Here is a 57,671-nt window from a genome sequence, read left to right as displayed (position 1 = left end):
CTGCCTTTAATTACTCAAATTGTTCTCACGCTATCGAATATCATTACTCAGTGGTGGTGGTTAATACTGTTGGTATTGGTAAGTACCGCATTTTTATTCTATCGTTTTGCCCAAACGCAAGCAGGTAAATTAACTATTGATAGTGTGGTGCTTAGATTGCCGATACTCGCCAGATTGTCCAAAGGCCTGAATGCCGCGCGATTTGCCAGTACCCTTGCGATACTAGTACGCTCAGGAGTGCCTTTAATTGAGGCATTACATATTGGGGCTGCGGTCACGACCAATTTGCATATTCAAAAAACCATTATCACTGCGGCTGATAGGGTTACAGAAGGCTCTAGTTTGTCTAGCCAGCTAGAGAAATCTAGTTACTTTCCACCGATGATGGTACAGATGATAAAAAGTGGAGAAAACTCAGGCGAGCTTGAAAATATGCTAAGCCGTGCCGCCAATATGCAGGAGGCAGAAGCAACCAATTTTATCAGCACCTTATTATCATTACTTGAGCCTTTAATGCTGGTGTTGATGGGCGTAGTAGTTATGATTATTGTAATGGCGGTTATGCTACCTATCGTTAATATGAACGATTTAGCAGGCTAAATTAATTCGCTAGCCGATGATTTATCATTCTTTATGTATAGCTAGCTGCTAGCTGCCAATCTCCAAAACCTCTATTTAGTTCTCTTTTATTCTACTCATATCACCTAACTTGCTTGCTAAACCTTGGACTAGCTTTCTTAAGGTTTGCTTACTGTTGTATATTGTTGAACGAACGCTATTTTTGCTATGGCAAACACCAGCGCCGCGCTATAGTAAGCACGGTTTAATAGTCATACATTTAGAGTCAGCTAACATTTGGCTTCGGCTAAAATAGCAAATTCAAACTAGGCACAGCGCTGGATAAAAATAAAACCATGGTTTATAGTGACAATAGTTTCAGAGCTCATTGATATATCATTGATGAGAGCCACGATAGAACGCCACTTTTACTATTTACATAACTGTGATGACCAAAGCGATGACTATGACTGACAAACTCCAAGTAAATATGACGCCAAAAAGTGCTATTCAGGATATGCAATCCCATCCGAATGTTGTAACTGACCATAAGACTGCTTCTTCAGCTATGCAGTGCAGTGCGACAAAAAAGTCTGGTCAAGCAGGATTTACTCTTATCGAGATTATGGTCGTTATTGTGATCCTAGCCATTCTTGCTGGATTGGTGGTACCAAAAGTCGTTGGTCAAAGTGATAAGGCCCGTGTTAAAACAACTGAAACGGCGCTTGCCACTGTCTCAAATGCGCTAGATATGTATAAGGTTGATAATTCACGTTATCCGACGACCGCTCAAGGATTAGAGGCGCTTACGACACCGCCTGCTGATGCAAAAAACTATCCTGAAGGTGGGTACATTAAAGGTGGCTATCCAACCGATGGCTGGGAAAATGAGATGCAATATGTTGCACCAGGTAGTGAAGGGCGCCCTTACGATTTATTTTCGTTAGGTGCTGATGGTCAACAAGGTGGTGAAGGTCAAGATGCGGATCTTTATGCTCAGCTATAAAGCTTAATAACAGACGTATAGTGAATAAGTTCTGTTACTGATATAGCTTTGTAGAATGAAACATTCGTTCATCGATGCACTTTCAACAATTTATAAATATCAACCAATATTCCCTTATTGGTTGATATTTTTTATCAGTAGATAAATTGCCTACTGTTCAATATAAGTTTGATAGTCAGTGCTATAAATATATCTAAGCGCTCGCCAGAACAGTCATCGCAAACTGCAATTAAAGGTAATCATCTATGTCGATTCAACAGTCTAATAAATATTTTTCTAAAAACCTTTATAAATTGGTTCTAACCGTCGCAAGCACTTCATTGGTAACGGTCTTGTCAATGACATCGATCAGTGTACAAGCAGCAGGGTTAAATGACTTATTTAAAAATAGCTCCTCGGCAAAATCAAAGTTCTTACCAGTGGATGAAGCCTTTCAGGTGGTCAGTAATACCAAAGCGACTTCCAAAGGCACGCGGTTGTCGATCAGTTTTGAAATTACGCCAGGGCATTATGTCTATAAGGATAAGCTTACGTTGAGCTTCCCTAAAGGAATAAACGCTACGCCATTCACTTTTAATCAAGCAGCAGTATCAATCAATGATCCGACCTTTGGTCAGGTTCCTGTATTTACGCAGAGAAGTGTCATTGCAACCACGACACTGACGACCAGTAATGGTAAGGGCGCCAAAAATGCGCCTATTATTATTGGTTGGCAAGGGTGTGCAACGGCTGGGCTATGCTATCCACCAGAAAAAGTCAAAACCAAGATAAACATTGCTGCGACGCGCAAATAAATAGCGAGCAGATTGATTAAAATATCGGTAATAATAGGTAGCTATTCATGTCCATCAAGACATCACCAAAGTCCTCATCATTTAGCGTATCTACCCATTCGAAAAAATCGCATATCTTAGCGCTTGCCATCGCTAGTGGCTCATTGTTGACAGGTTTATCAGCGACATCGACGGTACAAGCGGCAGGGTTAGGCGACCTTTTCGGTAGTAGTGAAAGCTCATCGAAGTCAAAGTTTTTGCCAGTAGATCAAGCGTTTCAGGTGAGTACAGATAGCACCTCTGTTAAAGCGGGTACGCGGTTATCTGTTAATTTCAACATCACTCCTGAACATTACGTCTATAAAAAGCAAATTAAGCTTACGCTACCCGCTGGCGTGACGGCTGCACCTTTTACCTTTAGCCAGACACCATATTCGATAGATGATCCAACATTTGGCAAAGTACTGGTATTTGACCAAGCAAATATGGTCGCTACCACCACATTGACGAACAATAGTGGCAAGAATATAGAAGACGGAACTATCGTCGTCGGCTGGCAGGGCTGTGCAAAAGCAGGGCTATGCTATCCACCTGAAAAGATTAATACGACTGTCGATATTGTAGCTGCATCGACGAAGGTATCAGCAGGTAGTGCGAGTAGTGCGAGCTCGACCGATTCAGAGAATAGTGCTACGGCGACACCAGAGGAAGCAAGCTCAACAGCGCTTGATAATACTTTGCCTGATGAGGCGCAAGCACTGACAGACGATGGGGCTATTGATTATGATCTCATTGATGACAGCGCTGTAGAGTATGATTCTTTAGATAGTAATGCAGCGACGAATACGATTTCTGCAGCAAATAGCAGCGTAACAGGCGAGACGGCCAATAGCGAAAACGCATCAAACAATAGTTTTGTTGATAGCGATCCTTTTGGTTTGGCTTCTCACCCTTGGCTGGCATTAGTACTATTATTTTTAGCAGGCTTAGGCTTAGCTTTGACGCCTTGCGTCCTACCAATGCTGCCTATTGTGGCCAATATTGTAGCCCGCGAACAAAACCCAACGGTCAAACGCGGTGTCATCTTGACCACCAGTTACGCGATTGGAGTAGCGACTGCTTATGGTATTTTGGGCGCTGTTATCGCAGTATTCGGTGAGTCTTTAGGTATTATTGGTTGGCTACAGAATCCGATCATTCTCATTAGCTTTGCTATTGTTTTTATACTGCTCGCGTTATATATGTTGGGGCTTTTTAGTATACGTTTGCCGCATGCAATCAGTCAAAAGATGCAAGGCTTAAGCCAAGCAGGCGATAGTAAGCTTGGTAGTACAGGCGGCAGTTTAATCGCTGGGTTTTTATCAGCGCTAGTCGTGTCACCTTGTGTCTCCGCGCCGTTATTCGGGGCATTATTGGCGGTCTCTACCATTGGTAGTCCGTTGCTCGGCTTTGCCGCTTTATTTATGCTGGGTTTTGGTTTATCAGCGCCGCTTATCCTAATCGGTGCTACTCAAGGCAAGATTATGCCAAAGGCAGGCGAGTGGATGAATTGGGTCAAGCAAGGTTTTGCTTTACTACTGTTTGCCGTGGCACTGCTATTGATTGAGCGCGTGTTTATATCGCCAGTCATGCTGATGGTGTGGGCATTGTGGTTTATGGTCGTGGCAACATGGGCATGGAGTTGGCTAGGTAAAGGTCGTATGCTGACCCAAGCATTGAGCCTTATCGCTGGTATTTGGGCAGCGTGTTTAATAGTCGGCGCTGCATTGGGTAATGACGATAGCTTACATCCATTAGCGTCATTGGGTGCAGCACCGATGATAGTACAGTCAACGTCTGGTCAACCATTGAATAGTGATAGCACCACTGATAAGACGATCACGACGCTTGCAGAGCTAGATGCCATTGTCGCAGCCAATCCGAATGTTATTGTCGATCTGACAGCAGAGTGGTGTATTGAGTGCCGCATTATGGACAAGAACCTGTTTCATAATCGTCCAGTACAGATGCAAGATTGGCAACTAGTGAAGCTCGATATCACTGAGACGACAGCAGACTCAAAAGCAGTGTTGTCTCGTTACCAACTCTTTGGTCCACCAGCGCTACTATATTATATTGATGGTCAGCTAGTAAATCAGCAAGTGGGTGAGATTGGCCGCTCAGAATTTGAGCAAACATTATCGGCGTTGAACAACTAACAATTAACACTTAAGAAACCAGCGTAGTATTTTGAAAATTCTTAAGAATATTAAGAAGGCCAGTATATTGAGAAAGTATGCTGGCTTTTTTGATGCCATTAAATTCATACTATAGAATATTTATTAAGCATTTGTTATATAAGCGATTATATTGATAGGTGCTTATTTTAACTATCGATAAAGCTAGTATCGTGATTATATTTTCATTACAATAAGGAAACAATGCAGCAGGGGCCCTAATTGTCATTTTTTCTGCTCCTAATATCTGTGATTAGCTGATAGTCTCAGTCAATTCTATTTTAGCGACAACGCTAACGGCTATATTAACTACCTCATATACTCTGCTAGCGCTAATGCTAGTTAGATAAAGGACACTTATGTTTGCCCATACCATTACTCAGCGTCACCAACAGCCGTCTTACCAGAATGCACATATGCCTCTTCGTATTGCAGTTGCGCTTGCGTTGAGTTGTACCGCGATACAAGTACAAGCTGCTGATGATTCTCAAACCTATAATGAACTGCCAGCACCTGAAGCTGCATTTGAATACGAGGGTCTTGACCTATCGCAGAGTCTCGATAACAGTGCAATATCTTCTGATACGAGTACACAAAGTGGCAAAATAATTAGCAAAGAATTTATTGCTCAGCAAGCCAAGCTGTTTTCTGAATGTACTCAAGTCCAGTCTAGTGCTGCTCGCCTCGCTTGTTTTGATAAGGTAGCTGAACAAGGTAAGACACCAAGCTATACCTCAACCAAACAACCAATTGATTTGGCAAAAACCTTTCAAAGTACGGTCTCAGGTAATCCGAAAGTGATATTGGCTGAGTCTCAAACGGCGATGAGTGGGACTACAGTGGAAGATGCAGATACCATCTTAATGACCAATCAGCAAACAGCAGCCAGCAAATTGAAGGCAAATGGTAACGTAGCAGTAGGTGCTGAAACGAATAGCGAGGCACAGATTTTAGAAAATGTCGGTGTTACTCAGACAGACATCGAAAAGTTCTCGCCACTCAGTCTATCTTATGACCTAGATCAAAATAGTGAGCGTGGTACTTGGACGGTTAGACCATATCGACCGACGTATCTGTTGCCATTATTTTATACCTTTGATCCCAATTTAAATCCAAGCACACCATCACAAGAGACGGAGTCTCTAACTGCTAACGAGATGCGTGAAACTGAACTAAAATTCCAATTATCCCTAAAAACAAAAGTCGCAGAAGATTTGTTTGATACCAGTGCTGATCTATGGTTTGGCTATACCCAAGAATCACATTGGCAAGTTTATAACGAAGACAACTCGCGTCCATTTCGTGCTACCGATTATCAACCTGAAATATTCTTAACCCAACCTGTGACAGCAGATCTGCCTTTTGGTGGACGTCTGCGTATGTTGGGTGCAGGTGCTGTGCATCACTCGAATGGACAAGATGATCCATTATCACGCTCATGGAACCGTGCTTACCTCATGGCAGGCGCAGAGTGGGGCAAGCTATCAGTTATACCGCGTCTATGGGCTCGCGTAAATAGTGATAGTAATAGCGATGATGACAACCCAGATATCGAAGACTACATGGGCTATGGTGATATCAAATTCTTGTATGACTTGCCGGCTGATCAGAGCATTAGCGGTACCTTGCGCTACAATCCAGGTACCAATAAAGGTGCTGCGCAAATCGACTATATCTATCCTATCTCAGAGAATGTTAATGGTATGGTTCAGCTATTCCAAGGCTATGGTGAGTCGATCATTGATTATAATCATGAAAATACCTCTATCGGCTTTGGTATTGTACTGAATGATTGGAAAGGGCTTTAATTCGGAAAGGACACCAATTTGAGAAAGGCTCTAATATAGGTGGAATTTATGATAAGTTATGACAAGTTATAGTTTATGCGCCGTTTAGCGCCTTATCAAACTGGACTGTGGTTGGCAGAGTATATGGATATGCGCTGCCAACTATGCCGTATTTATCGTAGTACACCACAATCTCAACTATTGCGCCATCAAGCACCATCCAGTCTATATGATGTAACGGATACGCCGCCTACACGGATAACCTTAAAGAAACACTCTTCTCTTACTAACATCGTTCATCAAGTAAACAGCCATTTGAGCAGTGGTTTACTTTGTGCTCACTGTCACAATGATATTACTTGGTTGCCAAGACCTTTTAAAGTGGATATCGTTCCTAGTATATCTCTATCTATTCAAGCCTCTACTTACTACGAGTATCCAATACGTCAAGCTATCCGAGCATTTAAGCATCAAGAGGATATGACGAAATTGCCGTTACTGTTACATGCTATACGTCAATTACCGCGTCCACACGGTTGTCATCGCAATAATAGCGTGATTGTTGCTATGCCAACGACAAGTCAACGATTGGTCAAACGTGGGTTCGATCCTGTCAGTATTCTATCTGCCCAATTATCTAAACATTGGCAAATTCCTTTATGGCAAAGCGTTAAGCGTATTGACGATACAGTTAGTCAGCAAGGACTGACTCGTGCTGAACGTCTTAGTAACTTAGATAACGCCTTTGCTCTAATCGAAAGCCCTCCTACAAAACGCTTACTACTATTTGATGACGTATCTACTACAGGTGCAAGCTTACAAGCACTAGCGCGAGCGTTCATTCCACCTACAGCAGTAAAATCAGCAACGGATAGCAGCAATAATAGTTATCAAATTTCTGCTTACGTATTAGCCCATGGCAGCAAATCCTAAACCCAATTTATCTTTATCAGTAATATCTAATTATTGCTAATATATTCCCTTAACGCTATATTGTTATAGATATGTATATTAATTTTTTGCTATGAGCTAAATGTCTAAGCAGTCTTTTAGTGAACTAATACATTAGTCAAGGACACCGGAAAGTACCTATAGACATTCTTAGATGATGTTCACTAAATATCGTGGAATGAAAATTGCATGTTATTAAATAAATATATGTAGAAAATCATGTTAGTAAGGCAACAATATAAGATACTCATAATCAATATGCCATAAGTGAAAGACAGATAATCGCAGTTTTAAATAGGAACACGATGTGAATGCATCTTTGAACACTCCACTACCTAAGCTGAAGAACGCAAGCTCAGGTTTTACCTTAATTGAATTAATGGTAACCATTGCTGTCTTAGCTATTATTACAAGTATTGCGGCGCCGAATATTAGTACCCAACTTGCAAACCAGCGCGTGAAGTCGACAACAGCTACTTTAGTTAATGCACTGAAAGAAGCCAAAGCTGAAAGTATTATTCGTCGTCAAAACATTACTTTAAGCTATGATAATGATAGTAATCCTAAAGTCATTACCATTTCAGGCTCAGAAACAGATCCTATTGCTAACTATAGCTATAATGATGAAAGTGAAATTGTATCAGCACCAGAAACTATAACCTTTGAACCTAGCAAACGAGTCACTGCTATAGTCACTTACACTGTCTGTGATAGCAATACTTCAGTGCAACCAAGAGTAGTTTCAGTGAGTAGAGTTGCTAATATTACGGACCAAGTAGGAGGTAGCTGTTAATGAATGGTTTAAGCTTCCAACGAGGTGTGGGTCTAGTAGAGGTATTAGTGGCTGTGTTGCTATTATCAGTTGCTATACTGGGTTTTAGCGCATTGCAAGTACGTGCTATTAGCGCTACTGATGAGAGTCTTGTGCGTACCAAATCATTGACTTTAGTTCGTAATCTAGCAGAGGTGATGCGCGCTTATCCGGATGCCTATGTTACTGGTAGTGGTACGTCATTTACGACAGTTACACCAACAACCGCTAATGCAACTCCTTTGGTTCAGGCTGTTGCAAGTATTCCCTCATTGTCTAGTAGTGCGACTGGCTACTATAGTGTAACTATTGATGGAACATTAATCAGTATCAATGGTGCTGATAACTGCCTTTATACAGACACTAAAACTGCTAATAGTAAAGTTACGCTAGTGAAATCCTGCAACACCAATCAGCTTGCTGCCCGCGATACGCTGTTGGTTAAACAAATAGCACGAGAGGAGGATATGCAGCTCGCTATTGTCAGGTGTCCTGCAGATGTAGGTCAGGCGACTATCCAGCAGCAAATGTGTGTGATCACTGCGTGGAATGACACCAAGCCATTATTAACTGATGATAATACAGGCACAAATGCTAATGCATGTGCTAATAGTAACGGTGTTTATAAGAACGGTAGTCAGTGCTTGATCTCGGAGACTTACTGATGAGTGATACTAATTTGAAGGCTCTAAAGGCAACAAGTATTATTGGCCATAGTAAAGACAGTCAGTATGCTAATAGGATGGCAGGATTTACCTTAATTGAGCTAATGATATCGTTAGTCTTAGGTTTGCTTATATCAGCAGCCGTGATTCAGATATATGTTATCAATACCCGTACGGTCACGATCCAGCAAAGCGCTTCAGAAGTACAGGATAGTAGTATATTTGCTTTGCAAGCATTAGAAGAGCATATACGTCTTGCAAACCTAGGTAATCCTATTACGAGTATTAGTAGTACGAGTAACCATGGTGGAGTCGTGTTAACACCTACGAACTTGGGCACCGCTAATACCACACTTACTACGCTGCTTACCAATGATTCAGGCTCTGCAGGATTTACTAGCGTATCAAACATGGCCAATGTAGCAAGTGACCAGTTGACCATACAGTATAAAAACATTACTCCTAGTCCGCTATATGATTGTCAGGGTGCTGAAATTGCTGCTGGGAGCTCCGATTGGGTGGTTGAACGCTATTTTGTACGTTTAGCAACAGGTACGACCGCGAGCGCAGGAGTACAGAATTTAGCATTGGCTTGCGCCGCTGGCCGCGTTAGTGAGAATGGTACAGTAATAGATGCTTTTTCGGGTAATGGTGAAGTTGTCGTACCAGCAGTTGATCAGTTTAAAGTGCTATTAGGCAGTCAAATAGGTATTAACCAGTTAGCTTATTTAGCACCTAGTACCTACCTGAAGCTAACCGATAAACCTTCAATTACGACGATTAAAATAGGTACTATCATCCGTAGTACGACACCGCTAATATCGAGCACCGATCAAGAAAGTTTCACAGTACTAGGTACTTCTCAGAACCTAAAAGCCGATACAGCACGCAGAAAATTTTATCGCCGTAGTTACGAATCTACTGTACTACTACGTAATGCTCGGCTGATGACTGTGACAGCGACGTCACCCAAACTTGCAGCCACACCATAATTGGAGGGTGATATGTTCGATCATCAAAGATATTCATACCCTAAGATGCAATCATCAGCCACTCAGCAAGGTGCAGTATTAATAGTGGTATTGTTGTTCTTGGTACTGATTATATTGGGCGGCGTTATTGCAGTCAAAAACAGTACCACTGATTTACGCTTAGCAACCAGTGATCAGGTCAATACTTTGCTTATGCAATCAGCCGATAATGCCAATCAAAATATAGAGCAAACCATCAATGGTGATAGTAGCAGTGATATTTATATTGCAATGACCTCTAGTGGTGGTCCTTTTGGTCATTTTATGTCAAAAATAGGTGGTCTTAATGATGAATATATATTCTGTTTTCGTCCACGTGGCCAGTTTTTCAACATTAATCAAGCAACCATTACTGTACCAGGTGGTGGCAATATAGTAGGCAATAGCAATGGTTATTGTGATCCTGCTGAGCCAGATGACTATGTCAGTCAGCGTAACGCTAGCATGACGCAAGTTAACGTCTCTTTAACACCTCCTAGCCCAACTTATGAAGTCTTTAGAAATTATACGATTGGTCAAGATGGAAGCAGTAGTACTAGCCAAGCCTATCTATTTGATATCAATAGTAGTGCAATCTTGCCGGCTTATGCGGGTTCAGAAGATGCCGCTAAAGACTGTCTAACAATGACAAGTAAATATGAAAGCGTTACTGATAAAGAAAAGACCATCGCTGGCTGTATGGCAAAAGCTGGTGTGCCAAGTACCGTTCTTTATGAAATAGCCAACGTTGAGAATGAGTCTCAGCGTACTAAATGTGTTGAGCTTGGCAAAGGAAGTGGTAAGTTGACTACCGAGCTCGCGCTACTGTGTAGCCTGATACCATAAATAAAGATATAGCTTTCTAATTGTAGCGATAGCATAAGGATAAGATCATGAAACATCCACAAGATAAACAGTCTGATAATCGCATTTTGCGTATTACGACTTTGTCAGCAGCGGTATTAGTTGGTCTTACAGCTATCAGTACCTTGGCATATAGTGCTACTAATGGAAAGCAAATCGGTGATTTGGAAATATACGAAGCAGCTGAAGGTGGTAAGACAACCATCATGATGATGTTAGATACATCAGGCAGTATGAGTATAAGTTTAACTAACAATAATACTGACTATGCTTGTGATTTGCCAAGTGGCACGTCTTTCACGAAAGATAAGGAGCAGTCGACCGGTACCATTTCGTATCCAAGATACTATTGTGAGACTGCAGGTGAGAAAAGATATTTTTATCGCTATAAATTTACCAGCAATAAGTGGTATCGTTGCGGCGATAGTGGAAGTAGTTCTGACAAGGACTGCAAAGATGAAATTAATATTCCTGCAATATCATTGTCGGATTATGAAGTAGAATATGACAACGCCAATAATGCTTATCTTTATAAAAATAATCTTGGCAAGACCAAAGTTTATGATCGTCTTACTCGCCTAAAAGATGCGATTTTTAGTTTGATGGACAGCACGCAACTAGACTCTAGTAAAATAGCCATCGGTATTGGCCAGTTTTCTTCACAAAGTAATAGCGGCAACACATATAACGGAGGTGATGGCAGTAGTGGTAAGATAGTCGTCCCTGCTGCATTATTAACTACAGCACAACGCACTACTATCAAAACAGCAGTAGCGGCTCTAAAAGGTGAAAACGGTACACCGACCGCAAATGCTTATGCTGAAGCTGGTGCTTATATGTTAGGGAAAAATACATCTGCTTCAGTTACCCGTCAAAGAGAAAAGTTTATCAGCATTGGAGGAAGCTCATATCTTGTATGTAAAACTTGGAACGAGACTGAAAACATATCGAGATGTAGTAGTTACGAAGGGTCAGTGTCTCTCTCGTCAAATGGTTATACGGTTCAAAAGTGTGGATTATATACCAATAATAATTGTCTAGTACAAAATGTAACTCAAAGTGCTGCAGATTGGGGGTTTAGTGGTTTTGCTAAGTCTACAACAACTTCTAAATCCAACCCCAGCACCAATTATGCTAGCCCGCTAGCCTCCTCATCAACAGCGACTTGTGATGGACAAGGTATATATTTCCTTACAGATGGCCAACCAAATAGCTCTCCTGCACCCTTACCTTTAATGAAATCTGCCTTAGGTAATAATTCCTTTAGCGTGCCTTCATCTAATTTCTTACCAAATGGTAGTAGTGGAGCAACTAGTGGTATGCCAGCAGTAGGTGCATTCGCTAAAGCTTTACGTGATCCGACAAAAAATCCATCAGGTGTCAATATTTTGACAGCTGTGGTTGGTTTTGGATCGGTATTCGATGTTGATAAAGTCGCAGATGCGGCGAAACCTGAAGCAAATAGAGTGATTCGCAATCTTTCTTATACCGATCGTTTGGGTAATCAGACAACCCGTGAATACTATAACTGTGAAAATATTGGAGACGAAGATGCAAAGAATGCTTGTAACTGGGGAGCAAAGTCACATCCTGATTTAACAACAAAAGTCGGCGGTTATGGTGAAGGTGGTTTTTATTCGGCCCAATCTACAGATGATATTGTCAAAAGTATTACTACTTTTGTAGATGATTTAGACCAGACATTGCCTTCTGCACCTTCAGGCACTATTACTGTGCCAGAAGATCCTTATCAAGCCTCAAGTCAGTTGGCTTATGCCTATCTACCGATGCTCGCTCCTAACGTAAGCTCAAATGATAGTATATGGAAAGGTAACCTAAAAAAATATAATCTGGATCAAGGTACATTGTTCGGGAACAATAATAAACGCTTGTATACTAATGTCGCGGGTGACTTGAGTAAAACAACCCAAGATGTCTGGCAAGCAACGGACTACTTGAATAGTAAGGGTGAGACTGCCAACAATGATATCAGTGCAGGCGGCGTCTATGCACAGTTACGCACACCGAAATCAGATCGTAGTAGCGTACGGAAAATATATGTTGAAGACTATGAATCAGCTACGAACAAAAAGCCTGTTTTACGTGAATTGAGCGTCAGTAGTGCTGGTAAACCAATAGGATTCAACCTATTGGTTGATACTGCGACGTATACGCAACAGAACCAGCGCCGTTTACTTAACTTTTTAGGTTTTGAAAAAGCCATAAAAAAGGATGGTCAAGAGTTAGATTTGGTGACCAGTAGTGAGCTGGTTTTGGCCGACGTTGTTACCAGTGAGCTCACTTTGGTTCAACCAACAAAAGACATCAAAGTATTAGGCGGTGTCGTCCACTCAAAACCAACAGCAGTCTCTTATGGAGCTGCCTTAGATAGTAATGGTCGTATCATCGACCCTCGTGAAGATTATGTATTATTTGGCACTATGGATGGAGCTCTCCACTTAGTAGATAGCAAAGATGGCAAAGAGACTGTTGCGGTTATACCAAGATCTATGCTCATCAATCAGCCAAGCGCGTTAGTTAGTAACTCGACTAGAAATGAAATTGGTCAACCCTATTTTGGTGTTGATGCACCATGGCTTGTGACCACAGATTACAAATATGATATAGATGCCAAAAAAGTCAAAGTAGATGAGTCCACTGGTAATGGTATGTTTGCTTATGGTGGTCTGCGTATGGGTGGCGAAGCTTTATACGGGGTAAATATAACCAACCGGACTGCTCCAAAAATTGAGTTTACGATCACTCCAGATGGATTAAACTATACCCCATCTAATGACTTCAAACGTTTGGGACAAATCTGGAGTAAGCCCACAGCAGCTAAAATTCGTTTAAAGTCGAGTGATGCTGAGCCGACAGATGTGCTCATCTTTGGTGGTGGTTATGATATGGGTTACGAAAGTGAAACCTACCTCCCTACTACGCTGACTCCTGCGAAGGGCAACGCTATCTATATGATTAATGCCAAAACTGGTGAGCTAATATGGTCAACGAGTGGAGCAACTGGTGTTGGACTAAGTGCAGCTCTCAATGTCATAAAGCCTGAGATGATTCATAGTATCGTGGGTGAGATTACCGTGCTTGATAGAGACAACGACGGCTTGACCGATCATATTTATGCTGCTGACTTGGGTGGACAGGTTTTTCGCGTGGATTTTCAAAATGCCCGTACTTCACAATATGGATTCACAGCAGTTAATAACTTTAGTGCTAAGACTGCCGTCCGCGTTCTAAATACTAAGCCTAATATAATAACTGGGAGCCTTACTGGGAATTTTGCTTATCGTTTTTATGAGCGTCCAATTATTAGCTTTTATCGTAGAGAAGGTGGACCTGATAACGGTAAGCTCTTTGGACTCATTAACGTAGTTTCAGGTAATCGCAGTGCTCCTCTATCCAAATTACGAGATAGTAATACTTATGCCAATCGTGTCTACGGTATCATCGATAGTGATTTGACTCGCAGTGACCTTTATACGACGTCTACGTTAAACGCACAAGATATTACCGAAAGTGATCTAGTAAATTTATCAGCCACTCTTGGAAACGCGCCAAACGAAGCCGCCAAAAATAGTGCCAAGGCAGGTATGATTGCAGGTACTAAAAAAGGTTGGTATTACCCCTTGACCCGTTTTGATGGTCAAGCCAATGTAAAATACAATAAAGGCTTAGGCGATAGTGCTGTAATTAATAGTCTGCTGTTCACTACTGTTTATAATCCTGATAAACAGTATGGTAGTGTCAATAGTTGTACAGCCAAAATCCGAGGAGGCTCTGAGCGTCAATTGTATTGCTTACCTTATGGTGTTTGTATGGATACCACTTCTATAACAGGCACAGGTGGTTTCATACCAGCTGGTCAAGGTATTCAAGAGCTTACATTAGGTGCTTTCAACAAGGATAATACCAACTTAAAAGTATTGATTGGTACAACCACACTAGAAGAACGTATCAAAGCGGATAATAGAGTTGACTATCTTGGAGGCGGTGATGGTAGCGCCTCAGAGTATATATTTAATGAACGTTATACTATTCAGCCTAGAGTCTGGTATGAGCGTGCTCAGTGATGGACATGACTAGTAAAATTGTGCCAACAATGATGAGTACGGCACAGCGAGTGAAAACCATTCGTACATATAAAAAAAGCGCGCATGGCTTTACTCTCATTGAGCTTATGATTATTGTCTCCATTGTCGCTATATTGGCGGCCATCGCTATCCCAAGCTATCGGCGCTATATGGTTACTAATGCTGAACGTGAAACCCAAGCAAAAATGCTTCAGCTTCAGATACAGCTAGAACGCTGGCGTGCAAGATCTTTTAGCTATCAAGGGTTTGTACCTGAAGTAGTCAATAGCAATGATAATAGTGTGTCCTATAGTTATGACGAAGCAGACAATAAAACTATCTATGTTCCTGATGGTAGTGATACCAATACGCATCGTTACGCCATAACCCTCGTAGATGGTACCAATACAGGTAGTTCACTTGTCGCGACAGGTATTGTCACTGGACGCACATGGAAAATGCTCGCAACCCCTAATCCTACAGGTATCACTAGTAAAGCTCACTACATGGTATTAACCAGTACAGGTTTGAGTTGCCAGAATATCACGTCTATTGATATCTCAAGTGTTGACTGCGGTACAGGCCAAGAGAAATGGTAATGACAAACGGTAGCAGTGACAAAAAAGGCTAAAAGATATGAAAGTACGACAGCAAACAGGCTTTACGCTTATTGAATTGATGATTGTTATCGCTGTTATTGGCGTGCTTGCTGCTATTGCCTATCCCAGTTATCAACAATATGTTATCAAGACGAAACGTGCTGATATGATGAGTGAGATGCACAATATTGCCTCTGAGATTCAGAATCGTAAGCTGGCGCAAGGGCGTTATGCAGGTATGGTCGTGACAGATTTAACAGTCAATTATCCTAGGCAGGGCACTGCGCTATATACTGTTGCGATAACTCCTAATAACCCGTTGACCAGTCAATGGACTATCACGGCAGAACCAATGCCAGGGTCGCAAATGGTCAATGATGGTAGTCTGAGTCTTAATTATCAAGGAGTAAAGTGTCGTATCATTAATAGTACTACAAGGAATTGTGGCACGGGTGACAATTGGAACAACTGATATTTACCGTGAATGATGAGTTAACTGACAAAAAGTGTCAGCTATGATTGTACTAAATAACCTTAAGTTACATAAACTGACAATTTTTAGTAAGTTGGTATTAATATTTACACAGATAGTTATCAAATACCAAAAGTATAAGTACCTATACAGTATAAGTATCAATAGAAAATATAGCATTTATAGCTATAATTAGATTAGAGATAATAAGTTGGCACGCTACCTGCAACAATAATAGTACGAAGGTTAGATGAATAAATTAAGTAACTACTCATACTAACAACCCCATATCTATAATGGATAGCAGATAGTGATACCGAATAGCGTATCAACCGACTTGTTATCACCTTACTCTAAAGGACGTACTATGAACGCTACTACCCAAAAAGGTTTTACCTTAATCGAACTAATGATCGTTATCGCTATTATCGGTATCTTGGCTGCGATCGCACTACCTGCTTATCAAGATTATACAGCTCGTGCACAGGCATCTGAAGGCTTTAAAGCAACTTCTGGCTTACAAAGTGATATTGGTATATTTGTAGCAGATCAAAACCGTTATCCCCAAGCAGCAGATGTTGATGGCGAAGATCTATTAGAAGGTAAGTACTTCGCAGCAGGTGGTGTTGAAATTACGGGTGGTGATGCTGCAGCTATCGTAGAACCAACTACCCCAAGTGTTATCCAAGTTACATTTGATGCTGGAGCTAACAATGGTGAAACTCTAACGTTAACGCCTACTGCTACTGCTACTGGCCAAATTAGTGAGTGGACATGTGCAGGTACAATTGATGGTAGCCGTTTACCTGCAAGTTGCCAATAATACTTAACATGATTTGCTAGTCTTCTCAGTATGTAAAAAGCCTTAGCAATTGCTAAGGCTTTTTTTTAAATATTTTAAATATGGAAGACATATCGTGAAAATACAGAAAGGCTTTACTCTAATTGAGTTAATGATTGTTGTTGCCATTACCGGTATCTTAGCAGCTATTGCTTTACCCAACTATATAAGCTATATAGGACGTACTCAAGTAGTTGAAGGCTTTACTGTTTCAGCGGGGCTGCGTAGCGAAATCGGTGTATATCTATGGGAAAACAAACGATTTCCTGATGCCAACGAAGCATCCGTAACTGGTAATATTGGCAAGCAAACAAATGAATTAGATGGTAAATATATTGCTACTAACGGTATCTCTGTGACACCAGATATAGGTGTCATCACTATCAATTTCGACGCTGGCAATATTGCTGGAAAAACACTCGTATTGACGCCTCAGATGAATAGTCTCAATAATCAGCAGATAGTCAAATGGTCATGCAGCGGTACAGTAGATACAAATAAATTACCATTAGGCTGTCAGGATTAGCCGTTAATCGTTACCTGTAATGTAAGCTTTTAATTTTACATCAGTAAATGAAAGTACCCTTTATAAACGCTTATAAATCAGTATAAATATGTTAAATTCCTCACTTAGATTTCGGCTTAAAGCATTTGCTTATCACTTGGGTGCCTCTGTCTTAATTGCCCTTATAAGCTTATATGTTGTATTTATGGTATGGCATCCTGCACCATTAGCTAAGGTAGTGGGAGTTACTCATATCTTCATCATGATGTTAGGTATTGATGTTGTTTTGGGACCACTACTAACTTTCATTATTGCAAAAAAAGACAAAAAATCATTAAAGTTTGATTTAGCCGTTATTGTTGTATTGCAGCTTATGGCATTTATATATGGTATATATAATATCGCTATTAGTAGGCCCGTATATATCGCTTTTGACACCATTCGTTTTGAAGTAGTACAAGCCAATAATATTCCTGTAGAAAGCCTAGAGCAAGCATCTGCACCTTACAATACATTAGGGTGGGGACAGCCAAAATTTGTAGCAGTTAAACCTATAGAAAGTATTGAACAAAAAAATGATAGGTTATTCGTAGAGCTAGAAACAGGTGTCGCGCCAAGTATGCAGCCCAATCTATATGAGCCGATAGATAACCAGTGGTCAGTTCTAAGCGAGCAAGCAAAACCACTGGCTCAACTCAAGCAGAATAACAAAGCGAGCGAAGTTGAAAATATAGTCGCTAACTATGCAGAAGCAGATAGTTGGTTACCACTAAAAGGTTATAATTTAGATGCAGTAGTACTGCTTAATAAAAATAAAAAGCGTATTGTAGAAGTAGTTGATTTGCGTCCTTAGTAGAAAACGAAAATGAACCAATAAAAAACCACCTAACAGCATATCGCCATTAGGTGGTTTTTTTTATTGGCTCAATATATTGAGTTGTCTTAGCGTATCGCTTATCTTTCTAAATACTGAATCTTACCTTCTACGCCATCCCATTTTTCAGCTTCTGGCATTTGACCTTTCATCTCAGTAATGTTCGGCCATTTTTGTGCCAGCTCTTCATTTAGCTGAGTGAACATCTCTTGGTCTTTCGGTACTTCATCTTCTGAGAAGATCGCATTGGCGGGACACTCAGGCTCGCATAGTGCGCAGTCGATGCACTCATCAGGATCGATGACTAGGAAATTTGGGCCTTCATAAAAGCAGTCCACAGGACAGACTTCTACACAGTCGGTGTATTTGCAAAGAATGCAGTTATCTGTAACGACAAAGGTCATAGTGAGGTCTACCTGTTATTGGATTGGCTGATATAGTCAATCTCTTTTAAGAGAATTATTGTGTCAGCCTTGCCTGAAGTATTATTTATACCTCTGCGCTCAGCTGCATTGTAATTCTTTTAAATTAAATCAACTATAAGGGCTACATAGAATAGTTGGAAAATAAAGCGTATTTTAGCGCCTTTACTATGCTTTGACAATTCCCTTTAATGACTAATGATTTTCTTTAAATGATAAAGTAAATCATGTGCTTGCTTGGGCGTTAAGCTATCAGGGTCAATCATGTTCAGCTCATCTTGTATGCTAAATAGCTGATTTTGTTTTGGATTGTCCGTTATGTCTGTCGCTTGAGCAGTATGAGTTATTTCTTGATCTAGAGTAGCATTATTATAACTTTCTTGCCGTTTATCCTTTACTGACTTAGCTAATTCATTTTTATCATCAACAGTTTTTGCTTTATCTACGGTTAAATGGTCTAACTGTAAGTTGTCTGCTAGATAGCGCTTAGCATCATTTAGCACTTGGGTAGGAATACCAGCCATTTTTGCGACATGCAGCCCAAAGCTAGAATTCGCTGCACCATCTTTAATTTGGTGCAATAGCAATAATTGACCGTCGACTTCACTGGCTGCTACATGGACATTACGGATATCAGCATGATGCTTGCCAATATCATTCGTTAACTGGGTCAGCTCAAAATAGTGAGTGGCAAATAATGTCAGGCAGCCAATCTCGACTAGGCGATTGACACAGGCATGAGCAATGGCAAGACCATCAGTGGTGGCGGTACCGCGTCCGACCTCATCCATTAAGACCAGTGATTTGTTTGTTGCTTGATTTAATATATTGGCCGTCTCTATCATCTCTACCATAAAGGTAGATTTGCCACCAGCCAAATCATCCGCTGAGCCGATACGGGTAAATATCCGATCTATGTCACCAATATGTGCATGCTCGGCTGGCACAAAACTCCCGCAATGAGCAAGCAAAACAATCAGCGCCGTTTGACGCATATAGGTAGACTTACCACCCATATTAGGGCCAGTAATTAAGAGTAATCTTTCAGGATGTCCTTCATCAGCATTGGCGCTACCCAGCACGCAGTCGTTCGCGACAAAATGGTTTGTACTTGATGCAGCACCGTTCCGATTGTTCGCGTTCGCTTGATTTAACGCCGCTTCGACCACGACATGACGACCTTTGCGGATATCAATATGGGTCTGATTTTTGGCTATAGATTTATTTTGGTTTTCTGAAGCTCCTCCCATAATTGGGCGTTGCCAATGATAAATTGTCGCAAGCTGCGCCCAATTACTCAGGACATCTATTTGGGCAATAGCTGCACTCAGCTGTTGTAACTCAGCCAAGTTCTCGTTTAGTTGGTTTAGCAGCGCTTGGTAAAGCTGCTTTTCGCGAGCCAATGCCAGAGACTGGGCGCTCAGATACTCTGTTTCCACTTCCTTTAGCTCATCAGTAATAAAACGCTCACTACTCTTGAGCGTTTGCCGACGAATAAAGTGAGCAGGGGCATTTTTCGCCTGCATCTTGGGCAGTTCAAAGTAAAAGCCACTGACTTTATTAAAGCCTACTTTTAGACTCGGTAGTTGGTTATCTTGACGCGCTCGCTCTACCATTTCGTCCAATGTCATTTGAATGTTGTCATGGAGATGAGTGAGGCGGTCGAACTCGTCATCATAGCCCGCTGCCAACATACCACCATCACGGATATGTGCAGGTGGCTCAATGACAATAGCGCGCTCAATTAATTCGGCAACAGATTGAACAGCAGGTAGTTGATCTGGCAATTGCTGCATCAGCATCGGTAACAGGCCAACGTCTTCATGGCTAATACCGGATTCTGTCAATAGAGTAGTCAGCTGGGCGCTACTAGCGATACCATCGGCAAGCTTGCGTAAGTCACGAGGTTTGGCACTCATTAGCCCGATTCGACTGCTGATTCGTTCAATATCGCCAATGGTATTCAGCGTTTCTCGTAAACGTGTAACCAGTAAGCTATCTTTGACATCTTGGTTTGATTCAATTGAGTCACTCTTTGGGTTTAGCAAACAAGTTATCGCATCTAGACGCATATTGATACGTGAATGCTGACGCAATGGACGCTTCATTTGCTGCACGAGTAAACGCTTGCCCATCGGAGTCTGACAGTGATTCAGCACAGATATCAAAGAAGTGCCGTTGCTACTAACAGGGGTAAATAGCTCAAGGTTTTGCTGGCTATTGGCATCGATAATTAGGTAGTCATCGCTGTATTCGACGATGAGCTGATTCACTTGTGGCACGTGGCGTTGCTGAGTTTGACGCGCATAGTGGATAAGCGCAGCACAACTGGTTTGCGCAAGTGGAGCCTCGTGAATACCTAATCCATCAAGACGCTGCACTTCGAACTGTTGACAAAGCGTGTCACTGGCATGCTCACGATGAAAGTCATTGGCAGCGACTTCTATAATAGGGCAGTCCAGATTTTGTCGTAACCACAGTAGCCACTCTGTATCATTGCTTCCAATGCTGCCGCCAACGCCACCAATACTATTGCTGAGTGCTTCACTAATGATGCATTCACTGGGCGCAAAACGCGCCAATACAGTAAGCATTTGAGTTTGTAGACCATCTATATCGTTTTTATCTGCTATTAGCGTTTGGGTAGTCAATGTACCTGCAGCCAAGTCCATTTGACTGACTGCGGCCTGTAGTGTCTTGTTACTGTCTTGCGTTTTTAAATGAGTAATATCGATGGCGACGACAGTCGGTGTATGGTTTGGTGCAATGAGTGCATCATCAGTAATAGTACCTGCGGTAAGCGTTTTAACCACTTCGCGGCGCATGATGCTACCAGCAGCAGATTTGCTTTTGTCTTTCTTTTGCTTGTCGCCCATCGCAGGGACATTAGACTTATTATCAGCGCTGCCAGTTGTCGATTCGTCAATTTGTTCGCATACGACTACTGTCTGACCAGCAGCAATCAAGCGTGCCATATAGCTATCTGCTGCATGGAAGGGTACGCCCGCCATGGCTATCGTGTTGCCTGCTTTATCCGTACCACGGCGTGTCAATGTAATGTCTAGTATTTGCGCCGCACGCTTAGCATCGTCAAAGAACAGCTCATAGAAGTCACCCATCCGGTATAAGAGCAATGCTTGTGGATAGTTGGCTTTCATGGTTAGATATTGCACCATCATCGGCGTATGGTCTGCTAGGTTATAGACGGTATTGCCTATACTTAAGCAGTCAGAGTTCTCTTGTTTTGATAAGGGTTTTTCTGATGGATTAGGATTTGACGACTGATTTTGTCCAGATGGCTTTACGGTCATGCAGAGTCTCTTATAGTGCTTTGATGAATGGTAATGAGTATTTTGTGATAGAGATACTAAAGGGTCATTTGTCTTATGTATAAGTTTGATAGATAGCTTTGGCTTTATCAATATGCCAGTTACTTATAGATAAATGGCTTAACGACAAATTTTGAGCCAAGACGCAGTGGTAGCAAGCGTATAAAAATCGAACTATGACAAACAAACAAAGTCGCTGAAAAAGCTAAGAAATTTAAGAAGGTATTCGCTATTTTAACACGTCCTACTAGGTTTTTACTGTGGCAAATATCTACTCGCTGCCCTTGTATCCATCAGCGTCATAACCATATATAATGACGGCACACTTAATTGGGCGATACTAAATTAGGTAGTACTTAGTCGGGTGATGACAAGGCAGAGAGCTAAGCTTTGGCTAATGCGCACTAATTATCGAATATTCCATAGGTCAAAAAATTATGTTATCAAAGATTATAGGCAGTGTGGTTGGCACTAAAAATGACCGCGAATTAAAACGCATGCGTAAAGTGGTCAGCAAGATCAACGCACGAGAGGCTGAAATACAAACCCTGTCTGATGAGCAACTACAACAAAAAACCGAAGAATTTAAAGCCAGACATCAAAAAGGCGAAAGCTTAGATGCATTATTGCCAGAGGCGTTTGCTGTCTGCCGCGAAGCATCATTACGTGTCAACGGCATGCGTCACTATGACGTGCAGCTGATCGGTGGTATCACCTTGCACGAAGGCAAAATCGCTGAGATGAAAACTGGTGAAGGTAAAACCCTAATGGGAACCTTGGCCATGTACCTAAATGCGATCAGCGGCAAAGGGGTTCATCTGGTCACGGTTAACGATTATTTGGCTGCACGTGATGCTGAGCTAAACCGTCCGTTGTTCGGATTTTTGGGTATGACTGTTGGTGTGATTTACTCACAGCAGCCGCCACAAGAAAAAATCGAAGCTTATCAAGCTGACATTACCTATGGTACCAATAACGAATACGGTTTTGATTATCTGCGCGATAACATGGTCTTTAGTCTTGCTGAGAAAAAACAGCGCCCGCTAAACTTTTGTATCATCGATGAAATTGATTCGATCTTGATTGATGAGGCTCGTACGCCGCTTATCATTTCGGGTCAAGCTGAAGATTCATCACGCATGTATGCGTTGATTAATACGATTATTCCTGTGTTGATTCGTTCAAAAGATGAAGAAGCAAACAAGAACAACGAAGAAGAAGACTTCTGGATTGATGAAAAAAATCGCCAGATCGAGATTAGCGAAAAAGGCTATGAAAAAATCGAGCGCTTCTTAATCGAAGTGGGCGAGCTGGGTGAAAATGAAAGTTTATATAGCCCAAGTCGCTTGCCGTTATTGGCTCACGTTCAAGCAGCCATTCGTGCGCATCACGTATTTGTCAAAAACGTTCACTATATCGTCGATGAAGGCGAAGTGGTCATCGTTGATGAAAATACAGGCCGTACCATGCCTGGTCGTCGCTGGTCAGAAGGCTTGCACCAAGCAGTAGAAGCGAAAGAAAACGTTGAAATTCAGGCAGAAAACCAAACGCTTGCCACCACGACATTCCAGAACTACTTCCGTCTATATGACAAATTGTCTGGTATGACAGGTACTGCTGATACCGAAGCGGCAGAATTCAAATCTACTTACGATCTAGATGTCATCGTGATTCCAACGCATGAGCCGATTGCTCGTATCGATATGGATGACCAGATTTTCTTAACCAAGTTAGGCAAATACAAAGGCATCATTCGCGAAATTAAAGAAATTCAAGCCAAGGGCGCGCCAGTACTGGTTGGTACAGCGACGATCGAGGCCAGTGAAGAATTGTCTTACTTGCTCGACCAAGAAGGCGTTAAGCATAACGTCTTAAACGCCAAGCAGCATGAGCGTGAAGCAGAAATTATTGCACAGGCAGGTAGCCCAAAATCAGTCACAATCGCCACCAACATGGCGGGCCGTGGTACGGATATTATCCTTGGTGGTAACTGGCAGTCGTTTATCGAAGATATCGATGCGGTGAGTCCAGAGGAGATGCAGCGTCTAAAGTCTCAATGGCAAGTCAAACATGACCAAGTTGTAGCAGCTGGTGGTTTACATATCATCGGCTCTGAGCGCCATGAGTCACGCCGTATCGATAACCAGTTACGTGGTCGTGCTGGTCGTCAAGGTGACCCTGGTATGTCACGCTTTTTCTTATCGCTCGAAGATGATCTGATGCGTATCTTCGCAGGCGATCGCGTGGTCAATATGATGCGTGCGATGGGCCTCAAAGAAGATGAAGCCATTGAACATAAAATGGTCTCTAAATCGATCGAAAACGCGCAAGGTAAAGTTGAGAGTCGCGATTTTGATGCGCGTAAGAATCTACTGAAATACGATGATGTTGCTAACGAGCAGCGTAAAGTTATTTACGGTCAGCGTGATGATTTATTAGCAGAAATGGACTTATTAGAAGCCATCGAAGTGATGCATCATGAAGTGTATAACGCGATGATCAATCAGTTTATTCCACCTGGATCTATTGATGATCAGTGGAATATTGACGGCTTAGAAGATGAGTTAGAAGACGAGTTCAAAATTTCAATGCCGATTAACGATTGGTTGGATGAGGATCGTCGTCTGGATGAAGAAGGGCTGCGTGAGAAAATCGTTCAAACGGCGATAGATCGTTATCATAGTCGCCGTGAGCAGATGGGTGAAAAAGACGCCGCTCAGCTTGAGCGTCATTTCATGCTACAGAGTCTAGATAAGCATTGGAAAGAGCATTTAACGCAGATGGATCAGCTACGTAAAGGTATTCATTTGCGTGGTTATGCACAGAAAAACCCTGAGCAAGAATACAAGCGTGAGTCGTTTGAATTGTTCCAAATGATGCTTGGTGCGATTAAGTCTGAGACCGTACAAGACTTGTCTCGTGTTCATATCCCAACCAAGGAAGAACTGGAAGCATTAGAAATTCAGCAACGTGAGAACGCTGCCCATATGCAAATGCAGTTTGAGCATGACGATGTAGATAACTTGGATAGCAATGCGAGTGGTTCAGCTGCTCAGCCGCAACCACAAAGCCGCACTCTAAACAGCGGTGCTGCGGCAGGTGGCGTTGGTGCTGCTATCGCAGGTAACGGTAGTAATGCTAATGAACCAAACCCATATGCAGGTATGAATATCAGTCGTAATGCAGCGTGTCCTTGTGGATCAGGTCTTAAGTACAAGCAGTGTCATGGTAAAATCTAATCGTTAGTTATGGCAAATTATTAGCTATATACTGAAATGCTATTAAAGCAAGCTCTTACCTAAAAAAGCCCTTATCTTAAGTAGATAGGGGCTTTTTTATATCTGTTAGATAACTTATGCAAACTTAAAACTTGCTAGACTAAGTCCAACAAACACTTTGTATTGATTACTTACAAATTCAGCATAGGCGTGAATTTATGGACACGCTATAGTGTTTAACATATTTATTTGGGAGAGTGTCATGAGTGTAGAGTTCTTAAAAAAAGTACGCAGCTCAGTAGTTTTAACAAGCTTGTTGGCTGGCGCCTTGACGGTCAGTGCTTGTCAGCAACAGGCAGAGCCAGAGTCGGGAATGGAAGAGGGGGCTAATACAGAAGAGTCTGTTCCAATGTCAGCGGAGCCTGCTGAACCTAGTGATGTCGTTGTCGATACCGAAGATGCTTCACTTAATGAAGTAGAAGGTGATACCACTGCTTCAGTAAACAGCGGTGTGATGCAAATGTCATATCTATGTACACCTGAACTAAAAGTTGAGGCAACTTATAAAGAAGATGCCAATCAAGTTGTTGTCGCAACAGATATGGGTACAGTAACGTTAAACCAAACCAATGAAGGTAGTAATCCTGAAGTGTTTGAAGTAGCGACCGCAATTGATGGTGGTCAAGGATTCACACAATGGCGCGTAGGGCACGAAGCTCGTAAAACTGGTGTTATGCGTACCGCTGGTGCAGATGAGTCAAATGTGAATACATTCGAGTGTAATGAAGCCTCGTAGTTAGTCTTCAATACTTAGTAAGTGATAGGCATCAAAAAAGCAACGCTAAGATAGCGTTGCTTTTTCATGTTGTGAAATAATCTTTATCAACCATACAATTTCATAGTAACTAAACTATCAGCGCTTATTTTAGCGGAGTTGTATCAGAACCATGAGCCAACAGACCCTCTTCAGTCACATCTAACTCTTCATGCTTGAGCTCTACTTGAATGCTGTCAGTATGTACATGAGTGCTCTTATTGATTTCGATGTCTTGAATAGCGTAGGTATCTTTGGTAATGGTAGCCACTTGGCGAGATAGCACAATATCAACCGGTTCATCACCAATCTCTATTTGTTTACCATTAATGGTCACTACAGCTTTGCTATCCAAAGAAGGCTCGACGTGGCGCAATATGTCTTTTTCATCGTAATTACCAGAGAGTAAATCTTGGCTCTCTGCGTCATGGTACTCAGTACGAATGGTGATATATTCTTCTACTAACTCAATTGGCACTTCGACAGTCTTAGTACGTGAATGCTTGGTGACGGTTACTTTACCCACATCCAAGCGTTCTTTGTTAATCACAGGACGTTCTTCTAATAGCTCTAAATGTCCAACATTGACAGTATTGTTCGTCTGCTTCGTCGAGATATTTTGTTCCTTATCCAAGTTATCTTGGTAAAGGCTGTTTCCATTTTCAGTAGTCATTATTATTCCTTTATAATTATAAAATGATGAATTTCTAATAATTTCAAACGTAATATGTTAACCGACCACATATATTAACTAGCTACATTGAATACTATAAACCATTCACTCATGTTATGAATACAAAAAAGACCAGAGACATGCTCTGATCTTAATGGCTAAACGTATGAGATTAGCTATTTACTATCATCATATTTAACTGACGATACAGGAAACTTACGTCGTTAAACTATGACGTATTAGCATATTACATGCCACGAGCACGGCGTACATCTTCTGCTGTAATACCATCACGGTCTACTAAGTTACCTTCACGGTCAACCACATTGCCATCGCCATCAACATCTAGCTCTTCGCGTTGAATGGTCTCAATTAGGGTTTCGGTGTGATGATCGGTCGTCTTGCCAACGTTTACTTCTTCAGAAACATAGGTTTCTTTGCTGACACGAGCACGTTCGGCCTGTAGTTCAACTTCAACCGTTTCAGTAGCATCGAGGTCGCCAATGCGGCGGTCTGTTGGACGATCTACGCTAGTACGTTGGATATTGGCATGCTCTTCTTCTAATTCTACATCGACATTACGTTCTTCAGTAACAACATGCTTACCTACTTTTACTAGACCAGCAACGATACGGTCTTTATTTACCGTCAGACGCTCTTCTAATAGCTCTAGCGTATTTGGTGCATCATAAGAATGGTCTGCAATATCGACGCGATCTTCTACAGGGAGTGTATCGGCGGTAAACGCTTGACGATCTCTTTCATACTGCTCTTTATAGCTGTACTGGTAATCGTGATCATATACTTCCATGGCTTCTACTTGTGTTTTGGTCAAGCTATCAAAGAAGACATCATCACCAACGATACGGGCTAAACCTGCTGGTACCAATACTTCTTTTGAACTAAACCAGCCACCTGCGTCTACAATTAAGTAACGAATACGACCAGTGGTATCTTCTACTAGGGCACCTTCAATCTTACCAATTTTTTCTTCATTGATACCGTAAGCAGTTTTGTGCGTTGGATCATAATAGTCATCACCAATTAAATCTTGATGAGTGGCTTGAATATCTTTTAAACGGATTAGTTGACTCATTGTTATATTCCTTTTTTGCGAGTTTATTTTTTATAATGTAATGGTTGATGTTGTTATTAATTTTTAGTAAAACCATATTTATTACAGTTGACGGTAAGCCAAATGAATAGTTTCCCTATCAACTTGTAGCTATCCTAACACCGTGATTTTTGATGAGATATATGAGCAAGGTAGCAAAGTGTGCGCTTGCAGTAATTGCGTGTAATAGGCTGTAAGTGGCATAACATAGGAGGGGGTAGAAATTAACGAGACTTTACACAGAGTAATATTCAACATTCATCGAAAGAAAGCAGACACAAAAAAACCGCATTACCATTAGCAATGCGGTTTCTCAATAAACAGTAACTATCTAGCTATTATTCAATTAACTTACTCTAAGTCAGCTAAATCTACTTTATTTAAGCAAGTTCAATAGCTACGGCTACCGCTTCACCACCACCAATACATAGCGTTGCGACGCCTTTTTTGCCGCCAGTACGTTTTAGAGAATTGATAAGCGTAATTAGAATACGAGCACCTGAACAGCCTACTGGATGACCAAGAGCACATGCACCGCCTTCGATATTTACTTTGGCATGGTCAAGTTTTAACTCGTCCATCGCAGCCATAGTAACCATCGCAAAGGCTTCATTGATTTCCCATAGATCTACATCATCTACTGACCAACCAGCACTTGATAGTACTTTTTCGATGGCACCGATTGGTGCAATGGTGAATTCGCTTGGGTGACGTGAGTTTGACGCAGTAGCAACGATACGAGCTTGGTAGTCAAGGCCTTCAGCTTTCGCTTGAGACTCTTTCATCACGACGACTGCTGCAGCACCGTCTGAGATTGAGCTAGCGTTTGCAGCAGTAATCGTACCGTCTTTAGCAAATGCTGGACGCAAAGTAGGAATACGATCAGCGTTAGCAAGGGCAGGTTGCTCATCGGTATCAACAGTTTGCTCGCCTTTGCGCGTTGCAAACGTAACAGGCTCGATCTCATCTTTAAAATGGTTGTCTTTGATAGCAGTTAGCGCACGGTTCAATGATTCAATAGCAAACTCATCCATTTGCTCGCGTGTATAGCCTTTTTCATCGGCCATTTCTTGAGCAAACATACCCATTAGCTTACCAGTATCAGCATCTTCTAGGCCATCTAAGAACATATGGTCTTTGACTTCTTTGTGACCCATACGATAGCCGCCACGAGAACCTGGCATGATATATGGTGCATTGGTCATTGACTCCATGCCACCTGCAACAGCGACGTTGAAGCTGCCTGCCTTGATACCATCATGCGCTTGCATGACTGCTTTTAGGCCTGAACCACAAAGTTTATTGATTGTGACAGCACCAGTCGCATCCGGTAGACCTGCTTTACGCATGGCTTGACGGGCAGGGCCTTGACCTAGACCTGCCGTCAAGATACAACCCATAATGACTTCATCAACACTGTCAGCGCTAACACCTGAGCGTTCGACGGCAGCTTTGATAGCGGCAGCGCCCAGCTCGGTAGCACTCATGTCTTTTAGTGCGCCTTGAAAGCCACCCATTGGTGTACGTGCGCCGTTTAAGATTACAATTGCATCATTTGACATCGTTATTATTCCTTGTTGTGTGTTTTGATTAAGTATCTACCAAGAAATCAGATGCCGATTGGCTAGCTTTTGCTTATATTATAAGCATCTGTCTTCTTCAGTATTTGGTTTATGCTAGCTCATCTAATCGTATGCGTACTACTTTATCAGTAATGGTCTCTAACTTTTCAATTTTTTCGATAGCAAGATTCATCTGACTCTCGACCACAGGTAGCGTCAGAATAATCACCGGAACTTGACCTACTTTATGCGCAGGCTTTTGCAAGATTGCATCGATATTGATACCAGCATCACTTAGGATGCGCGTGATATCTGCCAGTACGCCTGGGCTATCATAAGCATGCACACGCAAATAGTATCCAGTTACCATCTGATCAGCACGCAATATAGGCGTGTCTGATAGCTGCTCAGGGATAAATGCTAAATGCGGGACATGATGTCCAGTGTTGCTCTGATCGTCGCGGTCTTTACTACCCAGTACACGAACCAAATCCATGACATCGGCCATCACTGCAGAAGCAGTTGCACCAGCACCAGCGCCATCGCCGCAATAGAGCGTTTGCCCAAGTGGATGTGAGTTGACCAATACTGCGTTTTTCACACCATTGACGTTAGCCAATAGCGCATCTTGTGGAATAAGTGTCGGGTGTACACGCAATTCAACCCCTGCGTCACCATCGTTTTCGCTATCACGGCGTACTGCAAACCCTAAATGCTTGATACGGTAGCCAAGCTCTTCGGCATAGTTCACGTCTTGCAAGGTAATACCAGTAATACCTTCACAGTAAACTTTATCAAACTGTAGCGGGATACCAAAAGCGATAGAGGCGAGTAGCGCCAATTTATGAGCAGCATCAATACCTTCAACATCAAAAGTAGGATCTGCTTCTGCGTAACCTAACTCTTGCGCTTCGCTCAATACGTCAGCAAAAGGACGACCTTTATCGCGCATTTCGGTCATGATAAAGTTGCCAGTACCGTTTATGATACCCGCGAGCCAGTCGATTTTGTTGGCAGCCAGTGCTTCACGCATTACCTTGATAATTGGAATACCGCCTGCAACCGCTGCTTCATAAGCAACGTGTACATTGTTTTCTTCAGCGAAAGCAAAAATCTCATTACCGTGCTCAGCGAGTAGAGCCTTGTTTGCCGTAACCACATGCTTGCCGTTTTTGATGGCCTGCATAATGACGTCTTTAGCTAAGGTGGTACCACCAATCACTTCGATAACAATATCGACGTTGTCGCTTGCGGCAATTGCCATCAGATCGCTGTTTTGCATGATATTGGTATCAATATCATCACGCTGACGACGTGTACCGACTTCGGTAATAATAATGTCGCGTCCGCTACGGCGTTTTAGCTCATTTAAATTGTCATTGATCAGATTGATCACGCCCGTTCCGACGGTGCCCAGACCAAGTATCGCTAGTTTGATGGAATTACTCACAGTATCCTCAAGAGGTTAAATACAATGAAGTCAGTATAAGCGGCGACGGTGTCAAATGAGTCTGCGACATCAAACAGAATGTCTGTGCGCATTGTCTAGTGCTGCCTGCCTATCTGCTTCATCATAGTTGAATAAAAAAAGCTCAAATAAAAAGGGTGTTGCTCATTTTGCATCGCGCTTTATCGTATCATACCGACAAGGCATTGTGACGTCTATACAATGCCATAAAAGCTCATGTCATAAAAGCCAATGTTCTGAAGGTTAATGTCATAAAGACTAATGTTACAAATACAACGTCATCAAGGTTATATCAGCTTACGATTATAAAAAAGCGGTAGCTTCAATCTTGTTTGGCATATGTATATGTCATTTATGCTTGATTGCCAATATTAGTTGTTGATATGAGTCACTAATACTAGTAACTCACATTATTAGTTAGCACCTACTGCTTGTGCCAATTCTGCTGCAGGTAAGTAGCCACCTACTTGTTGTCCTGTTTCGGTAAACACAGCAGGCGTACCGCGCACGCCAAGTCTCGATCCTAGAGCCATATGTTCTTGTACAGGGGTGGCACAGCTAGGGGCTTGCACATTGGCACCGATCTTTGCTTGATCCATTGCAGCTTTACGATCCTGACTACACCAGATAGCTTCCATCTTCGGTACAGATTCCTGACTGCGCGGCCATGCCAGATAACGAACCTCGATACCGCGCGCATTGATATCATCCATTTCTGAATGTAGTTTGCGACAGTAGCCACAATCTGCATCGGTAAAGGCATAGATGACGGCTTTGGTTTCGCCTTTTGCTGGATAAATCACCATGTCTTTTTTATCAACAGCTTTTAGCGCTTCTTGTGCTGTCGTAGCAACCAATGCAGCACTGATATCAACCGGAGCGGCATCACCCACAGCAATAATCTGACCTTGAATAATATGCTTGCCAGCTTTATCAGTAAAGAAAGAAGGTAGACCTTCAGCGGTCACCCAATAAATACCATCCATATCTGTCGGTACAGCTGAAACGATAGTTTCCTCGATACCAGAGCTTTTTAGGTTCGCCTGTAACGCTTTCACCACGGTTGCATCATTACCAGCTGAGGGTTTAGTAGTAGCTTTTGTCTGGGCAGCATTTACAACGCTGGTATTGCTGGTTGCATCAGCGGCATTGTTTGAGCAGCCAGCAGCAATACCAACTAATAGCGCACTCATCATAAAACGAGATAGAACGGTACGAGAAAGAGGGTTACGCAAGGTGGTATTTTTGATAGTGGGGAGCGGCATACGGGTTTCCTATAGGCGTCGCGCCTAATCATGAGTTCGTTATAAAAAGCGCTATAAACTTTTCTATATAGTAATGTGTCTTGGCAGTGTTTTAAAGGTCTAACATTGAAGAAGTTTTTATAACTTATTGATAATAAAAGATAGGCAGTAATAGCCTTCATATTACCATATTTACGCCAAATAATAGCAAAGGGAAGGCTGCCAAGAAGTATCAATAAAGCCAACTTTAAAGAATAGCTATCAACATAAATTCAAAAAACAAGATACATTTGTGCTATTTAACATAGTTGCTTGAACTTGTAGTCTAAGGCTAATCGCATTGTTTTTATAAAAATCTATATAAAATGCGTTGTATAAACTATTTGAGAACGACTTACTTTAACAAATTTGCTTTAAGGAGCACACATGGCAGGTGCCAGTTTATTAACCTTACTCGATGACATCAGCGTCTTAATGGATGATGTGAGCGTCATGACCAAAGTTGCCGCTAAAAAAACCGCGGGCTTAGTTGGTGATGATTTAGCACTCAATGCCGAGCAGGTCACAGGGGTTAAGCCAAATCGTGAGCTCCCCGTCATTTGGGCAGTAGCCAAAGGCTCTGCCGTGAACAAAGTGATTTTAGTACCAGCGGCGCTATTGATCAGTTATTTTATACCGTGGTTGATTACTCCGCTATTGATGATCGGAGGGTTATACCTGAGTTATGAAGGGGCTGAGAAGGTCATTCACAAGTTTTGGCCGAAATTGTTGCCTCATGATGAAGAGCAAAATGCTCGTTTAAAAGCCAACGCAGATGAGTCGGTAGATTTGGTCGCGTTTGAAAAGGACAAAATCAAAGGTGCCATACGTACAGACTTTATCTTATCAGCTGAGATTATTGTTATCTCTTTAGGCGCAATTACAGCAGCTGGTGGCGATATTGTCCAAAAGGGCATCGTACTTTCGATAGTGGCTGCTGTCGTGACCGTCGGTATTTACGGCTTAGTTGCAGGCATCGTAAAGATTGATGATGCGGGTCTGCATTTGATTGAAAACTCACAAGCAGGTGATAGTAAGCGCAAGTTTGGCGAGTTTATGCTTGCGGCTGCGCCAAAGCTTATGAAGTTTTTATCTATAGCGGGCACGATTGCGATGTTCTTGGTGGGCGGCGGTATTATCGTTCACGGTATCGGCTTTTTGCATCACAGTGTAGAAGACGTTGCCCATCTTACTGGGGTATTTGAAGGGTTAACCGCGTCATTGTTAAATGGATTGGTCGGACTGATTGTTGGCGCTATTGTGGTAGCTATTGTTACTACTATTGGCAAAATGCGTGGTAAAGATGACACAGCGTCTTCTGCACATTAAGCTTATTTGCTTTTTATTGTCTCTCGTTTGAATTAGCAAGTAAGTTTGACTGTATTAGAATAAAAAGCCCCAAAGCTACGAATAGCTTCGGGGCTTTTACATTTGAGCTTATATGACTAGCTGTCGCTGTCTGCATCATCAGATGCGAGCTTTTCAGCCTGCGTCGGCTTTTTGTGATCTGTCTTAGGCTTACGAGTGCGCGCCTTTGGTACTTTTGGCGTAGTCAAATTAAACATACCAGTCTGTGGTAGCAGTTGCTCAGCCACATTTTCGATCATGTTTTTATAGCTGGCTATAGTCGTCTTAGACTTAGCTGCCTGACTGTCTTCTTTGCTAGCTTCTTTGGTAGCTTCTTCTACTGCCGATTCAGTCGTCTGTTCAGTCTCTGCAGCTATGTTTTCTAAAGTATCTTCTACCTCATTGACAGTTTGCTCTGTAGAGGTTTCGACTTCTGCATCCTTAGCTTCTGACTGAGCGCGCTCGACTTCTAGCAATTGCTCACTATCAGCACTGACGTTTTCTGTCTGTGTCTGATTGGCGAGGGCAGTCGCTTCAACGTCATGCGCATCGACTTCGCTATCGGTTTGCTCAGTGATAGCTGGTTCCGCGTCACTTACTTGTTCAGCAGTTACGCTCAATACAGCGGGTTCCTGATAATCAGGGTGCTGACCGCGTGGATCGTTGCTAGCACGCTTAGTGATAGCATGTGGCTCAACGTCTGTCTTACCTTGCGCTGCTGCGAATTGACTGACAGCTTGGGTCATCGATTCAAAGCGTGCAAGGTAGTCGGCAGCTAATGGTTGATAGCCATAGTTGCTAAAATCAAAGCTCTGGCTAGCAGCATCAGAGCTATTATCAGTACTATGAGATTGCTCATTATGCAGCGCAATAGTCGCGATAAAGCAGTTGATAATACCTTCTTCTGCTAAGCGCGTTTGTGCCTCTGGTAACGTGGTGCGAATAAACTCACCAACCGTGCCACGTATTGCTGGCACATTAGTGGCAGCTGGCTTGTCCGCTTGAGCGGCTTGCTGAGCGAGTACTACACGAGGATCGTTACTCGCTTGCCCAAACTTTTCAGCAGTCACGTAACGTGTGCCAAATAGTGCTTCATGGGTTAGCTCAAGTGCTGAGTTACTTACACTACTTGTGCTTGCACTATTACTATCAGCCTGAGTATTTTGAGCTTCATCACTCTTACTCACATTTTCAGCAGTCTTGGTTTCCTGCTGTTTTGGAGTCTGAGTTTCTTTAGCTTCCTCTACGTCAGCAGTTACCGATGTTGGAGCTTCCGCTTTACTTTCGGTGTTACTCGTAGAGGTCGAGTGAGCTTCTACAACTACAGGTGCTTTTTTCTCTTCAGCAGCCTGCTCATGCTTAGGAGCATCGTTTTGAACCTTAGCTTGTTCAGTAGTTGTACGCTTATCGTCATTTACCTGATTAGCATTTGCTTCCACCGTACTTTTTTCGTTATCGCTTTTCTTATCAGCGCTTGGAGTACTGGTGTTTTGCTTATTAGTGTTCTGCTCATTGCTACTATGCTTATCAGTAGGTTTTTGAGCAGCTGTTTCGTTTGAACGCTCATCTTTTGCTACGTTATTCGTCGCGCTTCGCTGCTCGCTAGGCTGAGTTTTGCCCTGTGTAGCTTTGCTATCATCTAAAGATAGATGAACCACTTCAGGCGCTTTTAGCTCAGTTGGCGCTTCATTGACCTGTAACACGACCTCGTTAGGGTCTTGATTGCGACGTGCGCTATGTTGATTTTTGCTATTGGCAGCATCGTTGTTTCTAGCGTTCTGCTGTTTGCTCTGCTTAACGCTGTCAGCCGTTAGTGTCTCACCGCGCTCTAGCTTACCACGTGAGCCGCGTTGGCTATGTGATTTACGCTTAGTACGAGTTTGCTCATCTGCTTTAGAGCTGTTTTCGTTATCAGCATCACTGCGCTCGCTTGCGTTACGATTGCTGTTCTGTTGATTGCTATCTTGGCGGTTATTACGATTGCGATCGTTCGTACGTCTGTTATCGTTCTGACGCTTGTCTTGCTGTTTTTGGTCTTGAGTATCAGACGCTTTGTCATCAGCATTGTTTGAGTTAGCATTATTTGAGCCAGTATTTTCTGAGCTACTGTTTACGTTGCCAGTAGCCTCGTCAGTTGTCTCTTTTCTTTGACGCGGCTTAGAAGATCTAGACTTACGCGGCTTACGTCTTCTTCTGTCTTCATTGCTGCTGTCGTCAGTATCGCTGTCATTACGACGCGTTTGTTGACGATTAGCATTGTTGTCTGACTGTTGACTGTCGTTTTTCTGACTGTTGCTTTGTTGAGTTGGCTGCTCACTAGTTGCAGCTGCACTATTCAATGCATTGCTATCAACTTGTCCAAACGAGCCTAAGCTTTGCGCGCCAGTGTTTACTAGCGCTTCGATTGCTTCAGCGGCATCTCGGCTACTGACACTAGGCGTCGTAGTGGCCTGCGGTGCTTGAGCAAATAGGTTTGATAACCACGCAACGGCTTTTGGTTGAGCAGTAGCTTCGACACTCTGTGTCTGCGGTGCTACTGGAGCGGCGACACTAGCAGTTTTATTGGCTTGCGGTGCATGTGCAGGCGACACATCGTTAGTGTTTTTATGATTACGACGATCATTGCTATGATTTACCGTATCGTTCTGTGCTTGCGTAGTTGCATTCGACTGCGTGTTTGAGCGGCTCTGCTTATCATCTGCAGTTTTACGAGGCTGGCGAGTAGGTTGCTGTTCAGGACGCTCTTTTTCAGCAGTCTGCCAGTCAACATTGTAGCCAAGGTCACTATGCTCTTGCTGCTGAGTATCAGTGATACGCTCATAGCTCGATGGTGCAAAGCCATCACGGTTGAAGTGAAGCTTGAAGTTTGGTGATTCTAAATGCGCGTGTGGCAAAATAGTGATACGCGTGCCACTGTCTTGCTCAAGATAAACCAAGCTATCGCGCTTCTCATTTAATAAGAATGCTGCGATGTCAGTCGGGACTTCTGCCTGTACTTCACCTTGGCGTTCTTTAAGAGCAATTTGCTCAATTTGACGCATGATAGATAGTGACAATGAACGCAAGTCACGAATCATACCGTTGCCATGACAACGTGGGCAGATATAGCCTGTTGACTCTTCTAATGAAGGACGTAGACGCTGACGGCTCATTTCCATCAGACCAAATTTAGAGATATCACCAAACTGAACGCGCGCGCGATCGTATTTGGTCGCATCAATAAGACGTTTTTCTACTTCTTTTTGGTGCTTATTGTCATTCATATCAATGAAATCAATAACGATCAAACCACCCATATCACGCAAACGAAGCTGACGAGCAATCTCATCGGCTGCTTCTAAGTTGGTATGGTAAGCGGTCTCAGCAACATCTGAACCTTTGGTTGACTTAGCTGAGTTAATATCAATAGAAACCAGTGCTTCTGTTTGGTCAATAACGATTGAACCACCTGATGGCAGACGAACTTCACGCTGATAAGCGGTTTCGATTTGCTTTTCGATATTAAAGCGCGAAAACATCGGCTCATAATCGGTATATTTGCGTAGCTTTTCGGCTTGTTTTGGCATTACCGCATCGATAAACCCTGCCGCCTCAATATAAGCGTTTTCGTTATCAATCCAAATCTCAGCGATATCATCACGTAGATAATCACGAACAGCACGTGTGACAACGCCCGCTTCTTGGTGAACCAAGCGCGGTGATGGGTACTTTTGGTTTTGTTCTTGAATGGCTTGCCAAATATTGAGCAAGTGGTTTAAATCGTGTTGCAAGTCTTCTTGAGTTTTACCAATACCAGCAGTACGAATAATGACACTCATGCCTTTTGGTAAATCAAGGTTGCTCAGCATACGCTTCATATCTTCGCGCAGTTTGCCCGAGATTTGACGTGAGATACCACCGCCACGAGGGTTGTTTGGCATCAATACCAGATAGCGACCGGCTAATGACACATACGTCGATAGGGCAGCGCCTTTATTGCCGCGCTCTTCTTTTTCGACTTGGACGATTAGCTCGTCACCTTCTTTGATCAGCTTTTTGATGTTTTCATCACGTGGATTGCCGCTTAGATATTCAGCAGAGATTTCACGAATTGGCAAAAATCCTTGGCGCTGAGAACCATATTCGACGAATACTGCTTCAAGCGATGGCTCGACACGGGTCACATGACCTTTATAGATGTTAGATTTTTTTTGCTCGCGAGTACGGTTTTCTAGGTCGAAATCGTACAGATGATTGCCTTTACATAAGGCGACACGAATCTCTTCGTTTTGAGTGGCGTTGATCAAAATGCGTTTCATATTTGTATCCTATGAGTACGCATGACAACGATAAGACAGTCTTTAGGACATAGTGGCAAGTGTGGCTAATATTGTGATTAGCGTGTGTAGATGTTCATTAACGGTAGAACGTAAATCGTGGGTTTCATAAAGCACATGGGCTTTTTCAATGGCTTCTTTTTTACCTGAAGTAATGAGCGGTGCTCACGTTAATATCAGTAATATAGGGTGTAAGGCTATGGTACTTATATTTTATCATCAGTAAACTTGGTACATATATGATTGGGTCAGCGAGTTAAAGCGCTCTTATTCTCAGTACGTTCTATTGGTAGTGATTTCAGCGCACGTTGTAAGCGTGGGCGAGGGTCAGTTACATCTCTAAAAAATACTGATATTAAAAAGGCGTGGTGCTGTTGCCATTCATCCATCAAAGTCTAACAATAATATCGCGGTCATGATTGCTACTATATAGTGGCGTCATTCAGCGGTTGTTTGTTCAGGCGAAGCAATTGGTTACTCTTTGTTTATCGTTCTTTGTATAACGTCAATAATATCTTGGGTGTCTCAAGGTTAGGTGTCGCAGCTTTTGTTATCAGCGGGGCGTACTTGGCAAACAGAGTAATGGACCAGCTTGTCAGCGTGGTATCGTATTTACATTGTTATCGTCATCTGTTTGACCACCAATACTTAGGCAGCTATCGATATACTTTCGATCCTAACGCTAAACTACCCATACTTGCTCAACTATGCTGGCATAAAGAACCATCAGATAAATAGTCATTAAATAATGATTGGTTATCGAGTACGGTCGTTGTCATGCAATTAGTGAGTCAGTGTTGTGTTGTAATCGGTTAATAAGCTGATTTATTATCAGCGTTATTAACGCGATGGTATTTAGTGTCACTATTTATTTTATGGTACTGAATAACATTCAGTACAGTATTTTTAATTTATAGGGCTATATTTGGTAAGTAATACCTCTAAATAAATAACGCGCCCTAAAATCAGATGAAACGTGTCAGGTCAGCAGGATAAATAGTGTCAACCTCTTTACTGGCAAGTAGTAGAAAACTGACAAGCAATAAAATGGTGGTCAACTATTTGTAACAACAATGATTATTGCTGTCGCCTCTGCTTAATTGTCGCTCAACATGCTAAACTATAGCAAATCTTTGTGTAAATACCTAACTAAAAATGACAAACTCAAAAATGACTGACGACGCTACTACCCATGAAGCCCCTGCTATTTTTAATAGCAAAACACGCCCACAAAGCGCTGACGATGAGATTAGCAACTTCGGTAAGGTGAACTACCTCGAAGTAACGCGCCATCAACACGATCAGCGTTTGGATAATTTTTTGTTAAACCGTTTAAAAGGTTTACCAAAATCACATATCTACAAAATGATTCGCTCAGATGAGGTACGCGTCAATAATAAGCGCTGCAAAGCACACGATAGAGTGCAGCGTGAAGATGTGGTACGTATTGCCCCTGTAGAGCTAGCAACGCGCGAAAAACCAATTATTAGTACCGAGTTTGCCAAAAGCTTGCTGGCGCGCGTGGTCTACGAAGATGACGGTTTGCTAGTGCTAAATAAGCCTTCTGGTATCGCTGTGCATGGCGGTAGTGGCTTGGACTTCGGGGTTATTGAAGCCATGCGTGAAGTGACGGGTAAAAAATACCTGGAGCTGATCCATCGCATTGATAAAGACACATCAGGGCTACTGATGATCTCCAAAAAACGCTCAACGCTCAAAGTATTGCAGCAGCATTTGGTAGACAAGACCATTCAGAAGCACTATCTATGTCTTGCCAAAGGACAACCTGCGCTCAATGAGCAACGTATCAATGCGCCGTTGCTACGTTATACACTTGCTAGTGGTGAGCGCCGAGTAAAAGTAGATAGCCAAGACCCACAAGCGAAAGAAAGCCAGACTGATATTATTATTCATGATCGCTTTACGATTAATAGTCAGCCAGTCAGCTTAATTGAAGCCAAGCCATTGACGGGTCGCACTCATCAAATCCGTGTGCATTTAGCGCATATCGGTCATGCCATCTTGGGTGATGACAAATATAACGTTCATGACAAATCAGGCGTACATCGTCTGTGTTTACATGCATGGCGCTTAGATATTCCAGGCTACAAGACCATTACTGCGCCATTGCCAGACGATATGGCAGATTGGCTACCAGAAACAACGAAATTGCCTGAATAGTTTTCCAAAATAAACTCTTAAGCCAAACTATTTTTGTACTTTCCTAAACGTCACGATATCTTATTTTTACGAATAAGCCACCGTGACGTTTTAGTATCTGCTATTTATTATTGATATTCATTAAGGTAAATTCATGACCAAACCAGCTGTAACTTCAGAGCGTATTATAAATGCTCAACTATCAGCAGAAAGCAATCTGTCTGACAAGACGTTGATTATTTTTGATTGGGACGGCACCCTAATGGATTCAATCGGCCTAATCGTGGAGTCTATGCATGTGGCTGGCGAAGCACATGGGTTTAAGACGAATGATAAAGCCGTAAAAGACATCATTGGTCTGAGCTTAATGAATGGGATTAAAATTTTATATCCGCAGGCAAACGATGCGCAGTTGCGTGAGATTCAGCAAACCTATGCAGAGTACTATATTGCTAATAGTCACAGTACGCCGCTATTTGAACCAATAGAGAGTATGTTGCAAACTTTGCAACAGCAAGGCAAAACGCTCGCCGTAGCAACCGGTAAAAAAAGAAAAGGGCTAGATCGTGTACTAGATGCCTCAGATAGCCATGATTATTTTGCGATTACGCGGTGTGCTGATGAGTCAGGCTCAAAACCTGATCCGCAGATGTTGACCGATATTTTGGACTATACGCAGCAGCAGGTTTCTGATGCTGTGTTTATCGGCGACAGCATCTATGACATTCAAATGGCAACAGCATTAGGCATGACCAGTATAGCAGTGAAATATGGTACAGCAACGAGTGCAGAGCTTGCGGAGCAAAATCCAACCTATCAAGCTGATACTCCACAAGCGCTAGTAGACTTGTTATGCGGGTAGAGCTACTTTTATCATTCTCGTTATTTTAATAGCACACCGATGATAATAATGAGTTAATAAACAGGCAATAAAAAAGGGTTTATCGTAATAACGATAAACCCTTTTATTAAAGACAACGATGTTTATTTGTTTTCTTTATCAACGCTCTCTTTTTCACCGCTTTCTTTTTCAATAGCGTCTTCTAACTCATCGCCTTCTAGCAATGCAAAAGAAGACTCAATGATTTTGTCTGCATCAAGCTGATACTCATACCAGTTGCCCATTATCCCAGCCAACTCATCGAGACCTTCTTTTCTGAGCGCCGAAAATAACTGAATGGTACAGTTTAAGCCCAATTTTTTCAGGCGTTTACGAGTCTCAAGGAGGGCGTTCTTAGAAGCACCGTACTTCAGTTTATCTGCTTTGGTCAGCAGAATATGTACTGGTAGCTCACCATCGTTTGCCCAGTGCAGCATTTGCTCATCAAAAAACTTAAGCGGATGACGAATGTCTGTCATCAGTACTAGACCTGCAAGGCTTGAACGTGATACCAAGTATTCTTCTAGCTCAACCTGCCATTCTTTTTTCATCTCTAGGGGAACAGCGGCATAGCCGTAACCAGGTAAATCAACCAAACGTCTGTCAGTATCACCGATACTAAAAAAGTTAATCATCTGCGTGCGTCCAGGTGTCTTAGACGAGCGAGCCAATTGACGCTGATTGGTTAAGGCGTTGATGGCTGATGATTTGCCAGCGTTTGAGCGACCTGCAAAAGCGACTTCCAATCCCATATCAGGCGGACAGAGACGAAAGGTAGGTGCTGACATCATAAACTCAGTTTGCTGAATTTTTTGACGAGATTTGGTATTGAACAAGGCATGTTCAGCGGCGACATCGTTAAACGGGGTACTCATAAATGGCTCATTAATCTTAAAAAATTGGATGCGATTATAAAATTTTAGTCAGCTGATGACTCAAGTCATCGGTGCGGTCAAGTAATTGGTCAAGCGATAGGTAAATCAAGTTAAAAGGTTATTTTTCATCGATGCAGTTATGTGCAAATCATAAAAGTAGCTATTTAATATTACTGGCTATTCTATACTATTCCGTGTCTTACTTATTGAAATAACTGCGATTAGCATCATATAAATAGTAGGATAACATTAAAGTTGGCCAGTCATTAAGACAAGTTCTCAGCTTTAACAAAGCCGTATCCAAATTCTCTATGTTTATATGACATATATTGTTACAATGTTTAATGAAGGATGTTTAATAGAACGATTGATGAGACACGTGAAATATCACGAGGAGGTGCTCTATGTTTTCAATCAGTAAACTTCTTAGCACGAGTTATCGCGCTATAACGGCTAGCAGTGCTGCACTATTATTAAGTGGCATTATGATTAGCAGCGCAAGTGCGGCGGATATTGCTACTACTTATGATAACTCATGTGCGGCCTGTCACGATAGTGGGGCGTTAAATGCCATCAAAAAAGGCGATAGTGCCAAATGGCAACAGCTGATTAAACAAAAAAGTATGCCGACACTCATTAAGTCTGTGAAAGGTGGTATGCCGCAAATGCCAGCAGGTGGTCTTTGCGACAAATGTAGTGATGACGACTATCGTAAACTTATCGAATATATGAGCAAATAATCGACTTATAAATATCATTTGAACATATATAATAAAGCGCTAGGCTAACAACCTATTTGCGCTTTTTGTTTTTGCGTCATATTGTATATTGTGTTGCCAGAAAACTGATGGATACTATGATTAAGTAGGCAAATGATACAAAGTCTTGCTATAATAATCGAAAATAAACCCTGATGTTAGTAAGTACTTTCAGACTGCTTGTGTCCAAGACCTTAAAATATACGCCATTCTCATGATTAAAGAGACGGCTATATCAGGTATCTTACCAGTGCAATCACTCTAAATAATGCTTACGCCGAGCTAGTAGGATTTGTATCAATGAAAAAGTTAATCGCTGCTGCCAGCTTATGCGTTGCAAGTTTCAGCGTACAAGCTGCTATTATTGTTCCTGAATATGACGTCAATGCAGGTCAAAAAGTTGCAGAAACCGTTTGTGCCGCTTGTCATGGTCTTAATGGCGTCAGCATTGTTCCTGCACAGCCAAACCTTGGCGGCCAAAACGTAAAGTACCTATATAAACAGCTAGTCAACTTTAAAGCAGGCTATCGCAAAAACGGTATCATGCAGTCACAAGTTGCTAATCTATCTCAGCAAGACCTAGCCAACGTAGCAGGTTATTACGCCAGTCAAGCGCCTTGGGGCGTCGGCTACGGCAATCCTGCAACCAACCAAGAAGCGACTAAGCTATTCTTGGGCGGCGATAAGTCGCGCGGTGTTATTGGCTGTGCAGGCTGTCATGGTCCAGATGCTGCAGGTAACACTTGGGCTGCATTTCCAAAGCTAGGCGGACAGCACGCTCAGTATATTGCTACTCAGCTAAAACTATTCCGTGCCGCTGGACGTGTTGATGATATCGATAGTGATGATCAAAAACGAGTCAATGATGCAGCCAAAGAAGGCGAGATGGGTATGATGCAAACAGTTGCATCGAAACTATCAGATCGTGACATTCGTATCCTGTCAGACTATGTAAGTGCTATTCACTAATTGAGTCGCACTGATTCAATATCTGATACATACTTTGCTTTGCATAGAAGGCCATTGAGTAAAGCCACTGAGTACTGAATCGTATATTGATTATATCTGAATGACTAAACCCCGATTTCGGGGTTTTTTTATAACTGTTTGTCCCTTATATTAAGACAGTATTTAGCTGAATTCATTTACAGAAGCCAGTCGTTGCTCTGTATAATTATAAATTATCGTTATTCACTTTATACCAATTTTCAAAATACGATTGGCTTTTTCAAACATGTTCAGTCTACCATGCGTGGTAATTGCACGTGTTTTGTTTGCTAACCCAGTTTTGTGAATGGTATTAGATCGTTTGGATTGAAATTATGATGATCCGTTATGCTTCTTATTTTATCGCGGCGCTACTACCGTTATTGCTATTTCGTTGGTTTGCACCTGCGTCAATTGGTGAGATTGACTTTTGGTTACTATGGCTATTAGCCATGGTATTGGTTGCGCTGCCAGTTGTTTACGCTGAGATAGCGTTGGCCTATCGCAGTGTCGAAGGACCTCTAGCGGGTATGCAGAAGCTCACTCGTGAAGCAGATGTCAGTCCGATCTGGCGCAGCTTTGGTTGGTTAGCAGCATTAGTCTCTATTGTGATTGCAGCGTTGGTTATATCTGGTGCAAGTACAGGTATATTGTCTGCGTTGACTGAGCTAAATAGCGTACCCGATGTACCGAGCTTTGCAATTGCCGCAGGTCTGATGGTCATCGCAGTACTCTTAAGCTTGCTGGGTATTACGCCTTTACCTATTGGCTTAGGGTTGATGGTAATAGGGTTGCTACTAGGGTTCGCAAACGGTGTGCCAAATGCTGGTTTTGCCATGACTGATGTCAGTTTGACAGAATGGGCACGCGCAGTCGCACTAGCATTGGTCAGTGTCGGTGCGGGTACAGGCTTATACTGGTTCGGTCAGAACTTGGTGAGTAAGCAGACCATCACGGCTGTAGAAGCAAACAATCAGCAAGTAAAAAACAGAGCGGCTACTCGTGAGTACCGTGCAACCAAGTTAGTGTTACCGATTTGGGTGTTGCAACTGCTGATAGGAGTAGTGGCTTTATTTACTAGCGGTATGTCGCTACCGCCAATTGGACAATTGTTATATTGGGGCGGGGTGTTATTTGTAGCCAGTTATTTGCTTCATTACAGCACGCAACAGTTAACGCATAAATTTGGATTATTAGTTAGTTTGATAATCACTTTTGCTGTAGCGTTACTATTAGTGGTTGCGATTCCGACAGCATGGTTAGTTGGCATCTTAGTCATTATTAGTAGCATTGCTGTACTATTGCTATCAGTATTTGCTGGTTGGCAGATGAAGATTAGCCATCTGCGCAAGTCACTGAATTTCAGCAATGAAGCAGTTTATAACTTGTGGCGAGTAGCGATACGTTTAGTCGTACCATTAGCATTGCTGCTAGCATTGATAGGTTGGGTGATGCAGTGGTTGAGCTAACAGTCGAAAGTCGTGACAGCAGTGTGCCACAGTCTACGCAAGCCAATCTAATGACCGTATATCTGGCGTATGCTGAAGATGAGCAGCGCCAGCATTACCTAGCTTTGCAGGTCAAACAAGGTACTAGTTTGCATGAAGCATTGGCGCAAGCGGGATGGCTTGAAAAATTTGCAGAACTGGCAAAGTGGTGTGAGCAAGTAATAGATATCACCACGCCAACTGCGAAACGTTGGCATGTAGGGATTTATGCACAGAAACAGCCATTAAGCTATTTGCTACAGCCTTTTGACCGTATCGAGGTATATCGCAGTTTAAGCGCTGATCCTATGTCTCAGCGCAAAAATAAATCTCGTAGCTAAACCGTTTACTATCTAAGCTAATAGGTTTCACTAACTATGATGCTGGCAGACTCTCAATACCTTCGATGCGCGTGACCAAACCATTATCATCAAAGTAAACAACTAAATGCTGGCTAGCGTTTTTGACATCTGCGATGCCTTTACGGCTACCTTCAGTGCCTGCTTTGTAGTCATAGATATAATCCCAGCGTTTAGGCTCAAGCGTATCTCGAATCGCAGGGCTACCAAGAGTATAAAGAACTTGGTTTTGGTTCATACCCACCTTTAGCTTTTGAGCTTGGGTTTGCGTAATCGCTGTGCCTTGCGGCAAATCAATCTTATAAACACTCAATAATGAGCAGCCAGACATAGCAACAGTAGCGCTAAGCATACTGGTGATAACGATCTTACGTAATGCGCTTGTGTGGCTTAACGGACGGAAATTTAATGTCTTTATCATGGTAAGATGACTCATAAGAAATGAATTAGGTGTGGCCAGCGTTAGGTCGTACCAGTCTGACCGACAATCTTGGACAAATGATACGTCATTTACTTGCAATTGCCTACCACTTACGACATTATTTACCAAACACAATCTGAATAGTTAGATTAATTATATTTTAAATTCATAGGCTTGCATCTCGATATTTAGAAAATAATAAGAGAGATGTCTGCATAAGTTTCATCAGTTTATTGTTAATCATTTACTTTATATTAAATAAAAATAATCTTTGTTGATTATTTATCTCATATTTTCTATTTGTTAAGGCTGTTACAGTCAAAAGGGATATTATGGCTTCTTTTACCAATCAAGATTTACGTAGAGCAGGACTCAAGGTCACGTTACCTCGTATCAAAATTTTAGAGCTATTAGAAAGCGCAGAACTGCATCACATGAGTGCAGAAGAAGTGTATAAGGCACTTATTGAGCAAGGTGAAGACGTAGGTCTTGCCACTGTCTATCGTGTCCTAACACAGTTTGAACAAGCGGGTATTGTTGAGCGTCATAACTTTGAAAACAATCTATCTGTATTTGAGATTACCCAAGAAGAGCATCACGATCACCTAGTTTGTGATGTGTGTGGCAAGATTATAGAGTTTCATAATGAAGTCATCGAAGAAGAACAGCTGAAAGTAGCAGAAAAACATGGCTTTAAACTGTCTGGGCATTCTCTCGTGCTATATGGTATCTGCGCGGATCAAGCCTGTAGAGACAGCGCGAAGTAATTATCTAGCGTATAAGTAGAAACGCTTATTTCTGTTAGTACTACTGTATTAAACAGTAAAAAGAAACCCTCGTTATTTATAACGAGGGTTTCTTTTTATATGTCTATTATGCGTAGAAAGCGCAATAATTTAGCTCACATCTAACGATAAACTATCGGCACCTTCATCTAAATTCGCCTTACCGTTTTTGCTGCTAAGCTTAATTTTGAGGCGTAGATCATTAGGGGAGTCAGCGTGTAGAATCGCTTCTTTATACGTTATCTCTCCTTGTTCGTACAAATCAAAAAGTGCCTGATCAAAGGTTTGCATGCCACTGTCTCGTGAGCGTGTCATAACATCTTTGATTTCATGGACTTCTCCTTTACGGATATAGTCACTAATAAGCTGCGAATTTAGCAAAATCTCAATAGCAGCGCGTCGTCCTTTACCATCAGGTGTGGGAATAAGTTGCTGCGCGATAATAGCTTGCAGGTTCAACGATAAATCCATAAATAACTGATTATGACGATTGGTCTCAAAGAAGTGAATGATACGATCAATTGCTTGGTTAGCATTGTTTGCGTGCAACGTTGCAAACACTAGATGGCCAGTTTCTGCGTACTGAATAGCATAACTCATGACTTCACGGTTACGAATCTCGCCGATTAAGATGACATCGGGTGCTTGGCGTAGCGTGTTTTTTAGACCCGCTTCAAATGAATGAGTATCGATACCAACTTCACGCTGGGTAATAATACAGCCACGATGTTTATGAACAAACTCGATAGGGTCTTCTATCGTAATGATATGACCATGAGAGTTTTGATTGCGATGTCCTATCATTGCAGCAAGGGTAGTAGATTTACCTGTACCTGTTGCGCCAACTAATAGAACAATACCGCGTTTTTTCATGGCCAATTCTTTTAGCGCTGGCGGTAAACGTAACTCTTCGACCGTTGGAATGTTGTTTTCAATTTTCCGTAAAATCATTCCTGCCATGTCGCGCTGTACAAATGCACTGACTCGAAAGCGTGCTTGCTGCGCTTCATCAGAGATAGCAAATTGACACTCGTTGGTTTCTTCAAACTCTTTTTGCTGGCTTGGCGTCATTACACCTTTGACCAATCTCATGGTTTGCTCAGCACTCAAAGGTGTTCTACCGACAGGTAAAATTTTTCCATTTACTTTCATGGAAGGCGCTACGTCAGCAGTAATAAAAAGGTCAGAGCCATTTTTGCTGATCATCAACTGTAATAGTTTATCAATGTCCATATCGCACCTATACCAGATGTAAGTCAATTAAAATCATATTTCAAATACGTCAATAAAAAGTAAGAAAGTAATTACAGAGACCATAATTTGTTGGTTATTTTTGGTGGTATCTGTCAATACTGTCTGTCATTACTATAAAAATGCCTCAGGTTGCTTGGCATAAGGACGCGCAACGTCCTTACTAATGGTTCCCTTACTTACCAAGTTCTTTAATGTTTGATCAAGGGTGATCATGCCATCGCCTGCACCTGTTTGGATGGCAGAGTACATTTGGGCGATTTTGTTCTCACGTATCAAGTTACGGATAGCAGGGGTGCCTATCATGATTTCATGGGCGGCTATACGTCCACCTGCTTGACGACGTAATAACGTCTGTGAAATAACGGCTTGCAATGATTCTGACAGCATCGCACGGATCATGTCTTTTTCAGCAGCTGGGAATACGTCGATGACTCGGTCAATTGTCTTAGCGGCTGAGCTAGTATGCAAGGTGCCGAATACTAAGTGACCAGTTTCTGCTGCGGTCAATGCTAAACGAATGGTTTCAAGGTCACGTAGCTCACCGACCAAAATAACATCAGGATCTTCACGTAGGGCAGAGCGCAATGCTGGCTCAAAACCTAAAGTATCACGGTGTACTTCACGCTGATTGATCAAGCTTTTCTTAGATTGATGCACAAATTCAATCGGGTCTTCGATAGTTAAAATATGCTCTTTACGGCTTTCGTTAATATAATCAATCATCGCCGCAAGTGTTGTAGATTTACCTGAGCCGGTTGGGCCCGTGACCAATACCACACCACGCTTGAAGTCTGAAACGCGTCTAAAGACATCGCCCATACCTAAGTCTTCCATCGTTAATACTTTAGAAGGAATGGTACGGAATACAGCGCCTGCACCGCGGTTTTGATTAAAAGCGTTGACACGAAAACGTGCTAGATTAGGAATTTCAAAAGAAAAATCTGTTTCAAAAAACTCCTCAAAGTCAGCACGTTGCTTATCATTCATGATGTCATAAATAAGCTGATGTACAACCTGATGGGTCATCTCTGGCATATTAATACGTGTCATTTCACCATCAACACGTATCATTGCCGGCATACCCGCTGAAATATGTAAATCTGACGCCTTATGCTTAACCGTAAAGCGCAGCAAGTCTTCGATATTAAGATTATTTTTTTCAGCCATAATTTGATATTCCTATCACTTAGTCTAGGTAAGACAAAACACTATAAAAAGTACGTGGTAAACTATTTATCGATAGCCTTAGTATAATAAGAGATGATAAGAAGCTCACCAGTACAGGTCTTTACCATCACTAGCATATTCAGCAGCATATGTTAAAGCATGTAACAATATCATAACAAGACTATGAGTATTTAACCATCTACTAAATTAAGAAAAACCAAAACTGGATCGTTTTAAAATAATTCTTATAGAAGTTATTTTTAATTTACTTTTAAAAATCGGATAGTTATGTTTTTTTTATAATAAAAATTGCAGAAAAAAATCACAAAAAATTAATCAAGCAATAAGGGCAAAATATGAAGGAAATGAATGGCAATATTGATGAAGTGACACTTATCGATAACTGGCAGCTAGTTAGTAAGCAGATGAAGCAAGCGTATGATCATGCTGACAGACAGACTGATAATGTTATGCTGTTGGCTGTTTCGAAAACGAAACCTGCCCATATGATCGCAACTTTAGCAGAGCAGGGACAGCGCGATTTTGGTGAGAACTATCTACAAGAGGCCATCGAAAAAATTACTATTCTTAAAGCCCAGACTGTAGGCAAGAGTATCGTTTGGCATTATATCGGTAGTATTCAGCGTAACAAGACACGTGACATAGCAGAGCACTTTGATTGGGTGCAAACGGTTGAGCGCGATATCATCGCCAAACGATTGAATGACCAGCGACCAGCTGACCTGCCACCATTGAATGTATTGATCCAATTAAATATCGATAACGAAGATAGCAAGTCAGGATGCCTGCCATCCCAGTTGCCAGAGCTGATAACAGCGATCAAAGAGTATGAGCGCTTACAACTGCGAGGTTTGATGATTATTCCTGCCAAAGCAAATACAGATGCCTTTGCTCGAACTAAGCAGTTGTTTGAAGAGGTCAAAGCCGACTATCCAGAGCTAGATAGCTGGGATACGCTTAGTATGGGTATGAGTGGTGATATGGCGGAAGCGATAGAAAACGGCACAACGATGGTACGTGTCGGAACCGCTATCTTTGGTCAGCGTGCTTAAAACCATATGAATAGGCTAGTTAAGCGTTCTTTAACTAGCCATCAAATTAAATGACATCTTCTAATTTGGTGACTAGCATCTGTGTAATTTTAAGATTATCAGTCGCAATAATCTCAAATCGATAATTGGCATACTCAATCGTGTCGGTCTTTTTAGGGATTTTTCGGAGCATATACATCATAAATCCACTGATAGTCTCGTAATTTTGACTTCGTGGTAGGTCGACAATATCTAATGCACGAATCACATCTTCGATAGGGGTCATGCCATCGATTAGCCACGTGTTGTCAGTGCGCTGGACAATAGGTTGTTCTTCTAGCGTTACCAGCTCGCCCATCACAATGCTCATCACGTCCTTTAAGGTAATAACACCAACGACTAGTGCATATTCATTCACGATAACTGCAAAATCAGCGCCAGTAGATTTAAACATTTCTAATACTTCAAACAAAGACAACGTATCAGGCACGAAAAGTGCTGGTTTCAATAGAGTCTTGTTTGTCAGGCTAACTTCCTGTTGGTTCAAAACCAAAGCTAAAAAGCTACGAGATTCCACATAACCAACGATATGCTCTAAATCGTCATCATGGCAGACCAAAAACTTATTATGGGGCTGCTCAATCATGATATTCACGACTTCTTCGGTACTTGTCTTGGTATCAAAGTAAACGATATTTTCTCGAGGATTCATTACTGAGGTGACGGTCCGCTCCTGCATATCAAAGATATTTTCGATCAAGTGATGCTCTTGCTTCTTTAGTACACCCGCTTCAGCACCAGCATCCATCACTGCATAAATATCTTCTGGTGTCATATCATCTTGACGTATAGTTGAGATGCCAAAAAGCTTAAACAGGATATTTGCAGCCCCATCGAACACCCATATAATGGGCTTTAGTATGAATATCAACAACATCATCGGGCGTACGAGCCGTACCGCTATCGTCTCAGCATTTGACATGGCCAAACGCCTAGGCATTAGGTCGGCAAGTAGTGAAAATAAACTCGTGATAAGTACAAATGATATAACTGATGCTATCGTTTCACTATTTAATAATTGCTCGAGATAAGGGCTGATGGCCGATTCACCCACGGCACCAGCTGAAATAGCGACCGCATTTAGCACTATTTGTACGACGGTGATAAAACTACCAGGATGCTCTTGCATATTGAGTACATCAAGTGCGCGAACATCGCCTTCTTTTGCCATAATTTGGAGCTTGATTTTACGGCCTGCGGCAATGGCAATCTCAGCAGCAGAGACAAAGGTGCTTAAGGCAAGCAGTAAAAGAAGAAAGACACTAGCGGTTAGCAAACTCATGACGTACTCGAAAAAGAAATAAAGATAATTAAGTCAGAACAATTTGTGAAACTGTGTGGAAAAGAATATGGTTAGGTGTAAAAATTTTTGATGGATAAAAACCAAAAAAGCTGAGTAAGCACCCAGCTAATAGTAAAAATTCGATATCTTGTAAAACTGGCTAACTAGTACCTCTCAACTTATAGACAGTAGAAATTGAGAGGTGTGTAGTAATTAACCTTTGATTGACCACTTATTGACCAATGGATAACGGCGCTCACGCCCAAAAGCTTTGTGGCTAATCTTAGTACCGATGGGAGATTGCAAGCGTTTGTATTCGCTGTTGTCTACCATTTTGATAACTTTAGCGACCATCTCAGCATCAAAGCCTTTATCAATAATTTCTTGATAGCCCATATCTTCATCGATATATGACGTCAAGATACCATCTAACACATCGTAGTCTGGCAAGCTGTCTTGATCTTTTTGATCTGGACGTAATTCAGCCGATGGCGGACGAGTGATAACACGCTCAGGAATAACAGGCGTATCTTCTAAACGGTTGCGATAGCTCGCTAATTTATAGACTTGAGACTTATATACGTCTTTTAATACGTCAAAGCCGCCAGCCATGTCGCCATATAGCGTTGAGTAACCAACTGCCAATTCTGACTTGTTACCAGTCGTGATAACTAAATGACCAAATTTATTGGACAATGCCATCAAAATCACACCGCGAGCGCGCGCTTGGATGTTTTCTTCTGTCGTATCCGCTGGCGACTTATTGAATAACGGCGCTAGCGTATGACGGATGCCTTCGACAGCGTCAAAAATAGGGCAGACGGTGTAAGAAACATTTAAGCGACGTGCTTGGGCTTGAGCATCTTCTAGACTGATTTGAGAGGTGTATTCGTATGGCATCATGACCGCATATACCTTATCAGCGCCTAAGGCATCAACAGCGATACAAAGTGTCAATGCTGAGTCAATACCACCTGATAACCCGACAATAATGCCAGAGAATCCTGAATGGTTGACATAGTCGCGTAGACCGACGACTAACGCCTGATACATTTCAGATTCACGGCTCAAGGTTAGAGGCGCTTTGGTCTGCTCGTTGAATTTAGCAGCTTTGACGTCTAACGTGGCCAATAGCAATTGATTCATAAAGCGCGGCGCTTCATGAGCAATGCTACCGTCAGCTTGTACAGCCATAGAGCCACCATCAAACACTAGATCGTCTTGCCCGCCCACTGCGTTGACATAGACGATAGGTAGCTTGTTTTCACGGCTACGCTTGGCAAGCATGGTTTTGCGATTGTCTTGCTTTTCAATCTCAAAAGGCGAGGCGTTTAAGCTTACGATTAGATCAGCGCCTTGCTTTTTAAGCTCAGAGATAGGACCTTTTTCCCACAAATCTTCACAGATAAGCAGACCAATGGTAATGCCTTTGTAATCAAATAGAACTTGATTGCGACCTTTATCGAAATAGCGACGCTCATCAAACACGCCATAATTCGGCAAAATTTGCTTATGGTAAAAGCCTTTTTGATGACCATTATGTAGGATGGCAGCAGAGTTAAAAGTTCCGTGATGATCGACATGCGGATAGCCGACAATCATGACGATATCATCAATATCACTCAAAGTAGACAAAGCGCTTTTGACGCGACCTGACAAGCTTGGACGTAGCAATAAATCTTGTGGAGGGTAACCTAACAGCGCTAACTCTGGGAATACGATTACGTCAGCACCCTGTTCGCGTGCTTGTAAAGCTAGGTTACGCATTTTTTCGACGTTGGTTGAGATATCGCCGACCAAAAAATGTGATTGAGCTAAGGCAAAAGTGACAGTATCTTGTGGTTTATTGGTCTTACTGGCTTCGTTTGAGGTGTTAGAGTTGGGGTTATCAGTGTCTTTTGACATTGTTATTGTTCCTATCGATATATTATTAAAATTTGGTGTGTCTGTATTGATTTCAAATAAAATCAAAGTAAATCCGAAATTAACTCAAAACTGCACTCTGGCATATCAAGCTTAAATATTGAGCTGATATGCTGAGTCTAAATCTTATATAAGCCTTTATAAAAGACTTATGATTTTGCTCAAGTAACTCACTCTAAGTGATGGCGACACCCTAAAATTAGAACTTATGATAGTCTAAAAGAAGACGATATAAGCGGGTGTTGAAATCTGGCTCAGAGGATTCGATGTCTGTACGACGATGTAAATAAATATGTGCAAATAAACTTAACTACACTGAAAAGCTTAAAATAATTGCTTTAGTATAACATCAATTGTCGCGACAAATAGAACGCACCAGTGGATTCCCTTATAAGATAACAGTTTAAAAGCTGAACATAAAAGCAGTTTTCGATACATCATTTTTACACACTAAATTCATGCATTATGCGCTAGTCATTATCGTCGTCATCTAGTAAGCTTGCATAGACAAAGTTGTAAGTAAAGATTACAACAACGCGTTATATAATTCACACGCTTTATTGCATAATAAAGTGTGCTAACTGCATTTTTATTGTGTTGTCTATGATAATAAATGGCTATGAATTTGTAGTATGGAGCTGAACACAGTCATACTATTTGACTGTTATATTACTTAATCTTCATGTGAATTTATAAGTCTGTAGCAATATAAGTCCGACACAATGCTTTTTTATATGATTCGCAACTCTCGCTAATGGATATGGCTTACAGACAGTGTCTAAGAGCTGATATTCATCACACATTTATAAACTCGCCAGCAAAATTATCATTTGCTGTCCGCTTTTGGTTTATACGCTATGATTGAAAACTGGACCAAAGAATTTATTATTCAGCGCTTATTAGCAATTACGTTGCTAGTGGTGCTATTCGTATTGTGTTTTCAAGTGGTGCAGTTTTTTATTGTACCAGCGCTGTGGGCAGCGATTTTAGCCTATGTGACTTTTCCTATCTATAATTTCTTCCATGAAAAGGTAAAACTAAGCCCAGACTTTAGCGCCGCTATTATGACGGTGAGCATCTCACTGATAATAGGCGTGCCATTGGTCATCGGTGTATTTATCTTGCAGCAAGAAGCTTTGAGTTTAATCAGTAATTTGATTTACCGTATCAAGGTAGGTTACTTAGATGTGCCTGACTCCCTCAAAGATTTGCCTATCATCGGTCAGCAAGTCAAAGACGTACTATGGCGCATCAATAAAAACCCAGAAGGGACGCTAGAAGCTTTTCGCATTTGGGTTCAGTCGCATTTATATTATGGCAAAATAGCCTTTGATGTGGTGTTCAGTAGTTTGGCCAAACTCGGTATGGCATTAATGACGCTCTTCTTCTTTTACCGAGATGGCACTAGTCTGGTTCGGCAGATTCGTCAAGCGCTGCGTAACATTATCGGCAATCGCATCGACGGCTACATCGATTCTGTGGGTACAACTACGCGTGCCGTGGTATACGGCATCGGACTGACGGCGTTGGCTCAGGCTTTATTGGCTGGTATCGGCTATTACTTTGCTGGTGCACCAAGTCCTATCTTATTGACCATTGTCACGTTTATTATTGCCTTGATTCCCTTTGGCACACCATTCGTTTGGGGCGGTGTATCGATTTGGCTGTTGAGCCAAGGACATACTGCAGAAGGTATTGGCTTGGCACTATGGGGTGTATTGGTGATTAGCTGGGTGGATAATTTGATTCGTCCTATCGTCATTAGCGGCGCGACCAAAATTCCTTTTATCATTATTTTTATTGGTGTACTGGGTGGTCTAACAGCGTTTGGCTTTGTCGGTTTGTTTATCGGGCCTGTCGTATTGGCTATCGGGCTTGCAGTATGGCGCGAGTGGATATCGCAGCATAAGAATGAGATATTTGCTCAGCAGGAGGTGATGCTTTCTGACTCTCGTGCGATAGATCCTGTGCATGGACCAGAATAACGAGTCGCTAGCAAATACGATGTAGAAAATTATCGATAGAGACGATGAATAATGACGAATGAGAATATAGCAGAATCGACGAATAATAAGACTGATAAATTAAGTACAATTAAAAATATCACTATTTTAGCGGACAGCAACATCGCTAGTCTGAATGATTTTTTTAATGACGCTACGCTTGGTCAGCTGGCTGAGCATAGGGTTAAAATTATCACTGTCGCTGGTCGAGATATCGATGCAGCGCTACTTGCTAGAGTACAGCCTGATGTATTGCTGATACGCTCGGTGACGAAAGTAGATGAAGCGCTATTGGTTGACAATAACAGTGTGCAGTTTGTTGGGTCTGCGACTATTGGTACCGATCATGTAGATCAAGATTATCTAGCGTCTCGCAATATTACTTTTGCCAATGCGGCTGGTTGTAGCAAGCATTCTGTGGCTCAATATGTATTGACGGCTGTTTTCACTTTGCGTCCGCAGTATTGGCAGCAATCGGCGTCATTAACATTAGGCATCATTGGTCTTGGCAATATCGGCGGCACGCTTGCTCAATATGCCTATGATTTGGGTTGGCAGGTGCTAGGTTATGATCCCTTGTTACCAACCTCTAAAACTAATAATGCTAGCTTGGAGCAGGTACTTAGCCAAAGTGACGTAATCAGTCTGCATGTGCCTTTGACCAATGAAAAGAATGCGTCGAACCCTAAAGGTAGTGATTATCCAACACGTCACCTTATCAACGCAGCTGCATTAGCAATGATGCCTGCCGATACGATGTTAATTAATAGTGCACGTGGGCCTGTAATTGAGGAAAGCGCGCTTAAAGCAGATATTGAGCGTACTGAACGTCAAGTGGTGCTAGATGTGTTTGAGCATGAGCCACAGATTGCAGTAAGCTTGCTATCCAAACTTGCTATTGCCACACCGCATATCGCTGGCTATACGCTAGAAGGTAAGCTACGTGGCACACAAATCATTTATGATGCCTTGTGTGAAAAGTTATCGATACCTCCCACTCAATCTATGTCCAATCTGCTACCGCTAAATATGTTCTTATGGTCTGAACTAAAATCATATCCAGATAGACTGCCAAAGTTTTATGACATTATGCAGGATGATACCTCGTTGCGAAATAAAGCAGTGGATGGGCAAGTAAATGGTGCTGACTTTGACGGTCTGAGACGTGACTACCACTTGCGCCGTGAGTGGCAGTTTTAATTAAATAAGATACTGAGCAACCAATTATTCATCAGTCACAGTAGAGCCCAATGACTCAAGCAAATAACATTTCTTCGCACCCTATTACTTCTAAGCCTAGCTACGCACCAACCATGACACTTACGATGGCACAACAGCGCGCGCAATTCGTCAGCAATATTCGTCAGTTTTTTACCAGTCGACAAGTGCTAGAAGTGCAGACACCGCTATTATCCCAAGCAGGCAACACAGATACTTTTTTGCAGTCCGTAGCAGCTCATGTGACCTATCAGGACCGTCCACGCACTTATTATTTGCATACCTCGCCTGAGTTTGCGATGAAGCGTTTATTAGCCAGCTGGCAAGTGCCTATTTATCAGATTTGTCCTGTCTTTCGTGATAACGAAGCAGGCGCGCGTCATAATATTGAATTTACGATGCTTGAATGGTATCAACCGAATTATAGTCTGGACGAGATGGCAACTGAGCTTAGTGAGTTGTTAGAAGCGCTTTATGGTCATTCTGTTGTGATGAGTCATTATCGCTATGTCGATGCCTTTATGGACTTTGTGGGCATCCATCCGTTGACAGCGAGTTTACCTGCATTGCAAGCCGTGGCAGAAGATATGGGTTTGACAGGATTTGACTTTAATAATGCTGATGATAGCGAAGAAAACCGTCGTCAAAGCTGGTTAGACTTGTTATTCAGTCATGCTGTAGAGCCAAATCTAGGTCATGATTTGCCGACATTAATTATAGATTATCCACCTGCGACCGCTGCACTAGCGAAGACAGCTATGGACAAAGACGGTAATAAAATTGCGAAACGTTTTGAGCTGTATATTAATGGCATTGAAATCGCCAATGCTTATGATGAGCTAGCAGATGGTCAAGCATTGCGTGACCGTTTTGAACAAGACAATCAATTGCGCGCGCGTCATAACCTACCTCAAATGCCAATCGATGAACATCTATTAGCTGCCTCCAATGATTTGATGCCATGTAGCGGTATCGCAGTCGGTATGGATAGATTGCTAATGGTGTTGACAGGTGCAAGCAGCTTGGAAGAAGTCATTCCTTTTCCCAGTGGGCAAGCATAATTGGATGTGAATCTTTTCAATTATCAGTGATTTAAATACGTAATAAAAAGGCCGTTGCCGATTTACCAATTAGATATTGGCGAATCGACAACGACCTTTTGTATTGGCTGCTTCTAAAATTTAGCAGATACAACCAATTTTAGTAATACTAAACTTATTTATACGGTAGCAACTGCTTCGTTGATATCGATATCACCATTGTGTAGATTGAAGACTTTGCCTATGGTGTTATCTGCGGTTAGCACCGCGGCTAGCGTTGTGGCTACATCTTCGATTGCATTCTCACCAGAGCTGGTATCATTAATAGTGATTTTGCCTGTACCAGCGCGTTCTTTTAGTGCGCCTGGCTGTACGATAGTGTAATCAAGTGAGCTGT

Annotated in this window: 45 protein-coding genes (2 of these 45 only partly in view); 30 read left to right on the top strand and 15 right to left on the bottom strand. The window is 42.1% G+C overall.

The window, feature by feature from the left end; genetic code table 11:
* From gspF to tfpZ, 16 genes are all read left to right on the top strand, one after another.
* Positions 1-600, top strand: the 3' end of a protein-coding gene (gene gspF, locus ABFV72_RS03980) for a type II secretion system inner membrane protein GspF (protein WP_347162523.1). Its footprint begins 603 nt before the window's first position; 600 of the gene's 1,203 nt are visible here — the last part of the coding sequence; its start codon lies beyond the left edge, outside the window; it ends in the stop codon at positions 598-600.
* 526 nt (positions 601-1,126) lie between these two features.
* A complete protein-coding gene (gene gspG, locus ABFV72_RS03975; protein ID WP_347162791.1) occupies positions 1,127-1,564 on the top strand; it encodes a type II secretion system major pseudopilin GspG in 438 nt (145 codons plus the stop codon).
* A gap of 245 nt (positions 1,565-1,809) precedes the next feature.
* Positions 1,810-2,358: a protein-disulfide reductase DsbD domain-containing protein gene (locus ABFV72_RS03970; protein WP_347162522.1), complete on the top strand. Its 549-nt coding sequence runs from the start codon at positions 1,810-1,812 to the stop codon at positions 2,356-2,358.
* A 47-nt stretch (positions 2,359-2,405) separates the two neighbouring features.
* Positions 2,406-4,535 carry a protein-disulfide reductase DsbD gene (gene dsbD, locus ABFV72_RS03965; protein WP_347162521.1) on the top strand — a complete coding sequence of 710 codons (2,130 nt, stop codon included), beginning with the start codon at positions 2,406-2,408 and terminating at the stop codon, positions 4,533-4,535.
* 377 nt (positions 4,536-4,912) lie between these two features.
* A complete protein-coding gene (locus ABFV72_RS03960; protein ID WP_347162520.1) occupies positions 4,913-6,361 on the top strand; it encodes a phospholipase A in 1,449 nt (482 codons plus the stop codon).
* Between the two features lie 75 nt (positions 6,362-6,436).
* On the top strand, positions 6,437-7,273 hold the full coding sequence (locus tag ABFV72_RS03955) for a ComF family protein (RefSeq protein ID WP_347162519.1): 837 nt from the start codon (positions 6,437-6,439) through the stop codon (positions 7,271-7,273).
* A gap of 325 nt (positions 7,274-7,598) precedes the next feature.
* The gene (locus tag ABFV72_RS03950; protein ID WP_347162518.1) at positions 7,599-8,084 is read left to right on the top strand and encodes a GspH/FimT family pseudopilin; all 486 of its coding nucleotides are present in this window, start codon (positions 7,599-7,601) and stop codon (positions 8,082-8,084) included.
* Complete coding sequence (gene pilV / locus ABFV72_RS03945) at positions 8,084-8,767, top strand: type IV pilus modification protein PilV (RefSeq protein ID WP_347162517.1); 684 nt, start codon at positions 8,084-8,086, stop codon at positions 8,765-8,767. Before ABFV72_RS03950 ends, pilV begins: the two co-directional genes overlap by 1 nt.
* Entirely contained in the window at positions 8,767-9,759 is a 993-nt protein-coding gene (locus tag ABFV72_RS03940) for a PilW family protein (RefSeq protein ID WP_347162516.1), read from the top strand. Before pilV ends, ABFV72_RS03940 begins: the two co-directional genes overlap by 1 nt.
* Positions 9,760-9,771: 12 nt before the next feature.
* A complete protein-coding gene (locus ABFV72_RS03935; protein WP_347162515.1) occupies positions 9,772-10,623 on the top strand; it encodes a PilX N-terminal domain-containing pilus assembly protein in 852 nt (283 codons plus the stop codon).
* A 47-nt stretch (positions 10,624-10,670) separates the two neighbouring features.
* Positions 10,671-14,726: a pilus assembly protein PilY gene (locus ABFV72_RS03930; protein WP_347162514.1), complete on the top strand. Its 4,056-nt coding sequence runs from the start codon at positions 10,671-10,673 to the stop codon at positions 14,724-14,726.
* A gap of 5 nt (positions 14,727-14,731) precedes the next feature.
* Positions 14,732-15,325 (top strand): type IV pilin protein, encoded by a 594-nt coding sequence (locus tag ABFV72_RS03925; RefSeq protein ID WP_347162513.1) that lies wholly within the window; start codon positions 14,732-14,734, stop codon positions 15,323-15,325.
* 37 nt (positions 15,326-15,362) lie between these two features.
* Complete coding sequence (locus ABFV72_RS03920; protein WP_347162512.1) at positions 15,363-15,797, top strand: type IV pilin protein; 435 nt, start codon at positions 15,363-15,365, stop codon at positions 15,795-15,797.
* 367 nt (positions 15,798-16,164) lie between these two features.
* Positions 16,165-16,620, top strand: coding sequence for a pilin (locus ABFV72_RS03915; protein WP_347162511.1), 456 nt, complete (start codon positions 16,165-16,167; stop codon positions 16,618-16,620).
* A 130-nt stretch (positions 16,621-16,750) separates the two neighbouring features.
* Positions 16,751-17,164 carry a pilin gene (locus ABFV72_RS03910; RefSeq protein ID WP_431192077.1) on the top strand — a complete coding sequence of 138 codons (414 nt, stop codon included), beginning with the start codon at positions 16,751-16,753 and terminating at the stop codon, positions 17,162-17,164.
* A gap of 88 nt (positions 17,165-17,252) precedes the next feature.
* Complete coding sequence (gene tfpZ, locus ABFV72_RS03905) at positions 17,253-17,996, top strand: TfpX/TfpZ family type IV pilin accessory protein (RefSeq protein ID WP_347162509.1); 744 nt, start codon at positions 17,253-17,255, stop codon at positions 17,994-17,996.
* Positions 17,997-18,097: 101 nt separating this feature from the next.
* On the opposite strand, the gene fdxA is transcribed toward tfpZ, so the two are convergent.
* A complete protein-coding gene (gene fdxA / locus ABFV72_RS03900) occupies positions 18,098-18,421 on the bottom strand; it encodes a ferredoxin FdxA (RefSeq protein WP_101205516.1) in 324 nt (107 codons plus the stop codon).
* A gap of 206 nt (positions 18,422-18,627) precedes the next feature.
* Positions 18,628-21,750, bottom strand: a complete 3,123-nt coding sequence (mutS, locus tag ABFV72_RS03895) for a DNA mismatch repair protein MutS (protein WP_347162508.1) — start codon at positions 21,748-21,750, stop codon at positions 18,628-18,630.
* Positions 21,751-22,205: 455 nt separating this feature from the next.
* On the opposite strand from mutS, the gene secA reads away from it, so the two are divergent.
* Together secA and ABFV72_RS03885 are read left to right on the top strand one after the other, a co-directional pair.
* Positions 22,206-25,007, top strand: a complete 2,802-nt coding sequence (gene secA, locus ABFV72_RS03890) for a preprotein translocase subunit SecA (protein WP_347162507.1) — start codon at positions 22,206-22,208, stop codon at positions 25,005-25,007.
* 241 nt (positions 25,008-25,248) lie between these two features.
* Complete coding sequence (locus tag ABFV72_RS03885; RefSeq protein ID WP_165598351.1) at positions 25,249-25,782, top strand: hypothetical protein; 534 nt, start codon at positions 25,249-25,251, stop codon at positions 25,780-25,782.
* Positions 25,783-25,906: 124 nt separating this feature from the next.
* On the opposite strand, the gene ABFV72_RS03880 is transcribed toward ABFV72_RS03885, so the two are convergent.
* The 5 genes from ABFV72_RS03880 to ABFV72_RS03860 all read right to left on the bottom strand — a co-directional run bounded on the left by ABFV72_RS03880 (position 25,907) and on the right by ABFV72_RS03860 (position 31,882).
* Entirely contained in the window at positions 25,907-26,473 is a 567-nt protein-coding gene (locus tag ABFV72_RS03880; protein WP_347162506.1) for a YsnF/AvaK domain-containing protein, read from the bottom strand.
* A 247-nt stretch (positions 26,474-26,720) separates the two neighbouring features.
* Complete coding sequence (locus ABFV72_RS03875) at positions 26,721-27,569, bottom strand: PRC and DUF2382 domain-containing protein (RefSeq protein ID WP_347162505.1); 849 nt, start codon at positions 27,567-27,569, stop codon at positions 26,721-26,723.
* A gap of 398 nt (positions 27,570-27,967) precedes the next feature.
* Complete coding sequence (locus tag ABFV72_RS03870; protein ID WP_201568353.1) at positions 27,968-29,149, bottom strand: thiolase family protein; 1,182 nt, start codon at positions 29,147-29,149, stop codon at positions 27,968-27,970.
* 109 nt (positions 29,150-29,258) lie between these two features.
* On the bottom strand, positions 29,259-30,599 hold the full coding sequence (locus ABFV72_RS03865; protein WP_347162504.1) for a homoserine dehydrogenase: 1,341 nt from the start codon (positions 30,597-30,599) through the stop codon (positions 29,259-29,261).
* Between the two features lie 431 nt (positions 30,600-31,030).
* Positions 31,031-31,882 carry a DsbC family protein gene (locus ABFV72_RS03860; protein WP_347162503.1) on the bottom strand — a complete coding sequence of 284 codons (852 nt, stop codon included), beginning with the start codon at positions 31,880-31,882 and terminating at the stop codon, positions 31,031-31,033.
* 405 nt (positions 31,883-32,287) lie between these two features.
* On the opposite strand from ABFV72_RS03860, the gene ABFV72_RS03855 reads away from it, so the two are divergent.
* Positions 32,288-33,229, top strand: coding sequence for a DUF808 domain-containing protein (locus tag ABFV72_RS03855; RefSeq protein ID WP_347162502.1), 942 nt, complete (start codon positions 32,288-32,290; stop codon positions 33,227-33,229).
* Positions 33,230-33,345: 116 nt separating this feature from the next.
* On the opposite strand, the gene ABFV72_RS03850 is transcribed toward ABFV72_RS03855, so the two are convergent.
* Positions 33,346-37,545 (bottom strand): Rne/Rng family ribonuclease, encoded by a 4,200-nt coding sequence (locus ABFV72_RS03850; protein ID WP_347162501.1) that lies wholly within the window; start codon positions 37,543-37,545, stop codon positions 33,346-33,348.
* Positions 37,546-38,733: 1,188 nt separating this feature from the next.
* Between ABFV72_RS03850 and ABFV72_RS03845 the strand changes: the two genes are divergently transcribed.
* Both ABFV72_RS03845 and ABFV72_RS03840 read left to right on the top strand, forming a co-directional pair.
* The gene (locus ABFV72_RS03845) at positions 38,734-39,744 is read left to right on the top strand and encodes an RluA family pseudouridine synthase (protein ID WP_347162500.1); all 1,011 of its coding nucleotides are present in this window, start codon (positions 38,734-38,736) and stop codon (positions 39,742-39,744) included.
* A gap of 133 nt (positions 39,745-39,877) precedes the next feature.
* Entirely contained in the window at positions 39,878-40,585 is a 708-nt protein-coding gene (locus ABFV72_RS03840) for an HAD family hydrolase (protein ID WP_347162499.1), read from the top strand.
* 122 nt (positions 40,586-40,707) lie between these two features.
* Here the strand turns inward: ABFV72_RS03840 and yihA are convergent, their stop codons facing one another.
* Positions 40,708-41,478, bottom strand: a complete 771-nt coding sequence (yihA, locus tag ABFV72_RS03835; RefSeq protein ID WP_179798163.1) for a ribosome biogenesis GTP-binding protein YihA/YsxC — start codon at positions 41,476-41,478, stop codon at positions 40,708-40,710.
* Between the two features lie 404 nt (positions 41,479-41,882).
* Between yihA and ABFV72_RS03830 the strand changes: the two genes are divergently transcribed.
* From ABFV72_RS03830 to ABFV72_RS03815, 4 genes are all read left to right on the top strand, one after another.
* A complete protein-coding gene (locus tag ABFV72_RS03830; protein ID WP_347162498.1) occupies positions 41,883-42,218 on the top strand; it encodes a c-type cytochrome in 336 nt (111 codons plus the stop codon).
* 318 nt (positions 42,219-42,536) lie between these two features.
* Positions 42,537-43,205, top strand: coding sequence for a c-type cytochrome (locus ABFV72_RS03825; RefSeq protein ID WP_101205531.1), 669 nt, complete (start codon positions 42,537-42,539; stop codon positions 43,203-43,205).
* A 353-nt stretch (positions 43,206-43,558) separates the two neighbouring features.
* Positions 43,559-44,692 carry a hypothetical protein gene (locus ABFV72_RS03820; protein ID WP_347162497.1) on the top strand — a complete coding sequence of 378 codons (1,134 nt, stop codon included), beginning with the start codon at positions 43,559-43,561 and terminating at the stop codon, positions 44,690-44,692.
* Positions 44,680-45,051 (top strand): RnfH family protein, encoded by a 372-nt coding sequence (locus ABFV72_RS03815; RefSeq protein ID WP_347162496.1) that lies wholly within the window; start codon positions 44,680-44,682, stop codon positions 45,049-45,051. The genes ABFV72_RS03820 and ABFV72_RS03815 overlap by 13 nt, the downstream gene beginning before the upstream one ends.
* Positions 45,052-45,085: 34 nt before the next feature.
* Here the strand turns inward: ABFV72_RS03815 and ABFV72_RS03810 are convergent, their stop codons facing one another.
* Entirely contained in the window at positions 45,086-45,505 is a 420-nt protein-coding gene (locus ABFV72_RS03810; RefSeq protein WP_057758247.1) for an outer membrane protein assembly factor BamE, read from the bottom strand.
* Between the two features lie 317 nt (positions 45,506-45,822).
* Between ABFV72_RS03810 and fur the strand changes: the two genes are divergently transcribed.
* Positions 45,823-46,257 (top strand): ferric iron uptake transcriptional regulator, encoded by a 435-nt coding sequence (gene fur / locus ABFV72_RS03805; protein ID WP_057758249.1) that lies wholly within the window; start codon positions 45,823-45,825, stop codon positions 46,255-46,257.
* 129 nt (positions 46,258-46,386) lie between these two features.
* On the opposite strand, the gene ABFV72_RS03800 is transcribed toward fur, so the two are convergent.
* Together ABFV72_RS03800 and ABFV72_RS03795 are read right to left on the bottom strand one after the other, a co-directional pair.
* Positions 46,387-47,508, bottom strand: coding sequence for a PilT/PilU family type 4a pilus ATPase (locus tag ABFV72_RS03800; protein WP_165598362.1), 1,122 nt, complete (start codon positions 47,506-47,508; stop codon positions 46,387-46,389).
* 132 nt (positions 47,509-47,640) lie between these two features.
* The gene (locus ABFV72_RS03795; RefSeq protein WP_057758253.1) at positions 47,641-48,696 is read right to left on the bottom strand and encodes a type IV pilus twitching motility protein PilT; all 1,056 of its coding nucleotides are present in this window, start codon (positions 48,694-48,696) and stop codon (positions 47,641-47,643) included.
* A gap of 356 nt (positions 48,697-49,052) precedes the next feature.
* On the opposite strand from ABFV72_RS03795, the gene ABFV72_RS03790 reads away from it, so the two are divergent.
* Positions 49,053-49,769, top strand: coding sequence for a YggS family pyridoxal phosphate-dependent enzyme (locus tag ABFV72_RS03790; protein WP_347162495.1), 717 nt, complete (start codon positions 49,053-49,055; stop codon positions 49,767-49,769).
* Positions 49,770-49,815: 46 nt separating this feature from the next.
* On the opposite strand, the gene ABFV72_RS03785 is transcribed toward ABFV72_RS03790, so the two are convergent.
* Positions 49,816-51,090, bottom strand: a complete 1,275-nt coding sequence (locus ABFV72_RS03785; RefSeq protein ID WP_347162494.1) for a hemolysin family protein — start codon at positions 51,088-51,090, stop codon at positions 49,816-49,818.
* 213 nt (positions 51,091-51,303) lie between these two features.
* The gene (locus ABFV72_RS03780) at positions 51,304-52,995 is read right to left on the bottom strand and encodes an NAD+ synthase (protein ID WP_347162493.1); all 1,692 of its coding nucleotides are present in this window, start codon (positions 52,993-52,995) and stop codon (positions 51,304-51,306) included.
* Between the two features lie 875 nt (positions 52,996-53,870).
* Here ABFV72_RS03780 and ABFV72_RS03775 point away from each other — a divergent pair.
* The 3 genes from ABFV72_RS03775 (at position 53,871) to epmA (ending at position 57,295) form a co-directional block, all read left to right on the top strand.
* The gene (locus ABFV72_RS03775) at positions 53,871-54,998 is read left to right on the top strand and encodes an AI-2E family transporter (protein ID WP_347162492.1); all 1,128 of its coding nucleotides are present in this window, start codon (positions 53,871-53,873) and stop codon (positions 54,996-54,998) included.
* Positions 54,999-55,106: 108 nt separating this feature from the next.
* Positions 55,107-56,216 carry a 4-phosphoerythronate dehydrogenase gene (locus ABFV72_RS03770; RefSeq protein WP_347162790.1) on the top strand — a complete coding sequence of 370 codons (1,110 nt, stop codon included), beginning with the start codon at positions 55,107-55,109 and terminating at the stop codon, positions 56,214-56,216.
* Between the two features lie 50 nt (positions 56,217-56,266).
* Positions 56,267-57,295 carry an EF-P lysine aminoacylase EpmA gene (epmA, locus tag ABFV72_RS03765; RefSeq protein WP_347162491.1) on the top strand — a complete coding sequence of 343 codons (1,029 nt, stop codon included), beginning with the start codon at positions 56,267-56,269 and terminating at the stop codon, positions 57,293-57,295.
* A gap of 158 nt (positions 57,296-57,453) precedes the next feature.
* Here epmA and ABFV72_RS03760 read toward each other — a convergent pair whose 3' ends face one another.
* On the bottom strand, positions 57,454-57,671 hold the final stretch of the coding sequence (locus tag ABFV72_RS03760; RefSeq protein WP_347162490.1) for an NAD(P)H-binding protein. 424 nt of this gene lie beyond the right edge of the window; the window shows 218 of its 642 coding nt (coding positions 425-642); its start codon lies off the right edge, out of view; the stop codon is at positions 57,454-57,456.

This window comes from Psychrobacter proteolyticus (assembly GCF_039762275.1).
Taxonomy (GTDB): domain Bacteria; phylum Pseudomonadota; class Gammaproteobacteria; order Pseudomonadales; family Moraxellaceae; genus Psychrobacter; species Psychrobacter proteolyticus_C.
This window is presented reverse-complemented; position numbering and strand designations above follow the sequence as displayed.

Coding starts and splice junctions, on each gene's coding strand:
- fur (WP_057758249.1), top strand. CDS start 45,823: ATGGCTTCTTTTACCAATCAAGATTTACGTAGAGCAGGACTCAAGGTC.
- ABFV72_RS03885 (WP_165598351.1), top strand. CDS start 25,249: ATGAGTGTAGAGTTCTTAAAAAAAGTACGCAGCTCAGTAGTTTTAACA.
- ABFV72_RS03910 (WP_431192077.1), top strand. CDS start 16,751: ATGATTGTTGTTGCCATTACCGGTATCTTAGCAGCTATTGCTTTACCC.
- ABFV72_RS03960 (WP_347162520.1), top strand. CDS start 4,913: ATGTTTGCCCATACCATTACTCAGCGTCACCAACAGCCGTCTTACCAG.
- ABFV72_RS03820 (WP_347162497.1), top strand. CDS start 43,559: ATGATGATCCGTTATGCTTCTTATTTTATCGCGGCGCTACTACCGTTA.
- ABFV72_RS03915 (WP_347162511.1), top strand. CDS start 16,165: ATGAACGCTACTACCCAAAAAGGTTTTACCTTAATCGAACTAATGATC.
- ABFV72_RS03845 (WP_347162500.1), top strand. CDS start 38,734: ATGACTGACGACGCTACTACCCATGAAGCCCCTGCTATTTTTAATAGC.
- epmA (WP_347162491.1), top strand. CDS start 56,267: ATGACTCAAGCAAATAACATTTCTTCGCACCCTATTACTTCTAAGCCT.
- ABFV72_RS03930 (WP_347162514.1), top strand. CDS start 10,671: ATGAAACATCCACAAGATAAACAGTCTGATAATCGCATTTTGCGTATT.
- mutS (WP_347162508.1), bottom strand. CDS start 21,750: ATGACCGTAAAGCCATCTGGACAAAATCAGTCGTCAAATCCTAATCCA.
- ABFV72_RS03785 (WP_347162494.1), bottom strand. CDS start 51,090: ATGAGTTTGCTAACCGCTAGTGTCTTTCTTCTTTTACTGCTTGCCTTA.
- ABFV72_RS03935 (WP_347162515.1), top strand. CDS start 9,772: ATGTTCGATCATCAAAGATATTCATACCCTAAGATGCAATCATCAGCC.
- ABFV72_RS03790 (WP_347162495.1), top strand. CDS start 49,053: ATGAAGGAAATGAATGGCAATATTGATGAAGTGACACTTATCGATAAC.
- ABFV72_RS03920 (WP_347162512.1), top strand. CDS start 15,363: ATGAAAGTACGACAGCAAACAGGCTTTACGCTTATTGAATTGATGATT.
- ABFV72_RS03860 (WP_347162503.1), bottom strand. CDS start 31,882: ATGCCGCTCCCCACTATCAAAAATACCACCTTGCGTAACCCTCTTTCT.
- ABFV72_RS03970 (WP_347162522.1), top strand. CDS start 1,810: ATGTCGATTCAACAGTCTAATAAATATTTTTCTAAAAACCTTTATAAA.
- ABFV72_RS03925 (WP_347162513.1), top strand. CDS start 14,732: ATGACTAGTAAAATTGTGCCAACAATGATGAGTACGGCACAGCGAGTG.
- ABFV72_RS03940 (WP_347162516.1), top strand. CDS start 8,767: ATGAGTGATACTAATTTGAAGGCTCTAAAGGCAACAAGTATTATTGGC.
- ABFV72_RS03855 (WP_347162502.1), top strand. CDS start 32,288: ATGGCAGGTGCCAGTTTATTAACCTTACTCGATGACATCAGCGTCTTA.
- pilV (WP_347162517.1), top strand. CDS start 8,084: ATGAATGGTTTAAGCTTCCAACGAGGTGTGGGTCTAGTAGAGGTATTA.
- gspG (WP_347162791.1), top strand. CDS start 1,127: ATGCAGTGCAGTGCGACAAAAAAGTCTGGTCAAGCAGGATTTACTCTT.
- ABFV72_RS03875 (WP_347162505.1), bottom strand. CDS start 27,569: ATGAGTCAACTAATCCGTTTAAAAGATATTCAAGCCACTCATCAAGAT.
- ABFV72_RS03870 (WP_201568353.1), bottom strand. CDS start 29,149: ATGTCAAATGATGCAATTGTAATCTTAAACGGCGCACGTACACCAATG.
- dsbD (WP_347162521.1), top strand. CDS start 2,406: ATGTCCATCAAGACATCACCAAAGTCCTCATCATTTAGCGTATCTACC.
- ABFV72_RS03810 (WP_057758247.1), bottom strand. CDS start 45,505: ATGAGTCATCTTACCATGATAAAGACATTAAATTTCCGTCCGTTAAGC.
- ABFV72_RS03825 (WP_101205531.1), top strand. CDS start 42,537: ATGAAAAAGTTAATCGCTGCTGCCAGCTTATGCGTTGCAAGTTTCAGC.
- yihA (WP_179798163.1), bottom strand. CDS start 41,478: ATGAGTACCCCGTTTAACGATGTCGCCGCTGAACATGCCTTGTTCAAT.
- ABFV72_RS03800 (WP_165598362.1), bottom strand. CDS start 47,508: ATGGACATTGATAAACTATTACAGTTGATGATCAGCAAAAATGGCTCT.
- ABFV72_RS03775 (WP_347162492.1), top strand. CDS start 53,871: ATGATTGAAAACTGGACCAAAGAATTTATTATTCAGCGCTTATTAGCA.
- tfpZ (WP_347162509.1), top strand. CDS start 17,253: ATGTTAAATTCCTCACTTAGATTTCGGCTTAAAGCATTTGCTTATCAC.
- ABFV72_RS03850 (WP_347162501.1), bottom strand. CDS start 37,545: ATGAAACGCATTTTGATCAACGCCACTCAAAACGAAGAGATTCGTGTC.
- ABFV72_RS03780 (WP_347162493.1), bottom strand. CDS start 52,995: ATGTCAAAAGACACTGATAACCCCAACTCTAACACCTCAAACGAAGCC.
- ABFV72_RS03795 (WP_057758253.1), bottom strand. CDS start 48,696: ATGGCTGAAAAAAATAATCTTAATATCGAAGACTTGCTGCGCTTTACG.
- ABFV72_RS03840 (WP_347162499.1), top strand. CDS start 39,878: ATGACCAAACCAGCTGTAACTTCAGAGCGTATTATAAATGCTCAACTA.
- ABFV72_RS03955 (WP_347162519.1), top strand. CDS start 6,437: ATGCGCCGTTTAGCGCCTTATCAAACTGGACTGTGGTTGGCAGAGTAT.
- ABFV72_RS03830 (WP_347162498.1), top strand. CDS start 41,883: ATGTTTTCAATCAGTAAACTTCTTAGCACGAGTTATCGCGCTATAACG.
- fdxA (WP_101205516.1), bottom strand. CDS start 18,421: ATGACCTTTGTCGTTACAGATAACTGCATTCTTTGCAAATACACCGAC.
- ABFV72_RS03880 (WP_347162506.1), bottom strand. CDS start 26,473: ATGACTACTGAAAATGGAAACAGCCTTTACCAAGATAACTTGGATAAG.
- secA (WP_347162507.1), top strand. CDS start 22,206: ATGTTATCAAAGATTATAGGCAGTGTGGTTGGCACTAAAAATGACCGC.